General features: G+C 58.5%; 38 protein-coding genes and 1 pseudogene. 14 read left to right on the top strand and 25 right to left on the bottom strand.

Going from position 1 to position 47,679, the window contains the following annotated elements:
• Window positions 1-133: 133 nt before the first annotated feature.
• The 4 genes from ALQ04_RS14845 to ALQ04_RS14830 all read right to left on the bottom strand — a co-directional run bounded on the left by ALQ04_RS14845 (window position 134) and on the right by ALQ04_RS14830 (window position 6,698).
• Window positions 134-3,202, bottom strand: a complete 3,069-nt coding sequence (locus ALQ04_RS14845) for an efflux RND transporter permease subunit (RefSeq protein WP_122316505.1) — start codon at window positions 3,200-3,202, stop codon at window positions 134-136.
• A 3-nt stretch (window positions 3,203-3,205) separates the two neighbouring features.
• On the bottom strand, window positions 3,206-4,264 hold the full coding sequence (locus tag ALQ04_RS14840) for an efflux RND transporter periplasmic adaptor subunit (RefSeq protein WP_259645016.1): 1,059 nt from the start codon (window positions 4,262-4,264) through the stop codon (window positions 3,206-3,208).
• Window positions 4,265-4,356: 92 nt separating this feature from the next.
• Window positions 4,357-5,193: a MipA/OmpV family protein gene (locus ALQ04_RS14835; RefSeq protein WP_122316503.1), complete on the bottom strand. Its 837-nt coding sequence runs from the start codon at window positions 5,191-5,193 to the stop codon at window positions 4,357-4,359.
• A complete protein-coding gene (locus ALQ04_RS14830; RefSeq protein ID WP_122316502.1) occupies window positions 5,190-6,698 on the bottom strand; it encodes an efflux transporter outer membrane subunit in 1,509 nt (502 codons plus the stop codon). Before ALQ04_RS14830 ends, ALQ04_RS14835 begins: the two co-directional genes overlap by 4 nt.
• A 97-nt stretch (window positions 6,699-6,795) precedes the next feature.
• Between ALQ04_RS14830 and ALQ04_RS14825 the strand changes: the two genes are divergently transcribed.
• Window positions 6,796-7,485, top strand: coding sequence for a response regulator (locus ALQ04_RS14825; RefSeq protein ID WP_122316501.1), 690 nt, complete (start codon window positions 6,796-6,798; stop codon window positions 7,483-7,485).
• A gap of 5 nt (window positions 7,486-7,490) precedes the next feature.
• The gene (locus ALQ04_RS14820) at window positions 7,491-8,675 is read left to right on the top strand and encodes a sensor histidine kinase (protein WP_409077260.1); all 1,185 of its coding nucleotides are present in this window, start codon (window positions 7,491-7,493) and stop codon (window positions 8,673-8,675) included.
• 12 nt (window positions 8,676-8,687) lie between these two features.
• Here ALQ04_RS14820 and ALQ04_RS14815 read toward each other — a convergent pair whose 3' ends face one another.
• From ALQ04_RS14815 to ALQ04_RS14795, 5 genes are read right to left on the bottom strand one after another with little or no spacing between them, the layout of a single operon-like run.
• Window positions 8,688-9,452 carry an ABC transporter permease gene (locus ALQ04_RS14815; protein WP_122316499.1) on the bottom strand — a complete coding sequence of 255 codons (765 nt, stop codon included), beginning with the start codon at window positions 9,450-9,452 and terminating at the stop codon, window positions 8,688-8,690.
• Window positions 9,449-10,648 (bottom strand): ABC transporter substrate-binding protein, encoded by a 1,200-nt coding sequence (locus ALQ04_RS14810; RefSeq protein WP_122316498.1) that lies wholly within the window; start codon window positions 10,646-10,648, stop codon window positions 9,449-9,451. Before ALQ04_RS14810 ends, ALQ04_RS14815 begins: the two co-directional genes overlap by 4 nt.
• Entirely contained in the window at window positions 10,614-11,459 is an 846-nt protein-coding gene (locus ALQ04_RS14805) for an ABC transporter ATP-binding protein (RefSeq protein WP_122316497.1), read from the bottom strand. The genes ALQ04_RS14810 and ALQ04_RS14805 overlap by 35 nt, the downstream gene beginning before the upstream one ends.
• Entirely contained in the window at window positions 11,456-12,526 is a 1,071-nt protein-coding gene (locus tag ALQ04_RS14800; RefSeq protein WP_122316496.1) for an acyl-CoA dehydrogenase family protein, read from the bottom strand. The genes ALQ04_RS14805 and ALQ04_RS14800 overlap by 4 nt, the downstream gene beginning before the upstream one ends.
• Window positions 12,527-12,548: 22 nt before the next feature.
• On the bottom strand, window positions 12,549-13,109 hold the full coding sequence (locus ALQ04_RS14795) for a carboxymuconolactone decarboxylase family protein (RefSeq protein ID WP_122316495.1): 561 nt from the start codon (window positions 13,107-13,109) through the stop codon (window positions 12,549-12,551).
• A 103-nt stretch (window positions 13,110-13,212) separates the two neighbouring features.
• On the opposite strand from ALQ04_RS14795, the gene ALQ04_RS14790 reads away from it, so the two are divergent.
• Together ALQ04_RS14790 and ALQ04_RS14785 are read left to right on the top strand one after the other, a co-directional pair.
• Window positions 13,213-14,124, top strand: a complete 912-nt coding sequence (locus ALQ04_RS14790) for an AraC family transcriptional regulator (protein WP_122316494.1) — start codon at window positions 13,213-13,215, stop codon at window positions 14,122-14,124.
• Between the two features lie 134 nt (window positions 14,125-14,258).
• The gene (locus tag ALQ04_RS14785) at window positions 14,259-14,720 is read left to right on the top strand and encodes a DUF3574 domain-containing protein (protein ID WP_122316493.1); all 462 of its coding nucleotides are present in this window, start codon (window positions 14,259-14,261) and stop codon (window positions 14,718-14,720) included.
• 48 nt (window positions 14,721-14,768) lie between these two features.
• On the opposite strand, the gene ALQ04_RS14780 is transcribed toward ALQ04_RS14785, so the two are convergent.
• From ALQ04_RS14780 to ALQ04_RS14765, 4 genes are all read right to left on the bottom strand, one after another.
• Window positions 14,769-17,156: a TonB-dependent siderophore receptor gene (locus ALQ04_RS14780; RefSeq protein ID WP_122316492.1), complete on the bottom strand. Its 2,388-nt coding sequence runs from the start codon at window positions 17,154-17,156 to the stop codon at window positions 14,769-14,771.
• A 314-nt stretch (window positions 17,157-17,470) separates the two neighbouring features.
• Entirely contained in the window at window positions 17,471-18,517 is a 1,047-nt protein-coding gene (locus tag ALQ04_RS14775; protein WP_122316491.1) for a substrate-binding domain-containing protein, read from the bottom strand.
• A gap of 27 nt (window positions 18,518-18,544) precedes the next feature.
• The gene (locus ALQ04_RS14770) at window positions 18,545-19,537 is read right to left on the bottom strand and encodes an ABC transporter permease (RefSeq protein ID WP_409077261.1); all 993 of its coding nucleotides are present in this window, start codon (window positions 19,535-19,537) and stop codon (window positions 18,545-18,547) included.
• Window positions 19,538-19,556: 19 nt separating this feature from the next.
• Entirely contained in the window at window positions 19,557-21,116 is a 1,560-nt protein-coding gene (locus ALQ04_RS14765) for a sugar ABC transporter ATP-binding protein (RefSeq protein WP_122316489.1), read from the bottom strand.
• Between the two features lie 303 nt (window positions 21,117-21,419).
• Between ALQ04_RS14765 and ALQ04_RS14760 the strand changes: the two genes are divergently transcribed.
• The 3 genes from ALQ04_RS14760 to yghX all read left to right on the top strand — a co-directional run bounded on the left by ALQ04_RS14760 (window position 21,420) and on the right by yghX (window position 25,034).
• Window positions 21,420-21,809, top strand: a complete 390-nt coding sequence (locus ALQ04_RS14760; protein WP_122316488.1) for a DUF2946 domain-containing protein — start codon at window positions 21,420-21,422, stop codon at window positions 21,807-21,809.
• 147 nt (window positions 21,810-21,956) lie between these two features.
• Window positions 21,957-24,005 carry a TonB-dependent receptor gene (locus tag ALQ04_RS14755; RefSeq protein ID WP_259645017.1) on the top strand — a complete coding sequence of 683 codons (2,049 nt, stop codon included), beginning with the start codon at window positions 21,957-21,959 and terminating at the stop codon, window positions 24,003-24,005.
• Window positions 24,006-24,146: 141 nt separating this feature from the next.
• Complete coding sequence (gene yghX, locus ALQ04_RS14750) at window positions 24,147-25,034, top strand: YghX family hydrolase (RefSeq protein ID WP_122316486.1); 888 nt, start codon at window positions 24,147-24,149, stop codon at window positions 25,032-25,034.
• A gap of 66 nt (window positions 25,035-25,100) precedes the next feature.
• Here yghX and ALQ04_RS14745 read toward each other — a convergent pair whose 3' ends face one another.
• A complete protein-coding gene (locus ALQ04_RS14745) occupies window positions 25,101-28,148 on the bottom strand; it encodes an FAD-binding and (Fe-S)-binding domain-containing protein (protein WP_122316485.1) in 3,048 nt (1,015 codons plus the stop codon).
• A gap of 155 nt (window positions 28,149-28,303) precedes the next feature.
• On the opposite strand from ALQ04_RS14745, the gene ALQ04_RS14740 reads away from it, so the two are divergent.
• Window positions 28,304-29,209 (top strand): LysR substrate-binding domain-containing protein, encoded by a 906-nt coding sequence (locus ALQ04_RS14740; protein ID WP_122316484.1) that lies wholly within the window; start codon window positions 28,304-28,306, stop codon window positions 29,207-29,209.
• Window positions 29,210-29,289: 80 nt separating this feature from the next.
• Here the strand turns inward: ALQ04_RS14740 and ALQ04_RS14735 are convergent, their stop codons facing one another.
• From ALQ04_RS14735 to ALQ04_RS14725, 3 genes are all read right to left on the bottom strand, one after another.
• Entirely contained in the window at window positions 29,290-29,970 is a 681-nt protein-coding gene (locus tag ALQ04_RS14735) for a hypothetical protein (protein ID WP_122316483.1), read from the bottom strand.
• Between the two features lie 318 nt (window positions 29,971-30,288).
• Window positions 30,289-31,914, bottom strand: a complete 1,626-nt coding sequence (locus tag ALQ04_RS14730; RefSeq protein WP_122316482.1) for a methyl-accepting chemotaxis protein — start codon at window positions 31,912-31,914, stop codon at window positions 30,289-30,291.
• A 237-nt stretch (window positions 31,915-32,151) separates the two neighbouring features.
• Entirely contained in the window at window positions 32,152-33,231 is a 1,080-nt protein-coding gene (locus tag ALQ04_RS14725; protein WP_122316481.1) for a polyamine ABC transporter substrate-binding protein, read from the bottom strand.
• A gap of 76 nt (window positions 33,232-33,307) precedes the next feature.
• Here ALQ04_RS14725 and ALQ04_RS27065 point away from each other — a divergent pair, with 76 nt between their 5' ends.
• Entirely contained in the window at window positions 33,308-33,550 is a 243-nt protein-coding gene (locus ALQ04_RS27065; RefSeq protein ID WP_122316480.1) for a hypothetical protein, read from the top strand.
• An 18-nt stretch (window positions 33,551-33,568) separates the two neighbouring features.
• Window positions 33,569-33,826, top strand: a complete 258-nt coding sequence (locus ALQ04_RS14715) for a DUF1652 domain-containing protein (RefSeq protein WP_122316479.1) — start codon at window positions 33,569-33,571, stop codon at window positions 33,824-33,826.
• 32 nt (window positions 33,827-33,858) lie between these two features.
• Here ALQ04_RS14715 and ALQ04_RS14710 read toward each other — a convergent pair whose 3' ends face one another.
• From ALQ04_RS14710 to ALQ04_RS14685, 6 genes are all read right to left on the bottom strand, one after another.
• A complete protein-coding gene (locus ALQ04_RS14710) occupies window positions 33,859-36,342 on the bottom strand; it encodes a UvrD-helicase domain-containing protein (protein WP_183142181.1) in 2,484 nt (827 codons plus the stop codon).
• Between the two features lie 123 nt (window positions 36,343-36,465).
• Window positions 36,466-37,671 (bottom strand): amino acid deaminase, encoded by a 1,206-nt coding sequence (locus ALQ04_RS14705; RefSeq protein WP_122316507.1) that lies wholly within the window; start codon window positions 37,669-37,671, stop codon window positions 36,466-36,468.
• 44 nt (window positions 37,672-37,715) lie between these two features.
• On the bottom strand, window positions 37,716-38,102 hold the full coding sequence (locus tag ALQ04_RS14700) for a RidA family protein (RefSeq protein ID WP_122316478.1): 387 nt from the start codon (window positions 38,100-38,102) through the stop codon (window positions 37,716-37,718).
• Between the two features lie 18 nt (window positions 38,103-38,120).
• Window positions 38,121-38,471: a 2-oxoacid ferredoxin oxidoreductase gene (locus tag ALQ04_RS27290; protein WP_122316477.1), complete on the bottom strand. Its 351-nt coding sequence runs from the start codon at window positions 38,469-38,471 to the stop codon at window positions 38,121-38,123.
• A 48-nt stretch (window positions 38,472-38,519) separates the two neighbouring features.
• Entirely contained in the window at window positions 38,520-38,951 is a 432-nt protein-coding gene (locus ALQ04_RS14690) for a DUF3830 family protein (RefSeq protein ID WP_122316476.1), read from the bottom strand.
• A 42-nt stretch (window positions 38,952-38,993) separates the two neighbouring features.
• Window positions 38,994-39,617 (bottom strand): glutathione S-transferase family protein, encoded by a 624-nt coding sequence (locus ALQ04_RS14685; RefSeq protein ID WP_122316475.1) that lies wholly within the window; start codon window positions 39,615-39,617, stop codon window positions 38,994-38,996.
• A 170-nt stretch (window positions 39,618-39,787) separates the two neighbouring features.
• Between ALQ04_RS14685 and ALQ04_RS14680 the strand changes: the two genes are divergently transcribed.
• A complete protein-coding gene (locus tag ALQ04_RS14680) occupies window positions 39,788-41,149 on the top strand; it encodes a hypothetical protein (protein ID WP_122316474.1) in 1,362 nt (453 codons plus the stop codon).
• Window positions 41,150-41,262: 113 nt separating this feature from the next.
• Here the strand turns inward: ALQ04_RS14680 and ALQ04_RS14675 are convergent, their stop codons facing one another.
• Window positions 41,263-41,454, bottom strand: coding sequence for a hypothetical protein (locus tag ALQ04_RS14675; protein ID WP_122316473.1), 192 nt, complete (start codon window positions 41,452-41,454; stop codon window positions 41,263-41,265).
• 386 nt (window positions 41,455-41,840) lie between these two features.
• Between ALQ04_RS14675 and ALQ04_RS14670 the strand changes: the two genes are divergently transcribed.
• Complete coding sequence (locus ALQ04_RS14670; protein ID WP_122316472.1) at window positions 41,841-43,430, top strand: ABC-F family ATPase; 1,590 nt, start codon at window positions 41,841-41,843, stop codon at window positions 43,428-43,430.
• A gap of 61 nt (window positions 43,431-43,491) precedes the next feature.
• Here ALQ04_RS14670 and ALQ04_RS14665 read toward each other — a convergent pair whose 3' ends face one another.
• Window positions 43,492-44,616, bottom strand: a complete 1,125-nt coding sequence (locus ALQ04_RS14665; protein WP_122316471.1) for a lactonase family protein — start codon at window positions 44,614-44,616, stop codon at window positions 43,492-43,494.
• A gap of 154 nt (window positions 44,617-44,770) precedes the next feature.
• On the opposite strand from ALQ04_RS14665, the gene ALQ04_RS14660 reads away from it, so the two are divergent.
• Both ALQ04_RS14660 and ALQ04_RS14655 read left to right on the top strand, forming a co-directional pair.
• Window positions 44,771-45,973 (top strand): MFS transporter, encoded by a 1,203-nt coding sequence (locus tag ALQ04_RS14660; protein ID WP_183142180.1) that lies wholly within the window; start codon window positions 44,771-44,773, stop codon window positions 45,971-45,973.
• Window positions 45,974-46,164: 191 nt separating this feature from the next.
• Window positions 46,165-47,679: pseudogene (locus ALQ04_RS14655) on the top strand (autotransporter outer membrane beta-barrel domain-containing protein); the annotation flags it as partial.

Genomic DNA, 47,679 nt, shown 5'->3' with positions numbered 1-47,679 from the left:
GTCATTAGACCAGCTCAGCTTGCTGGCGTCGCGGGCAAGCTCCCTCCAATAGATTCACTTCAAAATGTGGGAGGGGCCTTGGCCGCGACGGCTTGCTGACAGGTCTTAATTTCTTTTCGCATAAAAAGCACCCTCACCCTTCTGCATTGGCTCTTGCCGCGCAATACCCCGGCAAACGCCCGAACAGCAACCAGTAGAGCACCGGAATCAAACCCAGGGTGATCAGGGTGCCTAACGCTAGCCCACCCATGATGGTGATCGCCATACCTTTCCAGAGCGGGCCGGCAAACAGCATCAGTGGAATCAGGCCGATGATGCAGGTTAGCTTGGTCATTACGATGGGGCGAAGGCGCATGACCGCAGCGTTTACCACTGCTTCCTTCAGCGCCAGACCGGCAGCCGATTCAGCCTCGATCCGCTCCAACAGCAAGACCGCGTTATTGACGATGATGCCAGCCAGCGACAGCAGGCCAAAGGTGGCCATGAAGCCGAAGGGATAGCCAGTAATCAGCAGAGCAAGCGATACGCCGATCAGGACGAAAGGAACACTGCTGACCACGATCAGCAGTTTGCGGAACGAGTTGAACTGCCAGATGAACAGCAACAGCATCGCGATCAGCGCATGAGGCAAATACTGCAGCAGCGCCTGGTTAGCAGCGGCAGAGTCCTCGATCTCTCCACCCATTTCGATGCGATAGCCACTGGGCAGGTTGATCGCAGCCACTTCCGGAGCCAGTTTTTCCACGATGGAGCTGGCGGTCATCAAGGGGTTGTGGCCTGTGACGGTTATCGCCCGCTCCAGATTGCGTCTCTGAATGACCGACGCCTCTACGGCAGGCTCAATCGCGGCAATGGCTGAAAGAGGCAGCGCATCGCCTCCGTTCGAGGGATAAATCAGCGTACTGGCAATATCATCGCCTGGCGCTATGGCTGTTGCCGGCTCCCGAACCAGAATCGGCACGTTCGCTTCACCATCCTGCATCGAGGAAACCTGCAATCCTCCATTGCGCAGTTGCAGGGCCTGAGCAATCTCTTCACTGCCGACGCCTGCGCGCCGGGCAGCATTCTGATCGACCACGATGTTGTAACGCATCAGCCGCAGCCGCCAGTCGTTTTGTACATCCAGGGTTCCGGGCAACGCCAGCATGGCTTTTTCGATACGCGAAGCAATATCCCGCAGTACGGATTCGTCCAGACCGATCACTCTGTAAATGGCAATACCTGCCTCGGTGGTTCCCAGAGAAAACCGCTTGGGTTGCGCCTGCACTTGCGGATGCTGGCTCAACAGATAGCGACGGGTACGTTCGATCACCGCATCGAGATCGGCTCCCTCTTTGATGCTCACCGTAAAGTAGGCCGTATCCGGGGCTGCCAGAGGTGGATTGAGGCCCAGGACGATACGCGGTCCGCCATCAGCAACATAACCAATGCTGCTCACCACATCACGATCGGCACTCAACCATTGGCTGATATCGCGCACGGTCTGCTGCGTCATGCCAGATGCAGTACCAGGTTCCAGGGTGACGGGTATCTGGAATTGCAGGCGATCGGATTTGGGCAGGAAATCGTAAGGCACCTGAATCAGCACGATCACGGCACAGATCAGCATCACCAGCATGCAACCCAGAAACTTCAGCGGATGCCTGAGCAACCCTTTGATGATCCTGCGATAGCCACGATAGAAAGCCGAATCGTAAGCCTGCTCCTCATTGTGGCGCTCATCTGGCTGCGGCGCCTTGGCAAAGTAGAAACACAGCAACGGCGTTACGGTCACACTCAGCAGCCAGGAGCCCAGCAAGGCAATGGCCAGCACGATAGCCAGTGACCTCAGGTATTCGTTGGTGCTGGTCTGGCCCAGGAAGAACGGTGAAAAGGCCAGAACGATCACCAGCGATGACGTCAGCAAAGGAATCATCAAGGTTCGCCCCGCATCCTCGCAGGCCTCTCGACGCGCTTCCCCGGCTTCCAGCCGACGTTCGATATCTTCGGCAATGACTATGCCGTTATCCACCAGCAGCCCCAGAGCCAGAATGATCGCGGCAATGGAGACGGTCTGCAGCTCGACGCCCAGTGCGCGCATCACGATCAATGTTCCAAGGATCGTCAACGGCACGATGGCACCCACCACCAGACCGGTTCGCCAACCCAGAAACAGCATGACGACGACCATGACAATCACCACGGTCTCCATCATCACATGATTCATTTTCGACATTTCGTGATGAACCACATCCGACTGAAACGTCACGACATGCAACTCGAACCCCATGGGCAATTGCGTTTCGAGTTGCTCCAGACGCGAGCGCAGCTGTGCCCCGAACGCCTCGATATTGAGCCCTGGCTTCATCGAAACGGCCAATACCACAGCATCCTGTCCCTGATAAATCGCCGCTGTATCCGGTTGTTTGTCGAGTGCTACCGAAACCTTTGCCAGCGTGCCGAGTTCGATGATTTTTCCGTCAGTAAGCCGTATCGGCAGCGTCTGTAACTGGGATTGTCCCAGCACTTCACCGCTGACGGTCATGGTCGTGCTCTGGCCGCCCACCACGGGGCTGCCTGCCGTGACAATCATGTTCTGGTCTTGCAACTGCTGCAGGATCTGCCGGGCCGACATGCCTGCGGCAGCGAGCCGCGAACGATCAATATCCAGGTAAAAACGTTCCTGCTGCATACCGTACAGCGAAATCTGCTCCACTCCCGGCAAGGCATAGAGCTGGTTGCGCAACCGGGTCAAGGGTCCACGCATTTCACTCATGCTGTAGCCCTCGGCGGTTACGGCAATGGAAGCCACGGCAACGCGCCCGAAATCATCATCGACAAATGGCCCCGACGCGCCTTTCGGAAAGCCCGCACCGGCCTCGGCAGCCTTGGCCCTGACACGCTGCCAGAGCACGCCCAGATTCGAGACTTCGTCGTAGGCAGTTATCTGAATGACCGCGCTTCCCGGCCGTACCGTTGTGACCAGATTCTTTATCTCTGGCAGTTCGCGCAATTTGTCTTCCGTCGGCTTGACCAGTAATTCCTCGACCCGCTCGGCAGGCAGACCGGGGAAGGAAACACTGACCAGCGCATCACGGATAGTCACGGAAGGCTCCTCCTGAGAGGGAAAGCCAAGAAAAGTGAAGACTCCGGCGGCGAGCACCAGAAAAGCAGCGAATAGCGTCAATCGGCTGAAGCCGAGGGCATGGCGTGTAAGGTTCATGGTCTAGTTCTGGGTAAGGCGTGTGGAAGGCTGAAACAGGCTGACAGCCTGGCCATCGGTCAGAAAGGCGACGCCGCTGACAACAATCTGCTCGCCTTCGACAAGCCCGCTGTCGATCACCGCCCGACCTTGCCAGACGCCCTTGAGCGAAACATTGCGGGCCGACACCTTGCCTTGTCCGGGCTGATAGACAAATACCTGGGCTTTGGAGTATTCGTCGCCCACCACCAGAGCCTGCATCGCAATGGTCATTGCACGGGAAGACTCGGGACTGAGTTGCACCAGCACCGATACACCACTGGGAAGCGGCTCACCTGCATCCTCGACACGGAAGATAGCGGTCTGTGTCAGACCGTTGTCGGCGCGCTGGGAAAGGCTTTCCAGCACCAGATCAAGCGCGACTGTCGGTTGCGAAACCATCCACGCGGCAGCACGCTCACCTGGCGTCATCTTCAGTGCCTGGGCCACAGGCACGGCGGCTACGATCTGACGGCTATCGTCGGACTCGATCTCAAGCACCACCTGCCCTGATGCCGCCTCGCTGTACGGCTCGACCGGCCGCGCCACGACCCGACCGGCAAAGGGGGCAATCAGCCTGACACGCTCGACCTCACGCTGGGCCAGGGCAAGGTCGGCTGAGGCCCGGCGCTGCTGGGCACTCGCATCCTGCCAGGCCGTTTCGGCCTGTTCGACAACACTTTGTGCAACGCTGCCTGAGGCGAAAAGGCTCTGCTGGCGCTGATAATTGCGTTTGCGCTCCAGCGCTTGCGCAAGACTGGTGGCGACACTGGCCTGGGCCTGTTTCAGACGCAATCGTGCAGGTTCGTCATCCAGTTTCGCCAACACCTGCCCCGTCTGCACGTGGCCCCCCACATCAACACCCAGCGACATCAACCTGCCTGAAGACTCAAAAGCCAGCGCGGCGCGCTGCTGCTGGCGAACCACACCCGCCATGCGCATCCCGTCCCCTCGCCCGGCGCTGACAGTTTCGACCTTGACTGCACGAACCACAGGCGGCACAGCAGCCTCTTGCCCGGAACACCCGGCGAGTTGCAGGGCCACAAGACAGACCACACAAAGGCCGGTGAAAAACCTCCTGGTCAAGATTCCCTTTGTATTGAAATGCCAGCGCATGCTCGATACCTGCCCTTCAGTCAAAAACTGTAATTGATTGTGGCCAGGCCAGTGGCCTCGGCGTGGGTCTGCACCAGCGGGCTATTACGCACCTGATCGGTGTAATGAGTGACACCGACTGAAGTCAGCGCTGACCAATGCGCATCGAAGGTGTGTTGCCAGTTGAGCGCGGCAGAATACGAGTAGATCCCGCTGTCGGCCTGGAAGCTGCTGAAACGTGAAGTGCGGCTCTGCGCCTGGGTGACACCGAAGTAGGTCTGGTTGTAACGCCCATCGCCTGCATGGGCATCGATGTCCAGAGCGATGGTGTCGTCATTGCTGTGGAATACGATGCCCTCGACACCCAGGCGGTAGCGATTGCCGCGGTCTTCACCGCCGGTTCGCAGCTCGGCTTCGCCATTGAGGGAAAGCCATGGCAACAATTGCTGGCTCACATTGATATCCGCAACCGTTGCCCCTTCTACCGTTCCCATGCCTTTGAGGTCGGTGGAACCGTAGCGACTGCCGTTGTTTTTAGTGCTGCGACCCATGTCGTAGTTGAGCGCCGCACTGGCACTGAAACCTGACGCCGATTGCCATTGCAGGCCCAGCCCCCGAAGGCTGTCGGCAAACAAAATACCGCGCTGAATACTCAGCACCGGCAGCAATGTACTGCGGTAATGGTCAGACCCCATGTAACGCGCAGTGACAGCGGCACCCAGTCCCATACTGATATCGGTCTTCTTGCCCAGAAGACTGTTGCCCGACGTGTCGTCAGCCGCCTGGACACTTCCGGCACAGCTGGCGACAAGAGTCGCACACGTCAATAAAGCCTTCAGGAACACACGGGAATCGAAAGTGGCGTATCGGTTATTCATGATGAAGCTCCGGTTTGAGGTGTGGTTTGTGCGGGAGCGGCGTCAGTGCCATTGAGCACGCGATAGATATCCAGGCGGTTCAGCAGCAGGTCATGGCGAACCTGACGCCAGGCCATATCCGTCCGGGCGATCAGAATCCTTGAAGAGAGCAGTGAAAGACGACTGGCCCCGCCGACATCCAGCGCTTTGGAAATACGCTGGGCCTTGCTAGTGGCAAGGGCGATGAGGATCTGTTGACTGCGCAGGCGCTCAAGCACCAGTTGCCGCTGTGCCAGCACATCGGCAACTTCGCGAAAGGCGGCCTGAATGGTCTGCTCGTACTGAGCGACGGCAATGTCCTTGCGCACCTGCGCCAGATCGAGATTGGCGCGGTTGCGTCCAGCATCGAACAGCGGCAGTGAAATCTGAGGACTGAACAGCCAGGTACCGGAGCCGGCATCAAACAGTGAACGCAAGCCATCGCTGGCCAGGCCGGCCCCCGTACTGAGCCGCACAGACGGGAAAAAGGCCGCACGCGCTGCACCGATATTGGCGTTGGCCGCTTGCAAATGCTCTTCGCTCTGACGCACATCAAAGCGCTGTAACAAGCGTTGTGAAGGCATGTCCGCCAGCCACGCGGGCGTCTCGGGTGCATCCACACGGTCAGCAAGCACTTGCAGGTCGGAAGATTCAGACTCGGGTGCAACCTGTGTGACATAACCAGTCACCAACATCAGTGCCTGGGTGGCACGCGAGTGGTCGGTAATCGCTTCCTGCAACTGAAGATGGGTGTCTTGCGCCCGCACGTGCTCCTGGGCAACATCGTCGAAAGAGATGGCGCCAGCCGCCTGTTGCTTTTCTGCCATACCCAGCAGTGTCTGCTGCGCTTCATCGATACGTCGGATATCACCTTGTCGGGCAGCCGCCAGACGCTCCGCCAGATAGAGCCTGGCAACCTCGACGATCAGCGCGCTTCGTGCAGCCTGCTGACCATAGGTGGTTGCCAGATAGTCATGACGTGCAGCCTCGGAAAGGCTGCGTACACGACCAAAGAAGTCCAGTTCAAAATCCGAAATACCTATCGATGCGTATTTAAGATTTTGTCCATAGCGTTCGTTGAGGACCGCATTATCGAAGTGTTGCTTGTCGTGCTCGACGCTGGCGGCCAAGGTCGGCAACCGGTCTGCCTGTGCAATCCCCGCCAGGGCCTGCGCCTCCTTGACCCGTAGCGACGCCAACTGGAAGTCCCGATTGAACCCGAGCCCCTGTTGCACAAATCGCAGCAACTCACCATTGGGCTCCAGCTCTGTCAACAGACGGCTTTCATCAACCGAAAGCAGCAGCTCGGTCGCCATCGGATGAAGCGCTACTTGCACACTCACTCCCTGTGCCACCGGCACGGGCAAGGAAGGTCTGCGGTAATCGGGAGCCAGCGAGCAACCGTTGATACTCAGGGCCAGCGACAGCACCGACCAGCAGATCAGATTCGATCTTTTAGATTTGGACAGCGGTATGTTTGGCGGCATAGGATCTGTTCGCGGTAATGAAATCTGGAGCGATCCTATGTGCCGTCTATCAATAAACCGTTCGTGAAATATCAAGATTTCATCAAGAGGCATCCCTGTGTCGGAAAAACGTATTCTGGTGGTCGAAGACGATGCTGACAGCGCCAGTATTCTGGAGGCTTACCTGCGCCGGGATGGCTTTGCAGTGACACTGGCCGAAGATGGACAACGCGGGATCGAACTACATCGCCAGTGCAAGCCGGACCTGATTCTGCTGGACGTGATGCTTCCAAAGGTGAGCGGCACCGAAGTGCTTTCAGCCGTCAGGCGTTGCAGCGACACGCCGGTCATCATGGTCACGGCCATGGGCGATGAACCGGAAAAACTCGGTGCCTTGCGTTATGGCGCCGATGATTATGTTGTCAAGCCCTATAACCCCAAGGAAGTCGTGGCCAGGGTACATGCGGTGCTGCGCCGCTCGGGAGGATCCGGGCTCGCCGAACGGCATCTGCGCCATAAGAACCTGTTGGTGGATCTCGACGCCGTCACTGCAAGAATCGAAACGGATATCGACGAGCCGGTGCTGCTCGATCTGACACCTACCGAGTTCAAGATCCTGTCCACCCTGCTGAAAACCCCGGCCAAGGCCTTCACCCGCGACGAACTGCTGGAAATATGCCTGCCGGACAGCGATGCCCTGGCCAGAGTCGTGGATGCTCATGTCCACAACCTGCGGCGCAAGCTGGAAACCCATGGCATCGAAGGCGTTCTGGTTACCGTACGTTCCGTTGGCTATCGATTCCGGTGAACCCTGTGGCCGATCTTTCAAAGAAACACCCCAACCCGTTATGGCGCTGGGTCGGCATACGCATGAGCCTTCTGGCCATGGCCGCGATTGTGCTGATCGCTCTCAGCATGTGGGCGCACTTCCTGTTCCTGGAATGGCAGACCCTGCAGCGCATGCCGGTCGAGACTCGGATTGAGCTCGAGCAACTGCGCAGTGATCCGCGCCTCAACGAAGCACGCCTCTGGGAGATATCCGCCCAGTACTATGACATCGAGGATCTCGTCGCCGGCATCAGCAACAAGGACTGGATCCTGCTGGCAGTTCTCGTTGTCGCTGCCCTGCCTGTCATTCTTCTCTGCGGCCTGCTTTTCTCACACCCACTGTCCAGCCAGTTTTCGGCCATTGCAAAGGTAGCGCGCCTGGTTGCCCAGGGCGATTTCAATACCCGGCTTCCCGTTACCCACAAAGGCCCTGAGGAACTGCAAACGCTGGTCAGCGACTTCAACAGCATGACAGCGCAGTTGCATCGATACGAACAGGAGGTCCACGAATCCAGTGCCGTCATCGCCCATGAGCTGAGAACACCGCTGAATGCGTCCATGGGCCGTGTGCAAGGCATGATCGACGGTGTCTTTCCCTGCGATACAGAACAACTGAATATGGTGAAAAGACAACTGGATCAATTGAGCAAGCTGGTGGATGACCTTCACCTGCTGTCTCTGGCCCGTGCCGGCCAACTGCAACTCGACAAGACCCGCTTCGCGCTGGGAAAACTGATCGATGAACGTCTGACCTGGTTCAGCGACCCGCTCGAAAACGCCGGTATCCAGCCCACGGTCGATATTGCGCCAGACCTGTACATCGAAGCCGACCGGGACCGTATGGGTCAGGTGGTCAATATCCTGATAGACAATGTAGTGCGCTATGCCGCGCAAGGCGGGGAGCTGCATATTTACGCCCGGGCAGACAAAGACCAGGTGTCGCTGGCATTTGCAGATCGCGGCCCGGGCTTTGAGAAAAAAGATCTGGACCTGGTATTCAACCGATTCTGGCGAGCCGAACGCTCAAGGGCGCGCTATAGCGGTGGCAGCGGCCTGGGTCTGTCCATAGCCCGCGCCATCTGCAAGGAACATGGCGCAAGCATCGACGCTGAAAACCGGGATGGGGGTGGTTCGCTCATAACGGCAGCGCTTCCAAACGCTCAGGGATGAAAATTCTGCCGTTCAATGCGCCCAGCGCCGATGCAACCCTCGCGCCGCCGCATCCAGCATGAACCCCAGCACACCGATCAGCAGCACCATGGCCATCAGCTCCGAGTACGCCAGTCGGTCACGGGTATCGAGGATGAAGTAACCCAGCCCGGCGCTGACACCCAGCATTTCGCAGGGCACCAGCACGATCCACAGGATACCGATGGACAATCGGGTGCCGGTCAGTACGTGACCGAGGATGCCCGGAATGATGATCCTGCGCAGGGTTTCCCAGCGGGTGGCGCTGAGGCTGCGGCTCAGTTGCAGCCAGCGCGGGTCGAGCTGGCGTACGCCGGCCACGGTATTGAGCAGGATCGGCCAGACTGCGGCGAAGGTCAGCAGGAAGTAGATCGGCTGGTCGCCCACGCCCATCAACATGACCACCACCGGCATCCACGACAGCGGCGAAATCATGCGCAGCAGTTGAAAGGCCGGGTTGGTGGCAGCTTCCAGGGACCGGGAGCTGCCGATCAGCAAACCCAGCGGAACACCGATCAGCAGCGCCAGCAGCAGGCCGACGAAAATCCGCTTGAGGCTTACCCCTACGTGCTCGTAAAGCTCTGCCCGCCCGAGCAGTTCCCACAGGCTGGCAAAGGTCGATTCCGGCGAAAAGCGCTCTGCAAGACCGCCCGTTTCAGCAAAGGCACTGACACCCAGCCACCAGAATGCAAGCAGGCATAGCAGACCGGACACGCCCAGAAGCGCATGCCCGGTGGTCGAACCTTTTACTTCGCTCAAAAGCCGAACTCCTCGGTACGCTCGAAGTTATCCGCTAGCCCGAAGGCTTTCAGACCGCCAATGGCGCCAATGCTGTTGCGCACAAAGCGGTCGTCCACCAGGTCCTGTGCGGCATATTTGGGGTCGAGGCTGGCAAGAAAGCCCTTATCGCCTTCGATCAGGGTGTCCTTAAGGCGCCGCACCAGTTCTTCGGTGTAACTGGGGAACGGGTACGGCTGGAAGTCGATGCGCTGCTCGTCCCATTGAGTGTGCTGGATGGCACCGCTGGCCAGATAGCCCTGCCGCTCGCTGACCTGTGGCGCAAGCACCCGGTCCAGCACCGATTGCGCATGGGGCGTGTAGCGGTTCGCGCCGTCCCTGGACAGCAGCTTCGCCGCTTCGGCACGGTTGTCCCGGGTCCATGCCTGGGCCTGAACGATGGCGTTGACCACTTTTTGCGACCAGTCGGGTCGATTGTTCAGGTCGTGCTCGTGCATGAACACCACGCAGCAGGCGTGATTGCGCCACAGGTCGCCGGTAAAACGCTGGATGCGCCCGACCTTGAGGTCTTCGGCCAGGGCATTGAAAGGTTCGGCGACGATGTAACCGGCAATGCGCTTGCTCGCCAGGGCTGGCGGCATATCGGAGGGCGGCAGCACGATCAGGTTCACTTCGTTGGCGGCCAGCGGAGCCGTGGCCGCCTTGCTCACCGGCACCAGGCCGTTATCACGCAACAGCTTCTGCACTACCACGTTGTGCACCGAGTACCAGAACGGAATAGCCACCGTCTGCCCGCCCAGTTGCCGGACCTCGCTGATCTGCGGCGCCACGGTCAGGCCCGAGCCGCCGACATGATTCCATGCAACGACCTTGGCCGGTACTTTACTGCCGTAACGCGCCCAGACGGTCATCGGTGATAGCAGATGGATAACGTTGACCTGTCCGGAAATGAAGGCTTCGATGACCTGCGCCCAACTGCGCAGCAGCACGGGGCGTTCAGCCTTGATGCCTTGCGCCTCGAACAGGCCATTGTTGTGCGCCACCAGCAGTGGCGTCGCGTCGGTAATCGGCAGATAACCGATACGCACGGGTGCATCCGGTTCGGCAGCCGCCCTCGCCTCCAGGCTGTTGAGTAATGGCAAGGCACCGGCAGCCGTCAGCATGGCGCTGAGTTTAAGGAAGTCACGACGTGTGTGATTGAAATCGTCCAGGCACATGGCCATTCTCCGGCGAATCGAGCGATTGAGGGTGATGTTGCAAATTGCGGCTCGCCCGCCGAAGGGTTTTAAGAATATCGATACGCAGTGCGCCCAGTTCATCGACCAGCTCGGCACGCGGCTGAGGCAGGTCGATACGCCACTCGCCAAGAATCCGCGCCGGGGTGTTGCCCAGTAGCAGGATTCGGTCGGAGAGCAGCAGCGCTTCATCTATATCGTGGGTAATCAGTAACGCTGCGGTGCCGTGCAGCGCGATCACCTTGAGTAACAACTGTTGCATGTCGCTGCGGGTGATTTCATCCAGCGCGCCGAATGGCTCGTCCAGCAGCAATACCTGCGGTTGCCGCGCCAGGCAGCGTGCCAGCGCCGTACGTTGAGCCATGCCGCCGGAAAGCTGCTCCGGGAAATAGTTGCGGGCATGCTGCAGACCGACTTCGGTGATGGCCTGATCTATCCGGGCCTGGCGCTCGCTCTTTGTAAGGTGCGGCTGACGCGCAAAGTCCAGGCCAAATGCGACGTTCTTCTCCAGGCTCAGCCACGGCAACAGACTCGGGTCCTGAAAAGCCACGGCGACTCGTGGATGAGGGCCATGCAGCGGTTCATCAAGAAGACTGACCGTGCCTTCGCGAGGCACCTGCAAGCCAGCCAGCACTCGCAGCAGACTCGACTTACCAACCCCGCTCGGGCCAAGGATTGACACGATTTCGCCTTTGCCCAGTTGCAGGTCGAAATTTTCCAGTACGTTTTGCCAGCCATTGTCCCGCTCGTATCCCAGGACGATGGCCGAGGCCTGCAACAGAAGCTGACTCATGCTGCGCTTTCCTCGGCCTGACGCCGCAACTCGGCACGCAGTTGCACCAGGCTGGGTGTGACAATCGGCAAAAAGGCCGATTCGCGCCAACGCCGTGCAAATGCACTGCCGTACTCGCAAAGAAAAGCCTTGCCACCGCTGGCCTGAAGTTCCAGTTGCACTGCATTGGCGGCGGACTCGGCCAGGGCAATGCGCAAGCGAAACAGGGCAGCCGGCTGGGTCAGGAAGCGTCCCTCGAGCAGGCCACGCTTGAGGTCACTGACGGCGTTTTCCAGCAGGAACCGGTATTCGTTCAGCTCGCCGCGCAGCACAGAGCGTGAGCCTTGCAAATGACTGTCGACTTCCTTGAGGGCCCGTCGAGCCAGGCCAATCGACATCCCGCATTGCAACCCCAGAAATGCCGGCCGCACGGCTGGCAGAAATTGCCGGGCATCGTCATGCAGCAACCAGTCGTTGCTCAAGTGCACATTCTTGAAATCCAGAGCCGCCGTGTTGGTCGATTGCAGCCCCATCAATTGCAGATCATCCGTGCGCTGCAAACCGCTGACCGATTGCGGAATTGCCAGGATAAAGGGCTTGCCACCCGGCTCATGTTCGATGGCTGCCGCCACGACGAAACCGCTTTTGCGCAGGTTGGTAACCCAGTGCAGGCGACCGTTCAGTTGCCAGTCTTCACCCTGCAGACGAGCGCTGACCTGCAGCGACTCGATGCCGGAAAGAAACTTCATCGCGTTGGAAAGCCCGGTCGCACCGGCCAGTCGACCACTCAGCAAGTCCGGTAACAAGCGCTGACGCAATGCCAGGTTGGGGCTATGCAGCAAGTATTCGATAAAGGCCCGCTGCCCCCACAGCACGAAGGCTGCGGCCAATGAGTGCCCGGCAACCTCGGCAACGGCTTCCACTGCATCGCTCAGATCACCACCATGGCCACCTTGAGCCGTGTCGATCCCGACACCCAATACCTCTCCAGTCGCCAATTGCACAAGCACCTGCTCAGGATCCTGGCTACCAAGGTCAAGCGCATTGGCATGCGTGTCCAGCCATCTACTTGATTCGGAGTCGAGCATGGTGTTTCTCCCCTGTAGCGTATTAATGTTCAGGCCCCTGCCATTGGTACTGGGCCAGTTCAGGATTGAGCGGTGTTCTGGCAAAGACATTGGCAAAGTTGCACAAGGTCGCCAGGCTGACGCCCAGAATCACTTCCAGCGCATGCCCCTGGTTGTAACCGGCGGCCAGGAATGCTTCATGGACGCTATCGCTGACATTTCCTCGGGTCGCGATAACGGCGCGGGTAAAGTCCGCCAGCGCTTCGAGCTTTTCCTCAGGCAGTTCGCTGCGCTCACGCAGGGCATCCACCACATCCCTGGGCAATCGAGCCTTGTTGAGAGCCACTGCGGTATGACCTGCCACGCAAAAACTGCATTCGTGGGTCGTGGCGGCAATCAGTTGTACGACTTCCCTTTCAGCCAGACTTAGCTCAGCCTTGGCGTTGAGTGCCGAAACCGTGAGGTAGGTTTCCAGTGCCGCCGGTGCATTGGCCAGCACGCCTAGCAGATTGGGAATGAACCCGGAGGTCGCCTGAGCCTTTTCCAGAAAGACCTTGGCCGCTTCGGGGGCGCTTTGCACAGAATGAACAGTGACACGAGACATGGAGTGGGCTCCTTGGTACAAGACGGGGCCAAGTCTGTTGGTTATAAGAATTCCAATCCATATTCTAAAGTCGCAATTACTTGCTCCTGAGTGTTTCCCTTAGATGATTTCATCAAGTCCTGTTATCGATTGGTTATTAGAAAGCCTGGAACTGGATGCCAATCTGTTCCATGTGGGCCGCTATTGCGGCGGCTGGCATGCCAGTACTCACGGCATGGCGCGAGCCAGTTTTCATCTGGTGGTCCAGGGTAATTGCTGGCTGCATATCGAAGGGGATCAGCACCCGAAACGGCTCGATACAGGTGATGCCGTATTCCTGTTGCGCGACCTGAACTATCGACTGTCGAACGAGGCGCAACCCGAAAACGCATGTAGCCAGCCTCGCATCGAGATGCAGGCCCTGGACATTAGTGCAACCGATGGCGTCGGACTGGTCTGCGGCTTTTTCCATTTTCAGTCAGGCCTGTCCTCGCTGCTGATTGAAGCCCTGCCCGACTGGCTGATACTGCGCGCCGACGAACCTTCATCCGATGCCGCCCGCAGCCTGTTCCAGTTGATCCTGCTGGAGTGCCAACGACTGCCAGCACCGTCGTCATCAATCCTCGAACGCCTCAGCCACCTGCTGTTTCTGTATGTGCTGCGCCAGCACGTTGCCGACAACCCGGCACTCGGCGGCATGGTTGCCCTGGCCAGAAACCCGGCTTTTGCAGGGCTGCTGACAAAAATGATCGAACATCCCGAACAGCCCTGGGGGCTGGAAAGCATGGCCGCCTGCACCGGCCTTTCACGCTCGGCCTTTTTCAAGCGGTTCAATGAACTGGCCGGCCAGTCGCCAGGTCAGGTACTGCTCGCCTTGCGCATGCGCCACGCCTGCCACTTTCTCAAGGCGAACAAGACAGTTGAGCAGGTGGCGACTGCGGTGGGGTATCAATCGACGGCGGCGTTTACCCGGGCGTTCAATAAAGCGATCGGGGTCCAGCCGGGGGCTTATCGCAGGCAGCATGAGGCAGGTTGAGAAGCAAATTGGTGTGCTACAGGCAGGCAGTGCTTATTCTTTTTAATTCCGTAAGCAGGTTTTTTATTATTTCTAACCATTAAAGCGGATTCTTATAGTGGACCTCTTTATTGATGTCACTGCAGGAACCCTCGATGTTGCCACGCTTGTTAATACCCGGCCTGCTGACACTGCTGGTCGGTTGTTCTGCCACGCCTCCGCTGGCCGTGCATACAACCAACCCAGGCACTTCCACCTTGCAAGGCGACAGTAGTCGGCCAGCGCAGGCATCATGGCTGCGCACGGAGTTGTACTTTTCGTTGGGGCTGCTGGACAGCGAGAAGGATCAGGCCAATGCAGCCCGCTGGCGCGAATTTCTCGACAAGGAAGTCACGCCCCGCTTTCCCGATGGTTTTACCGCGCTGGATGCCTATGGCCAGTGGCGCGACAAGGGCGCCGCGCAGCCGGAGCGGCTGAATACCCGGGTGATCGTGATCCTGCACGAAAATACCGCCAGGAACCGAGAGAACATCGAAGCCATTCGCCTGGCCTGGAAGCGTGTAACCGGCGATCTGTCGGTGCTGCGGCTATCGCAGCCGGCAGAAATCTCCTTCTGAGTCGACCATCGTGAAGCCAGCGCCGTCCATTGCAGACGGCGCTGATACTCAGAACCCGTAGGTCACACGAGCGTAGTAATAGGCACCATTGGTGCCAATCGGGGACAGGACGTCATACGGCAGGTTGCCCCCATAGTTGATCTCGGAACTGGAGCGCTCCGGATAATTGTCAGTCAGGTTGTTGCCGCCCAGGGCAATATCGAAGCGGGGTGTGAATTTGTATTGCACTTCGGCATCCAGTTGCCAGACCGCGTTATAGGTCTGCTCAGGCTGGGAGTCGCCAAAATCGAAGACCCGAGTGGTCTTGCCTTGCCGGGTCAGACGACCGAGCAAGCCCCAGTGCTGGCTGGCCCAGTTGGCAGAAAATACGAAGCGGTCCCTGGGCGTTGCATCGGTCAGGGTGTTGCGCTCTTCCACACCCACCAGTGCATCGCTGCCGATCCCCAGATTACCGAGCTGTGACGGCGTGCCCCTGGTCTTGGTGACTTTGCTGTGGTTCCAGGTATAGGCCGTGGTCAGGCCCAGTTGCCCGTCGAGAAACGGCTGGCGATAGTTGAGGACCAGTTCTGCACCATCGGTACGGGTGTCGGCGGCGTTGGTGAAGAAGTTCACGTCATGGACCCCGGCGACACCGAGGTTGTCGTTGACATACTGCTCCAGCGCATCGCTGCCGATGCGTTGCGACAGGGTAATGCGGTCCTTGACGTCAATCCGGAACACATCCAGGGACGCATCGAAGCGCTCACTCAACTGCGCTGTCAGGCCAAGGCTGAAGTTCTTCGAGGTTTCCGGTTTCAGGTCCTCGGCGCCCAGGGCGCGGGCAATCGGATCGTTGACCGACAATACGCGGATATCGGTGAGCGTGCCGCCCGTGCCGAAGTTGCTGGTGGTGTTCTGAAAGCCTATCTGCGCCAGCGACGGCGCGCGGAAGTTGTTCGATATTGCGCCACGCAAGGCCAGTTTATCGGTCAACCGATAGCGGCCGCTCAGCTTGCCGGTAAGTTTGCTGCCGGCATCGTCATAACGCTCCCAGCGCGTCGCCGCACCGACAAACAGCCGGTCGGTCAGGTCGCCGGACAATTCGGCATAAGTGCCGAAGACGTTGCGATCCAGATCCACCTCTTCGCTCGGACGCAGGCCGTTGGCACCATCGGCACCGGTCCCGAAGTACGAAGCCTCGTCGCCCGCGTAGGTCAGGTAGTTTTCGTAGCGGTATTCACCGCCCAACGCCAGTACGAACGGGCGCCCTGCCAGGCGCAGTTCCCGGGTGAAATCCAGGTTGGCGGTGGTCTGGCGCAGCTCGTACTCGCCAGTGTCGAAACGTGTCGGCGAGTCAGCACCGAGAGCAACGTTGAGGGTACGCTGGGTGGCCGACTCAAAGTGGTTGCGGCCATGAGTAAGGCTGCTGTCGAAGTCCCACTGCTCGCCGATCAGGCCCTTGAAGCCGACGGTGGCCGACAGATCCTTGTTATCGCCCAGGGATTGCGGCAGAAAGCCGTTGGGGTAGAACTGCGGCTGTTCGCTCGGATAGCGATAGAACTCGGCACCGGTGGTGTGTCGCTCGTTATAGGTGCCAAACGAATAGGCCTTGCCATTGCCCACAGGCAGCTCACTGTTGAACCAGGCATTGACGTCTCGCGCTACCCCATCACCCATGATGTAGTTGCGCTGGCCCGGCGTATCGGCAAAACCGTCAAAACCGGAGCGGTTGGTAGGATCGCGATCCTTGTACTCGGTGCCACCGCGAATGAAACCACCCTCTTCGCCCAGGCGCGTGCCGATCTCGGCGGTAGTCTGCGTGTTGCGACCGTCCGTGGAGGTCTTGCCGATGGCGTCCTGATGCGTGTGGTAAGCACCATATGTGCTCGAAACTTCACCGCCCTCCGGCGCGTCGTCGAGGATGATATTGATCACTCCGGCAATGGCGTCGGAGCCATATTGCGCACCAGCCCCGTCGCGCAGTACTTCGATGCGTTTGATCGCACTGATGGGGATCGAGTTGAAATCCACCGGTGCGGTTCCACGGCCAATCTTCGATGAGTCATTGACCAGCGCCGAGGTATGCCGGCGCTTGCCGTTGACCAGCACCAATACCTGATCGGGACTCATGCCCCGCAGTTGCGCGGCTCGCACGTGATCGGCACCACCGGAGTTGGACTGGCGTGGAAAACTGAACGATGGCAGCAGGGTCTGCAATGCCTGACCCAGTTCGCCGCCGCTGGCACCGGCAGACTTGAGGTCTTCTGCGGTCAGGACGTCCACCGGCACCGGCGAATCCAGCACGGTACGCGCCTTGCCCCGGGTTCCGGTCACCACGACAGCGTCGAGACGTGGATCTTCATCGTTGTTCAGGGAAGTTTCTTCGGCTTGCGCGGGAAGTTGAGTCATTGCCGCCATTACAGCGGCAGCCAGCAGTGACCGTGAGCGGTAATACATGGAACAGCTCCTTTGCGGCGCAGAAATACCTGCCGACAATCAAAAGTCGCGGCGGTTTTCTGCTGTAGTTTTTCAAATCCGGGCAAGTAGCGAGATCAATGCAAAAAGACAAAAAGAGTCAAAATCTCTTTGAAGACAGGACATTAGACGAGGCGACACTCAATGCCAAAGAACCAATAATACTTAGGTTATATCGGCATTAAACACTGTTCCCCGTGCAACATTAGTTGTTGGGCAGGCAACAGTTACATTGGCTTTTCGCGGATAAATCCGCGCCTGCAGAGGAACGAATTCATTCGCGAAAGACATTCATTTTATTTGGCCAACGGAATCCATGGCGAACGGGCAACTCCTGCTGCCTCACCAAACGCCGGGACTTTTTTGGCCAGGTCTCGCACATTCCTTACATCCAGATCCAGCAACTGCTGGCGGGTAATCAATGTGGGTGGCACCAGCACCTGTGCTCCCGGATCTTCACCGGCAATGCGCATGGCCAGACTGCGTACACTGATGGCCCCCGCCACTTCCGGGTTGACTGCTGCAGTGGCAACCCAGGCGCTGTCGGGCTCTTTCATGATCTGGATATCTGCAGTGGAAATATCGGCACTGTAGATCTTGATCTGCTTGCCAAGACCGGCTTCATCGACCGCAATCTTGGCGCCTTTGGCGAACTCGTCGAAAGGCGCGAAGATCACCTGCAAACCAGGATTGGCGCGCAGTACGGCACTGGCCTGATCCGCAACCGAGTTGGCAATCGGCGGATTGAGTGTGCCGAAGCGTGCTTTCTCGATAATGCCGGGATTGGCTGCCTTGACCTCCCGCCAGACTTCATCGCGGCGCTCCATGGGCGTAAAGCCGCCGATGAACACATAACCGGCCTGAAAAGCGTTGCCGTTATCCTTGAGCGCCTGCCCCAGGGCCAGGCGCGCCAGTTGATGGTGATCCTGCTCGATACGGGTGACTTGCGGGTTCCCCAGGTCGATGTCGAAGGTAACGACCTTGATGCCTTTGGCAACTGCCTTGGCTACGGTGTCCTTGAGGGTTTCCGCCAGGCCCAGTTGCACAATGATGCCGTCGACACCGAGGTCGATAGCCTGCTCCAGCATCTCCCGTTGCGCCGCCGCCTGCTGTCGCGCGTCGAACAGGCGCAGATTGACACCCAGTGCCCTGGATTGTTTTTCAACGCCGCGCAGGTAAGCCTCGGGGAAATCGCCCGAGAACAGATAGCCCACCAGTGCGATATTGACCCCGCCCTTGTCGAATGGCGCCGGAGCCCCGGCGATCCCGTCAGCACTGGCACCGCTGACCAGGGAAACGACCAGCGTTGCCGCGAGCAGGCCACGAGTAATGAATCGATGCATCGAGTATTCCTTCTCTGACAGGATGGCTCAGCGCGCCCGTTGCGCGAGGCCGAATGTGAACATCAGCGCCAGGACCAGTACCGCGCCCTTGACGAAATCCTGGGTGTAGTAAGGCGCATTGAGCATGGTCAGACCGTTGAGCAGGGTTGCCACCAGCAACGCCCCGACCAGCGTGCCAAAGGCATTGGGTTTGCGGGCCCCGAGCACTGCGAAACCAATCAGTGCCGCGCCCAGCGCATCCAGCACCAGGCCATTGCCGGAGCTGACATCGCCACGCCCCAGCCGGGCGGCCAGTAACAGACCGCCAAGGGATGCGAGCAAGGCCGAGAGCACGTAAGCCAGCAGCTTGTATTTTTCCACGGCAGCACCGGCCAGCCGGGCTGCCCGCTCGTTGCCACCGATGGCATAGAACACCCGGCCAAAGCGGGTCAGTTCAAGAAAGCCCCAGACCAGCAAGGCGACCAGCAGCATGACCAGCACCGGAACCGGCACCGTGTCCCACAACCGCGCCCGCCCCAACGCCAGGAACGCAGCACTGAAACTGCCGGACGCTTCGTCGCCGTTGGGCAGGGTCATGCCGACCGCAATCGAACGGCCGCCAGTGGGAATCAGTTGCAAACCGATAATCAGGAACATGCTGCCCAGGGTCGCAAGAATGTCCGGTATGCCCATGCGCACGATCAGAAACCCGTTGAGCAGTCCCACCAGAGCACCGCAGGCCAGACTGATGACAATCGCCGGTAACGGCCCCCAGTCCAGAACCACCATCACGTAACTGGCGCACATCAGGCTCATGGCCGCCACGGCACCGATAGACAGGTCGAGCCCGCCCACCGACATGCTCAGGGTCACGCCAAGGGCCAGCAGCGCAACAATCGAAACCGATTGCAGAATGATGAACAGGTTACCGACCCGCAGAAATGCAGGCTCCAGCACGGAAAACAGCACCACCACCAAAGCCAGGAGCAGCAACAGACCGTAGTGAACAGCGAAGCTCAGCAATGCATCCCATGGCTTCATGAAGTTTGAAGAAGTCGATTCAGACAAGCGTGGCTCCCTGGCGCTGCGGGTAATTGGCTGGAGATGGCGATGCAACGCCTGCCAGTTGCGCGACCAACAGCTCGCGCGACAGGTCGGCACACAGATAATCAGCGACCACACTGGCATCACGGACCAGCAGAATCCGGTCGGCGATTTCCAGTGCCTCATCGGGATCGGAGCAGATCACCAGCGTGGCTCGCCTGGCGGCACTGGCCCGGATCCGGGCACCGATTTCGCGGCGGGCGCGGATATCCACGCCCTGGAATGGCTCGTCGAGAATCAGCAGGCGGCCATTACCCAACAGCCAGCGGGCCAATACCACCTTCTGCTGATTGCCTCCGGAAAGCGTCTCCATCGGCACATCAATGCCTGTGCACTTGATGCCCAGTGCCTGTACCTGCTCTTGCACCGCTTCACGTTCGGCAACGGTCTGCATGAAGCCGCCCCGGCTGAAACGCTGCAGAAACGGCAGGGTCAGGGTTCGCGCCAGGGAGAAACCGGGCACCAGCGAACCACCTGCACGATCCTCGCTGGCCATGAACACTCCGCCCGCGATCGCCTGACGTGGTGAAACAGGCGCCCATGGCCGGCCATCCAGTTCGACAAGACCGGCAACCGGTTGGCGCAGGCCGTAGAACAGTTCGGCGATCTCGCTCTTGCCAGCACCCAGCAGGCCGGTCATGACGACCACTTGCCCTTCATGCAGATCCAGATCGAAAGCCGCGCTGCTGTCGCTGAGCTGACAGCCACGCACCCGCAATACCTCGGCACCCTGCCCGGCCGGTTCGTGAACCACAGGCGCAAGTTCACTACCGAGCATCGCTCGCACGGCAGCAACAAGATCCAGTGGCGCGGCGAACTCGCCTGCCAAACGCCCATCACGCAGAACAACCGCGCGGTCGGCAATGCGCTGCAGGTCCGATAAACGATGGGAAATATAGAGAATGCCGACTCCGCGCCCGCGCAGCACCTCGATCAGTTTGAAAAGGCGCTCGGCTTCGACAGCCGACAACGATGCCGTCGGTTCGTCGAGAATCAACAGCCTGGGATCGAGCGCCAGGGCACGCGCCAGCACCACCAGTTGCCGCTCCGCCGTGCCGAGACTTTCGATGGCGGCTTCCAGCGGCAATTGCAATTCCAGGCCTGCCGCAATTCGGGCGGCCCGTTCATTCAACTGCCGCCGCTGACTCCAGATCGAACCTCGCGGCTGGCACAGTTCGTCCAGAAGCAGATTCTCGGCCACGCTGAAACCCGGAACTATCGCGTCGTCGACGTGCTGGTGAACCGCCACGATACCGGCTCGACGCGCTTCATGAGGCGACCCGAAACGAACCGCCCGGCCCTTGACCAGCAGCTCGCCAGCATCATGGCCATGGCTGCCGGCAAGAATCTTGACCAGCGTCGACTTGCCTGCGCCATTGGCACCGAGTAGCGCCGTTACTTCACCGGGATAAAGCTGCAGGTCAATGTCCTGCAATACATGGCTTGGGCCGAACCACTTGCCCAGCCCGCTGGCACTGACCAGGGCATCATGGCGGAGCGTGACGGGGACGTTCATGGAGATCTCAACGCAATAGGTCAGAAAAGGCAGATCAATACATAACGTCTGCAGTCGAGACGGAATGACATATAGCCTAATGGACTGTAAAGCAGCCGATAAATAACTAATGGAGATATGTATAGAAGTACTCGCACGTCGACTCGACAAGCCATTGGTTAAATCCGGCACGATTGACCTGACGCAGGATGACAAATAGTCGCACCCGCCAAACCTGTGTAACCGGCGATTCCTTCCTCGGAAACATTTACATTCCCCGATCAAATACGGCTAAATACCGGCCTTCCTGCTTTGAGCCCACTCATGGCTTCTCTGAAACGCATCAGTCCCTGGATCGCTTGCCTGGCCATGTTGCTCAACATGCTGGCCATGCCGATGAGCCGCGCCATGCAGACGCCGGATGCGCAGTTATTGCTGTGGGGCGGGTTCTGTGGCGGCAGCGGCTCCATGGTCATGCCGGCCGACTTCAAGAAGCTGATCGATACGCTGCAACCCTCGCCCTCGAAAACCAGCATGCAACATGGTGACTGCTGCTGTGGGCATGCCGGCCTGGTCGCATTGCCTGCCGACTACTATCGGCACTTTCTGCCCCGCTACACGCCTGATACGGCACTCGACAACCCCGAACACCCCACGCTGTTGCCCAGGGCCCGCTGGCCCAGTCTGACACCCCGCGCTTCACCCTTCGCCTGACCGCCCTTGCCTGCCCGCCAATCCGGCGCGGTACGGCTTTTCTTGCCTGGCACTGGAATGCCCTGACCGGGCCATTCCATGCCCTTGAAGTTTCTTGGTTATCAGGAAGTAACAGTCATGCCTGTTTTCTCTACATTGCCACGTGCGATGTCTATCCCCGTGTCCCGTTGTTTCTGGCAGGCGCTGAGCTGCGGGATATTTGCCCTGACGCCACTGGCGGCAGCCCTGGCCGACAGCCAGGTTGAAGATTCGACCCTGACCCTCGGTTCGGTAATGGTTCAAGGCACCAGCAGCGGTCCGTTGAGCACCAGCAGCGTGCTCAGCTCGGTGGATATCCTCGGCGGCGACATCCTCGAAAAGATGCCGGTCAACTACAGCTGGGAGCTGTTCAGCCGCACTCCCGGCGTGATGCTCACCGAATTCAATCAGGGCACCACTTCCGGCAAGATTTCCTTTCGCGGCTTTAACGGTGAAGGCGAAATCAATGCGGTGAAGCTGTTGATCGATGGCATCCCGAGCAACAGCAACGACGGCAACATGCCGTTCATGGACATGATCTTTCCCATGGAGCTGGACAGCATCGAGGTGGTGCGCGGCACCAGCGATGCACGCTACGGCCTGAACAACATCGCCGGCAACGTGAACATGCTGACCCGCAGCGGCGGCAACTACACCAAGGCGCGGGTTCGCTATGGCAGCTTCAATACCCGGGAAACCCAGCTGGCCAAAGGCTTCGAGAACAGCAACTGGAGCCAGAACTACTTCTTTGCCTACCAGAAATCCGACGGTTATCGCGATCATTCCGATGCCGAGAAATTCTCGATGTCCGGCAAATGGTTCTATACCCCAGACGATGAAAGCTATCGCATCGGCCTGATTGCCCGCCATTACGAAACCGAAGCCCAGGAACCGGGTTACCTGAGCGAAGACAATGCCCGTCATCACCCCGAGATGACCAATAGCTACAACGCCACCGACAAAGGCACGCGGCGGATGAATCAGCTCAGCCTGCACTTTGATACCGATCTGGCCGAAACCCTTGCCTGGTCGGCGAAGACCTACGTCAACACCTTCGACGACCGGCGCTGGACCCAATACTGGAGCACCACTTCACAACAGGAGCGGGACACCTACGAAACCCAGTATGGCGCCCTCACCTCTCTGACCTGGCGCCCGGAAGTCAGTTGGCTACATGACTTCGCCCTGGAAGGCGGAGCCGACATGCAGCAGCAGAACAACCAGAGCGAGCGCTATCGAACCCTGAACCGGGCACGTCAGGCCCAGACTCGCGATCAGCAATTCGATTTCGATACGTACGGCGCCTATGTGCAGGCCGAGATCAAGCCTTTCGAGTCGTTGAAGATTGTTCCGGCCTATCGGGTCGACAAGATCCAGGGCGATTTCAGCAATGAAATGACCGGCCTGGATTACGACATCAACGACTATGGCCTGATCAAGCAGCCAAAACTCAGCGTGGTGTATTCGCCCTGGGATGTGGCCAGTTTCTACGCCAACTGGGGCCGTACCTTTCAGGTCGGCACGGGTGCTGCGGCCTACAAGATTCCGCCGCGGGATACCGACCTGGCCCCCTCGATCAACGAAGGCTGGGAAACCGGGATCAAGTTCACCCCCGCCGACTGGGTCGATGGCCGGGTCGCCTATTGGCAGCAGGAAGCCAGTGGTGAAGTCAGCCGCCGACTCAATGACCCGAGCGGCGAATCGGATAACGTCGGTGAAACCCGGCGCTGGGGTTATGACCTGCAAGTGAACCTGCATCCGAACGAGCGCACCGAGATCTGGATGGCTTACTCCTGGCAGTACTCGAAGATCCTTGAACCCAGTGCAACGCTGCCCAACAGCAAGGGCCGGGAAATCGACCATGTGCCTCATCATTTGTACAACGCCGGCATGAGTTATCAGGCCACGCCAGCCTTGCAACTGACCGCCTGGATGAATGGCCAGACCAATTACTATCTGGAGCGGGAAAACACTCAGGGCACCTATGGCGGCTATGTGCTGATGAACCTGGGCGCGACCTGGAAGGTCAGTGAATCGGTGAGTGTCGACCTGCAACTCAAGAACCTGACCAACCGCTACTACGAGTACGTCTGGTATGACCCGGACGGTGCCGTCGACTCCCTGCACTCGCCGGGTGATGGCCGCGCGCTGTATACCGGCGTTACCCTGGACTTCTGATTGCCTCGTCGCCAAAAGGAATGCGAACCCTCGTAGGAGCCGAATTCATTCGCGAATTCGCAAATTGCGTTTTCGCGACTGAAGTCGCTCCTGCAAGCTGCTTTAATAGACATTCCAACAAACCCGACAGGAAGCCTGCAGATGGATCGTCTCACCGCCAAAGACTTTGCTCCTGAACTGCTGGAACTGTATGACTACTACGCCCATGGCAAGATCAACAGGCGAGAGTTTCTTGACCGTGCGGCGCTGTTTACCCTCGGCGGCATGACCGCTACAGCGCTGCTTGCGTCGCTGAGTCCGAACTATGCACTCGCCGAACAAGTAGCCTTCACTGACCCGGACATCATCGCCGAATACGTCAACTACCCATCACCCAAGGGCCATGGCCAGGTACGCGGCTATCTGGTCCGGCCAGCCAGGGCCACCGGCAAGCTGCCGGCGATTGTGGTTGCTCATGAAAACCGCGGGCTCAATCCCTATATCGAAGATGTCGCCCGGCGGGCGGCCAAGGCCGGGTTCATAGCGCTGGCTCCGGATGGCCTGTCATCGGTGGGCGGTTATCCCGGCAACGATGACAAGGGTCGGGAACTGCAGCAAAAGGTCGATCCTGAAAAGCTCATGAACGACTTCTTTGCCGCCATCGAATGGCTGATGAAGCATGACGCCACAACCGGAAAAGTCGGCATAACCGGTTTCTGTTATGGCGGCGGAGTTGCCAACGCTGCCGCCGTTGCCTATCCCGAACTGGGGGCTGCCGTCTCCTTCTATGGTCGCCAGCCCAAGGCCGAGGATGTGGTGCGAATCAAGGCCCCGGTCATGATTCACTATGGCGAGCTGGATACCCGCATCAATGAAGGATGGCCGGCTTATGAAGCGGCCTTGAAGGCAGCGGGCACGACATACGAAACCTTCATCTATCCCGGCGCCAACCATGGTTTCCACAACGACTCCACGCCACGATACGACGAAGCTGCCGCCAAACTGGCCTGGGACAGGACCGTAGAGTGGTTTCGCAAGTATCTGCTGTGAATGTTTTTCGCGAATGAATCCGCTCCTGCACAGCCTGCAGGAGCGGATTCATCCGCGAAGATGCTTCTACCGGGTCCTGATTCGTTCAAGCATGACCTGCAGCGGATGCCGCACCACTTGCCCGTCCTGGCGCTTGACCTGGCTGCGGCATGAGTAACCATCGGCGACCAGTCGGCCCTCGCCATTGTGGCGCGCCACCAACGGCTGCCACGACTGGCTGTAGATCGTGTCGGAGTGCCTGGCGTTACGGGTTTCGTGGCCATAGGTGCCGGACATGCCGCAGCAACCGCTGGCCAGTACTTCAAGCTTCAGGCCGGTGCGGGCGAACGCCTTCTGCCACAGGCCGACGCTGGCCGGTTCATTGGTTTTCTCGGTGCAGTGCGGCAGGAAGTAATAGGTTTCGCCCGACTGAACCTGCTGCGCGTCCTCAAGCTGTGCAGCCAGCCATTCCTGCGGCAATAACACGCTCGGGGCATTCTCGCTGCCCAGGGTCTTGCTGTATTCCTGCCGGTAAACCAGGGTCATGGCCGGGTCCAGGCCAACCAGCGGAATACCGTAGGCCTGCAGTTTCAGCAACGACTGGCTATTGAAACTGGCGGCCTTTTCAAAGGCGGCCAAGAACCCCTGGACCTGAAGCGGTTTGCCGTTTGGCGCAAAAGGTGCCAGATAGACCTGATAACCCAGGCGCGAGATCAGCTCCAGCCAGTCGGCAGCCAGATGCGTCTCGAAGTAGCGCGTAAAGGCGTCCTGCACCAGGATCACGGTACGCTTGCGCTGTTGCTCCGACAGCGCGGCAAGACGTTGCGGCGTGGCGATACCGACATTCCAGCGCGCACAGGCGGCACGGAAATCCATCAGGCTCAGCAGCGGGCTGTCGACCATGCCGGCCACATGTTCCAGCAGGTAACGCACCGGCCTGGCGCCCATCATTGCGTTGTAGAGTTTCGGGAAACGCGCCAGATACGGGATGCTGAACTCCAGCGAGCCGATCAGATAATCCTTCAGCGGGCGCAGGTAGCGGCTGTGGTAAAGCTCCAGGAAGCGCGAACGGAACTCAGGCACATTGACCTTCACCGGGCATTGCCCTGCGCAGGATTTACAGGCCAGACAACCGGCCATGGCGTCATAGACTTCATGGGAAAAGTCTTTCTGCCCGCCAATCCTGGCCAGCGTATTGGCGGTCTTGCCCACCAGGCTCCTGATGACATTGGCCGAGCGGGCACGGGCGCTGGCGGTCAGGACGTCGACATTCTGCTCACCTTGCAGGCGCAGCCATTCGCGAACCAGCGATGCGCGACCCTTGGGTGAATGTATGCGGTTGCGGGTGGCCTTCCAGGACGGGCACATGGCGTCGTCGGGGTCGTAGTTGTAGCAGGCACCGTTACCATTGCAGTGCACGGCGCTTTCGTAGCTTTGCCAGACACGCTCATCGATGCGACGGTCCAGATCGCCGCGCAACTCCACTTCGTCCACCAGCGTCAGCCTGGCTGCCGGCACGCTTGCGGGCGTGGCTATCTTGCCCGGATTGAGCTGGTTGAACGGATCGAAAGCTGCCTTGAGCGCCTGCAGGGCCGGATACAACTCGCCGAAGTACTCCGGCACATACTGCGAGCGCAGGCCTTTGCCGTGTTCGCCCCACAACAAGCCGCCATAGCGTTTGGTCAGCGCGGCGACTGCATCGGAGATCGGCCGGACCAGCGCGGCCTGGGCCGGGTCTTTCATGTCCAGGATCGGCCTGACGTGCAACACGCCGGCATCCACATGACCAAACATGCCGTATTGCAGCTCATAACTGTCCAGCAGTGCGCGAAACTCCTGAATGTAGTCCGCGAGGTTTTCCGGCGGTACGGCGGTGTCTTCGACAAAAGGCTGAGGCCGGGCTTCGCCCTTGACGTTGCCCAGCAGCCCTACCGAACGCTTGCGCATGGCGTAGACCCGATTGACTGCCGCGCTGCCCACCGCCAGCGTATGCCCCAGCCGGACCACCGAAGTGTCGCTCTGCAAATGCTCGATGAAGGCATGGACCCGCTGTTCCACTTCGTCCAGTTCGTCGCCGCTGAACTCGATCAGGTTGATGCCCAGGGTCGGCGTGTCCGGGTTCTCGGGAAAGTACTCGGCCACGCCATGCCAGACGATGTCCTGCATGGCGAGCCGCAATACCTTGGAGTCCACGGTTTCGATGGACAACGGTTTGTGGGCCATGAGCGCCTTGGCATCGCGCAAGGCATCCATGAAGCCGGCATAGCGGACGTTGACCAGAATCGAATGCCTTGGAATCGGCAGGACATTGAGTTTGGCTTCGACGATAAAGCCCAGAGAGCCTTCCGAACCGCACAGCACGCTGTTGAGGTTGAAGCGTCCATCCGCTTCACGCAGATGCGCCAGGTCGTAACCGGTCAGGCAGCGATTGAGTGGCGGAAAGATATCCTTGATCAGTTGCGCCTGGGTATCGGCAATCTCGCGTGCACAACGGTAGGCGTCGCCTCCCCGGTCAGGGCGAGTTTGCTCAGCGTCGAGTTGATCGTCCGCCATCGCCAGACTATGTACCCGCGACCCACCGAGCAGCACGGTCGTCAGTTCCAGCACGTGGTCACGGGTCTTGCCGTAGGTGCAACTGCCCTGCCCGCTGGCATCGGTGTTGATCATGCCGCCAATGGTGGCGCGGTTGGAGGTAGAAAGCTCCGGGGCGAAGAACAGCCCGTGTTTTTTCAGCGCCGCATTGAGCTGGTCCTTGACCACGCCAGTCTGCACACGCACCCAACGTTCCTCGACGTTGATTTCCAGAATCCGGTTCATGTGCCGTGAAAGGTCGACCACCACGCCATCAGTCAGGGATTGCCCGTTGGTCCCGGTGCCGCCGCCGCGTGGCGTCAGGACCACCTGTTTGTGCTCAGGGCGAGCGGCCAGTTGCGCCAGGGCTTCGACATCGGCACTGTCGAGTGGAAACACCGCCGCCTGGGGCAAGCGCTGATAGATCGAATTATCGGTGGCCAGTACGGTTCGCGAGCCATGGTCCCGGGCTATTTCGCCGCGAAACCCTGCCTGAGTGAGGGCATTGAGGAAGCGGTCATAGTGATCGACCTGCTCGGAGGTCGGATTCAGAAGGGCAATCATGGCGGCGTTCCTGACTGGTTAGGCTTTTTATATGCAAAACACGTATGCTTCAGAAGTACTCTGAAACAAGGCTTATCAACGGTTAGTGTTGATTTTCATGCTTGCGGGCCAAGAGAGCAAATGTAAAACCTGCCGCTTTTCCATGAGTTTTATGAATGAACCCGAGAAGACTCACGCCTTCCATGTCGCTGCTCATCGCTTTCGAGGCGGCAGCGCGTCACGGCAGCTTCACCAAGGCCGCCGATGAGCTGGCCCTGACCCAGAGCGCAGTCAGTCGCCAGGTCCAGGCGCTGGAAGCACAACTGGAGGTCGAACTGTTCAAGCGGGATGGGCGACGTATCGAACTGACCACCGCCGGCGCGCTGTATCAGCATGAGCTGGCCGCGGCCCTTGGGCGAATCCGCAGTGCAACCTTGCAGACCATTGCTCACAAGTCAGAAGGCGGAACGCTGCATCTGGCAGTTCTGCCAACATTCGGCTCGAAGTGGCTGCTGCCGCGAATGCATGACTTTTATGCCCGACATCCCGACCATGTCGTGCATGTCCATTCGCGTATCGTGCATGCCGACCTGACCCCGGCAACCAGTGAGATGAACGCCGTCATCTGTGCAGGCACGGGCCATTGGCCGGGTTACGTCGCACATCCGCTGATCGCTGAAAAGCTGGTACTGATTGCCAGCCCGTCGGCCCTGCCCGGCCATCAGGCGATGACGCCTGCCGAGGTTGCCCAGCACTCGCTGCTGGGCGTGGTGTCGCGGCCCAATGCCTGGTCCGACTGGTTCGACAGGAATCAGCTCGACCATCACATCATGCGCCCCGGTCCCAGCTTCGAGCTGACCGCCCACCTGATCCAGGCGGTAGCAGCCGGGATCGGCATCGCTCTGGTGCCGCGCATTCTGGTTCAGGATGAAATCAGCAGCGGCGAACTGGTCACGCTGTTCGAGCCCATGGACAGTGGCCGCAATTACTATCTGGTGTATGCCACACGCTTTCAGAACCTGCCGTCACTCTGTGTGTTTCGCGACTGGCTGCTGTCAATCCCGTTCCCCGACGGCCTGTAGGCACACACCTCGTCTAATGGGCGTTATGGTCCCAGATCCAGTTCCATATGCCCGGCAAGCGCACCAACCGGCGTTTTCGATCAGGTCGGACAGGCGATAGTGCCGTTATCGAGGCCTTGCTTGTGGTTTTCGTAGTCCAGCGTGGCCTTGCCGTTGACCCACTTCAGGGTTATGACCAGCACCGAGTCGAAGTCCGAACCTGTCCAGTCGTCCACCAGAGTCATTTTCTGGCCCGAAGCTTCCTGGGCAACCTTGTTGATCAGTTCGGGCAGATAACCGTGTGACCAGGCGGTGTAGATAGTCGAGTTGTGATACTTGTCGTGCATCAACTCATCAGCCAGCGCGCTGGTGTCATTGGCACCGAAGTCGATATTGACCGGCAACCCCAGTTTGATGGCGCTCGGCCCGACGGTCATCAGTGGTCGCAGGTAGCTGTAGGAAAGATCGCCTTCACCTTCTTCTACATGACGACTCGGATTGGCGGCAAAGATGAAATCGGCCTTGCCATAGGTCCTGGGCAGCAGCTCGGACAGATCAATGGCGCGGTTCAAACCCTGGCAATTCAGTTGCCCCAGGCCCATCGAAGGCTTCTCTGCGTGACGCAGAAATACCAGCGTCTGCGTTCCGTTCTTGGGTTCGGCATGCACTCCGCGGCCAATCGAGAACCAGAAGCCGGCGCAGAAAATCAGCAGGGCCGGAAAAAGAAACCAGGCGTAACGGCGGTAGATACGGCCTATGAAAGAGAATCGGGATGTGTTCATTGTCTGAAATCCGGCACGTGTTAAAGGAAGTCAGCGGTCGCTGACGCGAATGTGCCACCATGAGCGGGTTCGCGGCCCCCCGGGAAATCCTTTGTGGATCAGTCGAATACGTACCCTTGATCACGCTTAAAGACTAATACCGTTATGTTTCGATATGAAGAAATCGGATGATAGGAGTCAAAAAAAGCCGTGAGGTTGCACACGGGAGGGAAAAACCGCCGATGAAAGGTTTCAGAACGTTAAAAAGCAAGCTGCCGCACTGTGCGTGCTCACAGTACGGCAACTGACCAGAGAGGTTGTTGCGAGAGAATCAGGCCTTCAGATCACGAACCGACCAACCATCGTATTCAGGCCGACTGCCAGGCGCGACAGTTCATGGCTGGCAGCACTGGTCTGATTGGCGCCCGCCGCCGACTGGTTGGCCAGATCACGAATGTTGACCAGATTGCGATCAACCTCGCGAGAAACCTGAGCCTGTTGTTCGGAAGCGCTGGCGATCACCAGGTTACGTTCGTTGATCTGCGAGATGGCATCGGTAATCTGTTCCAGTGCATCGCCTGCGGCCTGAGCCAGATCCAGGGTGGTGCGGGTGCGCCCGGTATTGAGCGTCATGGACTCTACAGCCTGGCCGGTGCCGCTCTGGATACCCGCCACCATCTGCTCGATTTCCCGGGTCGACTGCGCAGTGCGATGCGCCAATGCCCGTACTTCGTCGGCCACCACCGCAAAACCTCTGCCCGCCTCGCCAGCCCGCGCAGCCTCGATTGCCGCGTTGAGGGCCAACAGGTTGGTCTGCTCGGCAATCGCGCGAATCACATCCAGCACCTTGCCGATCTCACGCCCCTGCACCGCCAGCCCTTCGACCAGGCTGGAAGTGCTCTGCACGTCGTGAGTCATGGTCTGGATCGCCTTGACCGTCTCGACCACCTTGTCACGCCCCTGACGCGCTGTTTCGTTGGACTGCTGGGAGGCTTGCGAAGTGGAGACCGCATTGCGCGCAACCTCTTCGACGGCAGCGGTCATCTGGTTGACCGCAGTTGCCGCCTGCTCAAGCTCGTCATTCTGGCGCTGCAGGCCACGGGAGGACTCTTCGGTGACCGCGCTCAGTTCCTCGGCAGCCGAAGCCAGTTGCGTCGCCGAACCGGAAATCTGCTCGATGGTCTTGCGCAGGTTTTGCTGCATCAATACCAGCGCAGCCAGCAGGCGTGCAGGCTCATCCTTGCCATCCACTTCGATATGCCGGGTAAGGTTGCCATCGGATATTTCCTGCGCGGCACGAACCGCCCGGGCCAATGGCATGACAATACTGCGGGTCAATAACCAGGCCAGCAATACTGTCAACAGCGCCGCCAGTACCGAAACAAGAATGATTGCAGTATTGGCATTACCAAAGTGAACACTGGAACGATTGGAAGCGTCCTGTGCCGACTGTTTATTGATATTAATCAACTGCTCAAGTTGCGAGGAAATCAAATCCGTGGCGACTTTCATCTGGCCATTGATCAGTGTTCTCAGCGCGTCCAGATCATTACTGCGCGACAGCGCCATTGCAGTTTGTTGAATACTCAGAAAATCGACCAGAGCAACCTGAAACTTTTTATAGACTTCTTTCTCTTCACCGTCCGAAGGCAGGGCTGCATAGCTGGATTCGGCTTTTTTGAGTTTTTGAGTCAACAGTTGAGCACGCGCTTCGGTTTCCTGTACCAGCTCTGGCTCGCGGTTTATAAGGTACCTGAATGACATAATGCGCAATAGCAGCAGGTTCTCATCCACTTCCCCCAGATAACTGATGCTGGGCAGCATGTTGGTTTCCAGATCGGTGGTGGCCTGGCGAATGATCGACATGCGGTTGAGTGCAAAAATGCCCAGCCCTATGACCAGAATGGCAATAAAGGCAAAGCCCAGGAAAGCACGAGGAGCAATATTTATGCTTCTTAGTGACATGGAATCATTCTCTCGGAGATACAACTCGATGCGATCCATGCATGACGAAACGAGAGAGTCGTAACTCTCGTCAATTTGAGGCGCGAAAGCGTAGAAGCTTTATGCCATAAATCAGTTATCGGTCGTTCTTGAGAATAAGTAGAGTCGAAATTGAAAAATTTTTTCTGACGTCAAAGTGCCGACTTAAAGTCGGCACCTTGTTGTTATATACAAAGTATTAGTTTGATCCCGAACGCTTCAGTTGCCTGCTTTAGTCCGGGTCCAGATCCGGGTACGCAGTTCTTCGATTTTTACCGTAACCGGTTCGAGAACGAACATCCGGCTGACCATTTCGGCATTCGGATAGACGTTGGTATCGGCCCAAAGCTCGGGATTGATCAATGCATCGGCCTTTTCATTGCCGTTGGCATATTTGACCTCATTGGTGATATTGGCCATTACCTCCGGACGCAACAGGTAGTTCATGAAGGCATAGGCAGCCTTTTCATTGGGGGCGTCGATGGGCATGGCAATCATGTCGAACCACATCGGCGCACCTTCCTTCGGAACGGTATAACCGATCTGAATGCCGTTACCGGCTTTATCTGCACGATCCTGGGCCTGGGCCATATCGCCGGAGAAGCCCAGCGCCATGCAGATCTTGCCGCTGCCCAGGTCTTCGATGTATTTCGAGGAATCGAAATAGGCAACATACGGACGAATCGCCTTCAGCACCGCATCAGCCTTTGCATAGTCATCGGGCTGTTCGCTGTGGGGAGGCAAGCCTAGGTAGTTCAAGGTGATCGGCAGGACTTCCGGTCCGTTATCCAGAATCGCAACCCCACACTGGGCAAGTTTCTGCATGTTCTCGGGCTTGAGAATCAGGTCCCAGGAGTCCAGTGGCACGCTGTCGCCGAGCACTGCCTTGACCTTGGCCACGTTGTAGCCGATGCCGGTGCTGCCCCATAGATAGGGAAAGCCATGCTGGTTACCGGGATCGTTGACCTCCAGCGCCTTGAGCAACACGGGGTTGAGATTCTTCCAGTTGGGCAGTTGATGCTTGTCCAGCACCTTGAGCAGGCCACTGTCGATCTGCCGCGCCATGAAGTGCACCGACGGCACGACCACGTCATAGCCCGAATGACCGGCCACCAGTTTCGCGTTCAGTACTTCATTGGTTTCGTAGGTTTCGTAGCTGGCCTTTATGCCTGTGGCCGCCTGAAAATTCTTCAAGGTGTCAGGCGCGATGTAGTCGGACCAGTTATAGATATTGACCCGTTCTGCCGCATGACTGGTAGAGGCCAGCAACATCAGCGCAGCAATGGATTTTTTCAGCATTTTTTTCAACTCTCCGGGTCAATGCAATCAGCTTGCCCTATACAGCCTGTACATCTCAATACATGGATCAGACAGATTGGCAGGTCAGGCGATTTTGACGTACATCAAGGAATTTAAAAAATTCAGCCAATGCCTGAAAATATTTTCCAGCTCGGTGCAAGCAGGTGCTATTTTTAGGTCTCGTCAGACCGTTCAGATCATCCCGCAGGAAAGCAGTACGATCACACAGGATTCTAGCCTGTCTGATCTCTCCGGCTTTTATCGGTCACATCTCGATTGGTCTTCCTACCCATTGGGGCTGAAGGGATTGCTCAATTGAATCAGGTGGGCCACTTCCATGAACAAAGTCACGTTCCCCAATGCATGCCAACTGATGCGCTGGCACTTTCATCCGGTCGGCTTTGAAGCCACCATGGATGCCCCCAGCAGCATGATTGCCCGCCTGTTCGATCGCGCCAGTGGCGAAACCGTAGTGGCGATTGCCGGCCTGCCCTGCGCCACTGTCATGAATGCCACAGACGTCGAACGGATCATCGAGGCCATCGAAGCCGAACTGGAACTGTTCGGTGACCATCAGCTAGCCGGCTTCATGTAAGCCGGCGGTACTTCGACTCTCCGCCCATTTCCTTATCGTCTGGTGCGCAAGTCCGCAAAGAAGGGCTTGTCCTGGGCAACCCTGTCTGACGCTCTCGGAACCTTGACGCCTTCACTCCCGGCGGCACTGTCGTCGATATACCAGTAGCAATGGCGTACGGCACGGGTGATTGCGACATACGCCAGGCGCAGGATTTCCTCTTTCTGCGCATTGTCGAACGATTCCGTATCGCTTGCGTCTCCCAGACCGGCCAGACGATAGACCTGATTCTTGTAAGGCGACAGCGTCGAGTGCTGGCAATCGCCCAACAGAAAGACCGCATCGGCCTGCAGGCCCTTGGAGCTGTGATAGGTCAAGACCTTGATCCGCCGCGCCTGAGGCGCCAAGGCTGCATCAGTATCCAGAAGTGATTTCAGCTGTTCGCAAATCATGCCCTTGTCACTGCTCTTTCGATACAGCAACAAGATCGAATCGCCATCCTCGTAGTGCTCGGCCACCCGCCGGGCCAGCTCATCGTCGTTACGACTCAGCACCGTCACCGGTAGCAGTTCCTGGATTGCGCCACTGGCCCTGGCCTTCTTGCCGGCAATGGCAGGTGCGGAGCGCACGATATGCTCGGCAGCATCGATGATGTGCTGATGACTGCGAAAGTTATCGCTGAGCATGACTTTTGTGGTTGCAGGTGAAGAGAACTCCCGGGGAAATTCCATGAAGTACTTCGGCGAACTGCCGCGCCAGCCATAGATCGATTGCCAGTCATCGCCGACGCACAGCAGCGATGAATGCCGGGCAGTCTGCCCGCGGTGCATGGCGGCGCCACGGCGACGGATCTCGCGCAGGCTGGCACGTATCCAGGAAACGATCTGCGGCGAGACATCCTGAAATTCGTCGATCATCAGATGAGAGAGCGGCCTGAGCATCTCGTCACTGACCTGCCGGAGGTTTTCCGGGGAGGTTTCGCCAAACAGGGCGAACATCCGGTTGTAGGTCATGATTGGTGGCGTCTGGTCCAGCAGGTGGTTTTCAAAAGCCTTCCAGAACAGGCTCAGGCCCTCGAAGAAAAAACGATCCGGATCATCACTGGCAAAGCTCATCTCGGCCACGGCACCGGGGACATCAAGCCCCAGGTTCTCGATGAAACTGGCGGCTGTGACAAAGCAGTCCAGCAGCGGTGCCGATCCCAACTCGCCCTTGATCCGGTAATCGAAGCCAGGACCGGCCACCGCGGAGCCAGCCAGTGATTTCAGCACCGTACCTGCAGCTTCGTAGTTTTCAAACCAGATCAAAGGCTTGCGACAGAAAGCCTGAAACAGGGTGCGCTTGATTACCCACTCGGCCCAGACCGGCAACTTGGCGCCGGGACGCTTCATCTGCTGGTCTTCGCGGGCATCCAGCCCTAGCACGACCCAGGCATCCAGCTCGGCGATGTAACCATGGACATGGAAGGCAAAACCATTGATTTCAATGGTCTGGCGCATCGGCTCAATGCCTTTTATCGGCCATGCTCTGGCCCGCACCCACAGGTCTTCGATGATGTCGCACAGTTCTTCATCGCGCTTGGCCGACAGATCGGTCACCGTGATGCGCTTTTGCACATCCGGATGATCGCGGTCGAGTTCCTTGAGCTGCAGCGCGTGCCGGTACAAAGGCGCAATGACCTCGCGAAAGCGCTCATTGCTGGCGTAGAGGTCGCGATAACACAGGTTCAACTGCTGGCGCTGGGCATCGTTGATGCGCAGATCGAACGGATTGCTGTCGGCATCGTCACCCGCAGGCGCTGCACTGCCCAGATTTTCAAAGGCTCGCAGTTGCTCGAAGCCCGGCAGGCTGCGTACCAGTGGCAGGATCCGCGAGTGGAAAGTACGCACCAGATTGCGCGCCTGTGGCTGGCTTAATGCATGCCCCCATAACCCCATGATCTCGATCAGCTTGTTGATGAAGTCCTTGCGCGACTCACGGGTGAAGGTGACGACCGTCATCGCCTCCAGCTCGAAACCCAGATAGTGATTGAGCAACAAGACCCGCAATACCAGTGATGTGGATTTGCCAGCACCCGCACCGGCAATCACGTACGTGGAAGGCGTATCGCTGAAGATCATTTTCCACTGCGCAGGACTGGGTTGAGCGTGGGCTGGCAGCTTTTGCGCCACATCGTTCTTGATGCGTTTCTTCAGTTCGGGGGTCAGCGGCAGGCGCCAGTCATCGAACAGATGGTCATCGACTTTCGGGCCGCGATGCTCGCTGGGGCGCGTGTCGCGAATCAGCAAGGTATGGCGGCCCTGCTCCAGTCCATCCAGGCGACCTTCGGCATAACCTTCGTTGACGCCTTCGATATGCCCGTTCAGATAGCCGTCGGCATGCCCCTGAAACCATGAAGGAGCATGCTGCGCGCCCAGCCCCGTCATGCCTCGACCGATCAGGCGCGCCAACAGCCGTTTGAACAGCGGCAGGCGCTCGGAAGGGAGCAGTTCGACATCCAGATCGGAAGGAAGAGCAGAAGGCAGATCGTCAGGCACGCAGGCTCCGGGTAATGATTCAGCGGACGCCTATGGTCGCCGGATTCGCTCGCAAGCTCCAGCGAAATGCTTTTCTTTCAGTCCCTTAGCCGATCAACTGCATGTTGCACCGCAGTTTCGCCATTAAAAACACGTGCTGAAACTTTCGATGACCTGCAGGTTTTCATCGACCAGACAGCCGACCCGCCACTTGTCGAACGTCAGGCACGGATGGGAAGAGCCGAAGGAAATGATGTCCCCGACTTTCAGTTCGCAGCCCGGCGCAACCGTCATGAAAGCATGCTGATCCATCAGCGCGGTGACCTTGCACCCGCTGACATCATCGCCCCTGGCTGCCGACTCGCCGGCCTTGTAACGCAGCAAGGGATTGGGCAGGCCGGCATCGTAGGCAATATCCCGCTTGCCCAGGGCAATGACTGCAAACCCCGGCTCGGGCATCGACTGCACATGCGCCCAGACTTCCATGGCCGGGCGCAGGCCCTCGTCGAGATCGCTGCGACGGTCCAGCACACAACATTGCGCAGCCTTGTAGATGCCATGGTCATGCACCACATAACTTCCGGGGCGCAGCACACTGAGAAACCGCTGGCGTACCGCCTGGGCGTCGAACGCCTCGGCAATCAGGTCGTACCAGGCCGAGCCCGACGCAGTCACGATGGGCCGATCCAGCGCAAAGGCTTGCCGGTCCTGTAGCTCGACGGCCAACTTCACAAGGGATGCGGCAAACGCCTTGATATCGTCGACGGCCTGATCGCCATGGATCACCCCCTCGTAGCCCTCGATACCGGTCAGCGCCAGGGCGGGCTGGGCGTTGATCGCCTCGGCCAGCGCCAGGACTTCCTGTTCGCTACGGCAACCACAGCGCCCGCCGGGCACGCCGTACTCGATCATCACATTCAGGCGCAACCCACGAGCGGCGAAGAACTCGCCCAGGGCCGCCACGTTATCCGGATGATCGACCATGCAGTGAAAGTCGAACATCGAATCGGCCAGCATCTGCGCAATGATTGCCATGTTTGGCGCGCCCACCAGTTGATTGGCCATCAACACACGACGCACGCCATGAGCATAAGCGGCGCGGGTCTGCACGGCAGTGGCGAGGGTCATGCCCCACGCGCCCTCTTCCAACTGGCGCCGAAACAAGGCGGGCACCATGCTGGTCTTGCCATGCGGCGCCAGTTCAGCACCGCTGTTGCTGACAAAGGTCTGCATCCAGCGAATATTGTGCTCCAGCGCCTGATTGTGGATCACCAGGGCAGGCAGGCTTACATCGCACAACAGGCTGTTACCCGGCTCGGCAGCTCCTTTTTCAATGACCGCAATGCTCATGATGCTCTCCTGCTGCTGTTGGGTCGCCATTTCGGCGCAAGCCTTTAACGCTTTTTATAAGCGACGCAATCGATCTCGACCTTGCAATCGACCATCATGCTGGCCTGCACGCAGGCTCTGGCCGGTGCGTGTTCGGGACTGAAGTATTCGCCGAACACCTTGTTGAAACTCCAGAAGTCACGCGGGTCTTCGAGCCATACACCGACACGCACCACATCCTTGAGCTCGTAACCTGCCTCGGTAAGGATCTCGACCAGATTCTGCAGGGTCTTGTGGGTCTGCTCGACGATACCGCCAACAATGATTTCGCCATCCTGCGCAGGCACCTGGCCCGAAACATACAGCCAGCCGTCAGCCTCCACAGCACGGGCAAAAGGCCGTGGCTGGCCGCCTCCAGCAGTGCTGCCGGCACCATAACGAGTAATGCTCATAGGATTCTCCCTGTTGACCTACAGACAGGTGGCGATGGCCGCAGCCCGCAACGCGGAATGGCTATCGCCCTGCGGGGCATAGAATTCGATGTCGGTGGCCGGACCGTTGCTGCGCACATCGGCGAAATACCTGGCCTCGGTGGTAAAGACCGTGAACCCGCCGCCGGAAAGCTTGTGCAGGAACACGTCCGAAGAAGTGCCGAACATGGCTTCGTTCTGCCAGGAAACCTGGATGCACTGGGCAACGGCGGCGTCCTGCTTGTTGCTGGACAGAACCTTGGTCGGCCCGGCCGAACGGGCCGAGTCGGAGGGAGCCGCGCATCCGGCCAGCAACAAGGCTGCCGCGATGATAGAAACCGGAAATTTCATGACATGCCTTCGTCGAAAAAAGCCGATTCTAGCACCGCATGACAGAGGTCAAGCCTCGACCAGCTCGAAAACCACATCCTGAGCCCCTTCCCACAAGGTCTTCACGCCCAGTTTGCGCAGGTTTTCCTTGCCCTCGACAATGGTCAGGAAGTGATTGCCCGCCAGTTGCCCCATCTTGCTGGCAAAACAGCACGAACCGTAGGCCAGGATAATTTCGGTTTCGCTGTAGCCGCCCGGATAAAACAGAATGTCCCCCACCGAAGGATGGCTGGTGGCATTCTCGAAACCGATCGGCTTGTCGTCGAGCATGAGCTGGTAATCATCCAGCGGCACCCAGCAGCCCTCTCCGCTCCAGCGCACATGAATGAACTTCTGCCGGTAAGGCAGCAACTTCAAGAAAGCCGCAACGGTCTGCGGCGCATCGGGATTGGCCTCGGCCAGAAATTCATATCCGCCGGCGCTTATTCTGATGGTGGTCACGACTGCATCTCCTGTCTGCAAAGGAATTCTGTGAATGGCCGGTCACGGAGTGCCGTTTCTGCCATACAGCAGATAACCGGGACGCTCGCTCAAGCGCTCATAGTAAGCCGCAACGGCAGGAAAATCGGGATGATCCAGCGGCGTTTCAAACCAGCGATTGACGGAAAGACCGATCGGTATATCGGCAAGGGTGAAAGTCTTGCCGCTGACATAAGCGCCAGTCGATTCGAGCTGGCGATCCAGTATCTGCATGTGCCTGGCCCAACTGCTGCACGATGCATGCAATGCATCGGGGTCCTGAAAATCGGCCGACTGCCTGACCAGCGACATGAAAGCATAGCCCCAGGACTTGTTGAGATCGGTTGCCTGCCAGTCGATCCATTGATCTATTCGAGCCCGGGTTCTGGGCTGCACCGGGTAGAAATCCTCGCCCGCATGGGCCGCCGCCAGATAGCGAATGATGGTATTGGATTCCCAGAGCACAAAATCGTCCTCCAAAATCACCGGCACCATGGCGTTGGGGTTCAAGGACAGGAATTCAGGTGTCTCGGTTGACTTGAAACCGCTGCCCCAGTCGTCCCGCTCAAAAGCCCTGCCGGTTTCGGCGCAGGCCCACAGCACTTTTCTGACGTTAATTGAGGATGCCTTACCGAGTATTCGCAACATGCCGGGCTCTATCAGCAAAAGAAAGAGCCTGACATTATCAGTTGTTGCCTTGGCTGGACAAACCTGCACTCATCACTCGGCAGGTACTATTGAATTCTGGTCCCCATACAACTATTGCTCGATCATGAGCGTCTAGTAGACTTCAATGCCCTTTGCCATGGAGGCCTATCATGAAGCCGCTCGCAACGATTAACGCGACTCTGTTTCATCGTCACTATGGAGAGCGTGCATTTAATAGTTCTCGCCCCAAGTCCGTCAGGGACTTGACCATCATCACCTATGCAGATGCGTCAAACCTGAGTTCACTTTTTGGGTATCTGAACAAAACATATATCAACAAGGCTACTGGAGCACCACCGCGGATCATTATTGGCCTGGCCGGCATTGATGTTGTCCAGGACCAGATATTGCGCAAGGCTCTGATCAAAATAACCGAAGAGATGCGCGACGGCGTTCAATTACACCTGCACGCGGCATGCCATATCAAATTACTTGCTCATAACGACATTGCCTGGCTCGGCTCGCAAAACATCACCCGTGGTGCAGAGCCCTGGTTTTCAGGTATCCGCTTCTCCTGGAAAACCTACTTCAACCGTTATCATGAGGCCCTGATCAAAATAGATCCGGCGGACTCGGAATGGATCGATGCTCTATGCGAGCAGGTATTGGCCGATCAAGCGCTGTGTACCCGCGTGGAAAAAACCTCTCTGGCCTCAAACCTGGTCAGGGCACTCAAACGTGCTGCCAATGTAAATACCACCATCGAAAACATGCATGCAGGCCAGCGGCTTCGCACGCTTCTCGATAGCCAGCCTGTGCTGGTAGATGCAAAGGGATACAGCAATGGCCCAGCAGAAGCTTGCCGTATGATCTACGACATCGCCCGAGGCCACTCTCCCACCGGGCGAATGTCGGCACTTCTGGAAGAGCTATACGGTGATGCGGATCTTGAGAACATCAAAAGCGACACTGTCTACGAACTTATAGAAGTAGCCGAGGCAATCAGCCTGAATATTCCGGCTTGTGATGCATTCCTGAATGTACTCAAAGCGTCACCCAGGCAAACTGAACAGGCCGAAGCTGAGCTTGCTGAAATCGTTCAGGAAATTGCTCATAACCATGGATTGAGTGATCTTGAAGACTTTGTAGCGCATCAGCGACACTCAATTATCCAAAAGATAATGCAGTCTTCCGACTCCTCAGCCAGCTATCTGGCAGGCGCCATGGACAACGACGGCAAAATCGACGCAGATTTGCTTGAATTACGCCTGTCGCAAACGAGTGGCGGTTTTTCCATTCCTGCGCATTACCAACTCGACTGGGTGAATATGGGTCCTATCCTGAGAGATCTGGACCAACAGGTAGACAGGTTCGTGAAGCAAAATTGGGCGCAACATGTGATTGCGTCAGGAAGGGCGTTGATTCATGAAATTGACCGATTGTATGAGCGAGAACGACAGGACCGTGAGTTTATGGACGTTTACGACAAACTGATGGTTGATCCGGATTCGGAGTTGCGATTTTACGTCTAGCAGCAGGGCACGAGACTGGAGGGGAATCCGAGATCCAGAAACGATGATCCCCCGAAAAATCCAGTCTCTGCAACAGGTTCGTATCAGGCAGAATGCCCAGCTGGAGCTCAATGCTAAAAAAGATGCTCCTTGGCAGCCTTGATGCGTTTTGCCCGCTCCTTGAGCAGATTATCAGCCAGATCGGCTGCCGCCTCGACCGCCTGCTCTGCGGACTCGGCATTGGCGATCATGGCACTGAGAGCGGCCGAGGCATATAGATCCCATGCCTGGACTTCGTCATTAAAGAGCGGTGGTTTGCTCGCCATTGGGCTACTCCTTTGATACAAGGGCAGGAAACAGGTGTCCGGCCCGTCTGGAGAAAAAGACTAGGTTGTAAGGCGCAATTCGCAACAGGCACACAGCATCGCTTGCAGAGTTGCCGATGGTCGGCTCCTTTGCCGGACAGGAATCTGCCCGGCATCGCAGCAACCCTGATCCTATATCCCCCATATGACTGCCGCCCCAGCTATGCGACAATGCGCGCCAAAGTCTGGCATGAACCCCGCATTCATATTCCGGCAACCCGTCCATGACAGGCTGGTTGCTATCGACGTATGCCTCGCTGGAACCACTCAAGCTCCGACTGGAGCGAGCCGCCCTCATGGGGTGCGGCTCACATCGGCATTTCCCAAGTTATTGATAGGTAAGGCAATTGATCTCCACAGCTAACATCACCATGCAGTTCGGCCCAAAACCCTTGTTCGAGAATGTCTCGGTCAAGTTTGGCGCCGGTAACCGTTACGGCCTGATCGGCGCCAACGGCTGCGGCAAGTCCACGTTCATGAAGATTCTGGGTGGTGACCTGGAGCCTTCGGGTGGGCAGGTGATGCTGGAGCCGAACGTGCGCCTGGGTAAATTGCGCCAGGATCAGTTCGCCTACGAGGAATTCACCGTTCTCGATACCGTGATCATGGGTCACGAAGAGCTGTGGAAGGTCAAGGCCGAGCGCGACCGTATCTACTCGCTGCCGGAAATGACCGAAGACGACGGCATGGCGGTTGCCGAGCTGGAAACCGAATTCGCGGAAATGGACGGTTACACCGCCGAATCCCGTGCCGGCGAGCTGCTGCTCGGTCTGGGCATCGGCATCGAACAGCACAACGGCCCGATGAGCGAAGTATCGCCGGGCTGGAAACTGCGCGTGCTGCTGGCTCAGGCGCTGTTTTCCGATCCTGAAGTGCTGTTGCTCGACGAACCGACCAACCACCTGGACATCAATACCATCCGCTGGCTGGAAAACGTTCTGACCCAGCGTAACAGCCTGATGATCATCATCTCCCACGACCGTCACTTCCTGAACAGCGTGTGCACCCACATGGCTGACCTGGATTACGGCGAACTGCGTCTGTTCCCGGGCAACTACGACGAGTACATGACCGTGGCGACCCAGTCCCGCGAGCAGTTGCTGGCCGACAACGCCAAGAAGAAAGCACAGATTTCCGAGCTGCAATCGTTCGTCAGCCGCTTCTCGGCCAACGCCTCGAAAGCCAAGCAGGCCACTTCCCGCGCCAAGCAGATCGACAAGATCCAGCTGGCCGAGGTCAAGCCTTCCAGCCGTGTCAGCCCGTTCATTCGTTTCGAGCAGACCAAGAAACTGCACCGTCAGGCAGTGGTCGTCGAGCGTATGGCCAAGGGTTTCGATGGCACGACCCTGTTCAAGGACTTCAGCTTCACCGTCGAAGCCAGCGAGCGCGTGGCGATCATCGGCCCGAACGGTATCGGCAAGACCACCCTGCTGCGCACCCTGGTCAACGAGCTGACGCCGGATGCCGGTTCGATCAAGTGGACCGAGTCTGCAGAGATCGGCTACTACGCTCAGGACCACGCCCATGACTTCGAGGACGAGTGCACGCTGTTCGACTGGATGGGCCAGTGGACTCAGGGCGGCGAACAGCTGGTTCGCGGCACACTGGGCCGCATGCTGTTCTCCAACGACGAGATCCTGAAGTCGGTCAAGGTGATTTCCGGTGGTGAGCAAGGCCGCATGCTGTTCGGCAAGCTGATCCTGCAAAAGCCGAACGTACTGGTGATGGACGAACCGACCAACCACCTGGACATGGAATCCATCGAGGCGCTGAACCTGGCGCTGGAAAACTATCCGGGCACGCTGATCTTCGTCAGCCACGACCGTGAGTTCGTATCCTCGCTGGCTACCCGCATCATCGAACTCAGCCCAAGCGGCGTGATCGACTTCAGCGGTACTTATGACGACTACCTGCGCAGCCAGGGCGTGGTGATCTAAACCGCTATCGCGAATGAATCCGCTCCCGCACAGACGGTGCAGGAGCGGATTCATCCGTAAATCAAGGCTGGCTCAGCATCTCGATCCACAGCGCACCCTTGCCGGACGGCGCCTCACCAACCCGCTTCAACACCCCCTCGGCACCTATTGAATAGCTGCCTACCACTTCACTCTTCTCTCCCGTCACCAGCAACCAGTGCCCATCGGGCGATACTGCGATATTGCGTGGCTGTTTTTCCTGCACCGCATAGTTTTCGAGGTAGGTCAGCTTGCCGCTGGCAGGTTCGACCTTGAACGCCGACACGCTGCTTGAAGTCCGCTCACTGATAAACAACAGCTTGCCATCGGGAGCGATGCGAATGTCTGCCGCCCAGATTCTTGGGGTCGGATCGTCCTTGAGGTCATTGTTGCGTGCATCACGCACTTCGCCATGGGCCAGTTTCAAGCGCTCGGGAATACCGGCGGCCTGGGTGACCTGGGTCAACGCACCGGTCTGCTGATCGATGGCAAAACCCGTCACGCTGCCGCTCATCTCACCGACTACGTACAGGAACTTGCCGTCCGGCGAGAAAGCCAGATGGCGTGGTCCGGTATTTTCTGCCACGGTGACATGACCCGTGCCAATCGGGACCAGCGTGCCGTCTTTCTCCAGCCGGTATTGCAGGACGCGATCCACGCCCAGGTTGCCGGCGTAGGCAAAACGGTTGCTCGGGTCTGTGCGTACCGAGTGCGCGTGCATGCCGGTCTTGTAGGTCTGGATGCTGTCACCCGGACGCTGCTGCGCATCGATAGGCTGGACACTGAGCAGGTCGGCGCCATAGGACGCGCCCATCAGGAAACGGCCACTGCGGTCGGTAGACAGATACGCCAGGCTTTCGGCCAGCGGCCCTCGGGAAATCGCCTTCAGGTGCCCGGTTCCCGGCTCGATGCTAAAACCCAGCACTTGATAGGGCTTGACGCGCAAGGCGGCAAACAAAGTCTTGCCATCCGGCGAGAGCGCCATGGGGTTGACCTGATCGCCAGCCTTGGTCTGCTCTACCAGACTCAGGGCACCGCTTGTCGCGTCCAGTCGGTACTGGGAAATGAGCCCGTCAGCCGGACTGGAGATATAGGCGAAAGTGGCTGCCTGGGCAGACAGGCCGAACGAGCAGGAGACCGCAGCCGCCAGCAGGAGGTTTTTTCTCATGCAACACCTTTTGTTATTGTGTTTATGGTCAGTCATCCTATGACTGCATGAGAAGAACAGCAATACACCCAATCAGATTGTTAGCCAGCTTTCATTTATGCCGCTGGCACGCCATGATGATTCCACACTGCCCGCCCGCCAGCGAAAGAGTCCGATGCCTGCCGCCTCAAGCCAAAAGCCTTCGCCGCCCAGTTCCATGACGATCACCCTGCAGATCGTTTCCATCGTGTCCTACACCTTCGTTGCCTTCCTGTGTATCGGTCTACCGATTGCCGTGCTGCCGGGTTATGTGCACGACCAGCTCGGTTTCAGCGCCGTAGTCGCCGGATTGACCATCGGCTCGCAATACCTGGCCACCCTCCTCAGCCGCCCGTTTGCCGGTCGGGTCACGGACAATATGGGCAGCAAGCGCGCCATCGTCCTGGGACTTTGCGGCATAGCCGTCAGTGGCGTGCTGACGCTGCTGGCAACCCTGCTGGAGAGCATTCCGCTGGCCAGTCTGTGGATTCTGATCGTGGCCCGGCTGTTCCTCGGTGTGTCGCAAGGCATGATCGGCGTCGGGACCATAAGCTGGTGCATCGGCAAGGTCGGCGCGGAGCATACGGCTCGCTCGATTTCCTGGAACGGCATCGCTTCCTACGGCGCGATTGCCATCGGCGCGCCACTCGGGGTGGTGGTGATCGATCACACCGGTTTCAACAGCCTGGGCATTGCCTTGATCGCCATGGCGGCCCTGGCCTTGCTGATGATCCGCAAGAAACCGTCGGTACCGGTGATTGCCGGGGAACGCCTGCCTTACTGGTCGGTGTTCGGACGTATCGCGCCCTACGGCCTGGGGCTGACGTTATCGTCTATCGGCTACGGTACCCTGACGACCTTCATCACTCTGTTCTACATCAGCCGTGGCTGGGAAGGCGCCGCGTGGTGCCTGAGCATGTTCGGGGTGTGCTTCATCCTCGCCCGCCTGCTGTTTATCGGCGCCATCAATCGCCTGGGCGGCTTCAACGCGGCGATGCTGTGCATGGCGGTGGAAACCGTCGGGCTGGTCATGCTCTGGCTGTCCCCAGACACCGGTTTCGCCCTGGCTGGCGCGGGCCTGACCGGACTGGGGCTGTCGCTGGTCTACCCGGCCCTGGGTGTCGAGGCGATCAAACAGGTGCCTACCACCAGTCGCGGCGCCGGATTGAGCGCCTATGCGGTGTTCTTCGATCTGGCGCTGGCGATTGCCGGGCCGGTAATGGGAGCCATTGCTCTGGGCCAGGGCTATGGCTGGATTTTCTTCTATGCCGCGCTGCTTTCAGTGACTGCCCTGGCACTGACTTTCTGGCTATCCCGCCGGACCAGACCGAACAACTGAGCAGGTCTGTCAGCGCTACTGCTGCCGTCGGTCGGTCAACTAATTGACGCACCTCGCAATCGGATCTTGACTTAGCTCTGTTAGCCATTGATCAGGCTTATAAAAACCTTCATGGATGTCATTTGCGTGGGGGTCGGCCTGTATTGGAAGCATGAATCGCCTCCCTGACCACGTGTCCAGAGAGAGCAGTCATGAGAATCAAGCCCCGGTTTCCTCTGCGCTACACCATCAGAATCCTTCCCTTGGCAGCCCTGCCCTTCATCTCGCCCAACGCCCATGGCGCCTGCGATCTCGCGTCCACCCTCGGCAGCGACATACAGATCTGTGACAGCGGCAGCAGCGGCTCCTTCAACAACCCTGGCGGTAACAACACACTCATATTCCCGGCAGGCGGTACGGGATCGATTCTCGGCAGCGTCACGTATGGCGCAGGGACCGACAGGATCGAGATGAACTCCGGCAGCATTGTCGGCAACTTCAATCAGGGCTCAGGATCGGATCAGTTCCGCATCACAGCCGGAAGTATCACCGGCGATGTGAATCAGAGTTTCGATCCCGACGACTTTGTCATGAGCGGTGGCAACATGCGCTCCCTGACCCAGGGCGATGGACTGGACACCTTTCTGATGACCGGCGGCACCATCAGTAATGCCTTCGAGGATGGCGACCTCGCCAGAATGACCGGCGGCACCATTGGCCGCGTGGACATGAAGCTGGACGACAACACCTTCGACATGTCAGGCGGCACCATCGTCAATAATCTGGTAGCCGGCTTTGGCCGCGACACCATCATTTTATCGGGCGGCAGCATTGGTGGCCTGGTCAGCATCAGCGGCGGTAACGACCGGGTCACGGTCAGCGGCGGTGAGATTCGCGGCGGAATACGTACCAGCTTCGGCAATGACACGTTCACCTGGCAGGATGGCGGCACCATACGCGGCAGCATACTCATGGAAGCCGATAACGATACGGCGACACTGCGTAATCTGGACGAGAGTTATCTGGGGCCCAATCCCTTGCTCAATGGCGGGCCAGGGACCGATCTGCTGACCTTCGACGCTACCCGCTCCACGACGCCCGGCCGCTACAGCAACTGGGAAACGGTCAATCTGAACAACGCTTCGCAACTGGACCTGGCCGGAGCGTTCGTATTGGGTGACAGCGTCAGTGGTACCGGGGTCATGAATATCGACACCAGCAGCACTCTGACCTCCGTGTCGGGCAGCCTTGTGCCGTTCACCAGTGGCCGACTGGCCACAGTCAACAACTCCGGCACCCTGGACATGAGCAGTAACAGCAGTGCCACTGACACCCTCACCGTCCAGGGCAATTACCTGGGCAATAACGGGCAACTGTTGCTGCAGTCGGTACTCGGCGACGACAGCTCACCCAGCGACAAACTGGTGGTTTCGCAGGGAACAATCGGCGGCAACACCCGGATAGTGGTCAACAACCTGGGCGGCAGCGGTGCATTGACCTTGCAGAACGGCATCGAAGTGGTGCAGGCCAGTAATGGCGCGACCAGCGACAATGCGGCCTTTTCATTGCAAAACTCATTATCGGTGGGGGCTTATCAGTACTACCTGTTCAAGGGCGGAGCGACTGCCGGCTCAGAGGAAAGCTGGTTTCTGCGCTCGTCGGTAGTCTCCGCACTGCAATCGTTTTCAGAAGCCACCGAGGTACCCGAACCAACACCAACACCAACA

Origin of the sequence: Pseudomonas cichorii (assembly GCF_003700275.1) — a bacterium.
Taxonomy (GTDB): Bacteria; Pseudomonadota; Gammaproteobacteria; order Pseudomonadales; family Pseudomonadaceae; genus Aquipseudomonas; species Aquipseudomonas cichorii_B.
The sequence above is the reverse complement of the archived record's forward strand: the minus strand, read 5'-3'. Positions and strand labels throughout refer to the sequence as shown.

Excerpts from the sequence above, each read along its gene's own strand:
- ALQ04_RS14845 (WP_122316505.1), bottom strand. The coding sequence starts at position 3,202 with ATGAACCTTACACGCCATGCCCTCGGCTTCAGCCGATTGACGCTATTC.
- ALQ04_RS14835 (WP_122316503.1), bottom strand. The coding sequence starts at position 5,193 with ATGAATAACCGATACGCCACTTTCGATTCCCGTGTGTTCCTGAAGGCT.
- ALQ04_RS14830 (WP_122316502.1), bottom strand. The coding sequence starts at position 6,698 with ATGCCGCCAAACATACCGCTGTCCAAATCTAAAAGATCGAATCTGATC.
- ALQ04_RS14810 (WP_122316498.1), bottom strand. The coding sequence starts at position 10,648 with ATGTGCCTGGACGATTTCAATCACACACGTCGTGACTTCCTTAAACTC.
- ALQ04_RS14805 (WP_122316497.1), bottom strand. The coding sequence starts at position 11,459 with ATGAGTCAGCTTCTGTTGCAGGCCTCGGCCATCGTCCTGGGATACGAG.
- ALQ04_RS14800 (WP_122316496.1), bottom strand. The coding sequence starts at position 12,526 with ATGCTCGACTCCGAATCAAGTAGATGGCTGGACACGCATGCCAATGCG.
- ALQ04_RS14795 (WP_122316495.1), bottom strand. The coding sequence starts at position 13,109 with ATGTCTCGTGTCACTGTTCATTCTGTGCAAAGCGCCCCCGAAGCGGCC.
- ALQ04_RS14790 (WP_122316494.1), top strand. The coding sequence starts at position 13,213 with ATGATTTCATCAAGTCCTGTTATCGATTGGTTATTAGAAAGCCTGGAA.
- ALQ04_RS14785 (WP_122316493.1), top strand. The coding sequence starts at position 14,259 with ATGTTGCCACGCTTGTTAATACCCGGCCTGCTGACACTGCTGGTCGGT.
- ALQ04_RS14780 (WP_122316492.1), bottom strand. The coding sequence starts at position 17,156 with ATGTATTACCGCTCACGGTCACTGCTGGCTGCCGCTGTAATGGCGGCA.
- ALQ04_RS14775 (WP_122316491.1), bottom strand. The coding sequence starts at position 18,517 with ATGCATCGATTCATTACTCGTGGCCTGCTCGCGGCAACGCTGGTCGTT.
- ALQ04_RS14770 (WP_409077261.1), bottom strand. The coding sequence starts at position 19,537 with ATGAAGCCATGGGATGCATTGCTGAGCTTCGCTGTTCACTACGGTCTG.
- ALQ04_RS14765 (WP_122316489.1), bottom strand. The coding sequence starts at position 21,116 with ATGAACGTCCCCGTCACGCTCCGCCATGATGCCCTGGTCAGTGCCAGC.
- ALQ04_RS14760 (WP_122316488.1), top strand. The coding sequence starts at position 21,420 with ATGGCTTCTCTGAAACGCATCAGTCCCTGGATCGCTTGCCTGGCCATG.
- ALQ04_RS14755 (WP_259645017.1), top strand. The coding sequence starts at position 21,957 with ATGTCTATCCCCGTGTCCCGTTGTTTCTGGCAGGCGCTGAGCTGCGGG.
- yghX (WP_122316486.1), top strand. The coding sequence starts at position 24,147 with ATGGATCGTCTCACCGCCAAAGACTTTGCTCCTGAACTGCTGGAACTG.
- ALQ04_RS14745 (WP_122316485.1), bottom strand. The coding sequence starts at position 28,148 with ATGATTGCCCTTCTGAATCCGACCTCCGAGCAGGTCGATCACTATGAC.
- ALQ04_RS14740 (WP_122316484.1), top strand. The coding sequence starts at position 28,304 with ATGAACCCGAGAAGACTCACGCCTTCCATGTCGCTGCTCATCGCTTTC.
- ALQ04_RS14735 (WP_122316483.1), bottom strand. The coding sequence starts at position 29,970 with ATGAACACATCCCGATTCTCTTTCATAGGCCGTATCTACCGCCGTTAC.
- ALQ04_RS14730 (WP_122316482.1), bottom strand. The coding sequence starts at position 31,914 with ATGTCACTAAGAAGCATAAATATTGCTCCTCGTGCTTTCCTGGGCTTT.
- ALQ04_RS14725 (WP_122316481.1), bottom strand. The coding sequence starts at position 33,231 with ATGCTGAAAAAATCCATTGCTGCGCTGATGTTGCTGGCCTCTACCAGT.
- ALQ04_RS14715 (WP_122316479.1), top strand. The coding sequence starts at position 33,569 with ATGAACAAAGTCACGTTCCCCAATGCATGCCAACTGATGCGCTGGCAC.
- ALQ04_RS14705 (WP_122316507.1), bottom strand. The coding sequence starts at position 37,671 with ATGAGCATTGCGGTCATTGAAAAAGGAGCTGCCGAGCCGGGTAACAGC.
- ALQ04_RS14700 (WP_122316478.1), bottom strand. The coding sequence starts at position 38,102 with ATGAGCATTACTCGTTATGGTGCCGGCAGCACTGCTGGAGGCGGCCAG.
- ALQ04_RS27290 (WP_122316477.1), bottom strand. The coding sequence starts at position 38,471 with ATGAAATTTCCGGTTTCTATCATCGCGGCAGCCTTGTTGCTGGCCGGA.
- ALQ04_RS14685 (WP_122316475.1), bottom strand. The coding sequence starts at position 39,617 with ATGTTGCGAATACTCGGTAAGGCATCCTCAATTAACGTCAGAAAAGTG.
- ALQ04_RS14680 (WP_122316474.1), top strand. The coding sequence starts at position 39,788 with ATGAAGCCGCTCGCAACGATTAACGCGACTCTGTTTCATCGTCACTAT.
- ALQ04_RS14675 (WP_122316473.1), bottom strand. The coding sequence starts at position 41,454 with ATGGCGAGCAAACCACCGCTCTTTAATGACGAAGTCCAGGCATGGGAT.
- ALQ04_RS14665 (WP_122316471.1), bottom strand. The coding sequence starts at position 44,616 with ATGAGAAAAAACCTCCTGCTGGCGGCTGCGGTCTCCTGCTCGTTCGGC.
- ALQ04_RS14660 (WP_183142180.1), top strand. The coding sequence starts at position 44,771 with ATGCCTGCCGCCTCAAGCCAAAAGCCTTCGCCGCCCAGTTCCATGACG.